The 56,060-nt window shown below is 61.7% G+C and carries 57 protein-coding genes (1 of these 57 running past the window's edge); 3 read left to right on the top strand and 54 right to left on the bottom strand.

All coding sequences use genetic code 11. The features are described 5' to 3' along the window. Positions 1-141: 141 nt before the first annotated feature. The 10 genes from AC3WKX_RS01805 to ccmA form a co-directional block, all read right to left on the bottom strand. Positions 142-534, bottom strand: a complete 393-nt coding sequence (locus AC3WKX_RS01805) for a hypothetical protein (protein WP_008434777.1) — start codon at positions 532-534, stop codon at positions 142-144. Between the two features lie 15 nt (positions 535-549). Beyond that, the gene (gene ccmI, locus AC3WKX_RS01810) at positions 550-1,743 is read right to left on the bottom strand and encodes a c-type cytochrome biogenesis protein CcmI (RefSeq protein WP_102604691.1); all 1,194 of its coding nucleotides are present in this window, start codon (positions 1,741-1,743) and stop codon (positions 550-552) included. Further along, positions 1,736-2,209: a cytochrome c-type biogenesis protein gene (locus AC3WKX_RS01815; protein ID WP_003210629.1), complete on the bottom strand. Its 474-nt coding sequence runs from the start codon at positions 2,207-2,209 to the stop codon at positions 1,736-1,738. Before AC3WKX_RS01815 ends, ccmI begins: the two co-directional genes overlap by 8 nt. Continuing rightward, positions 2,206-2,742: a DsbE family thiol:disulfide interchange protein gene (locus AC3WKX_RS01820; protein ID WP_008434782.1), complete on the bottom strand. Its 537-nt coding sequence runs from the start codon at positions 2,740-2,742 to the stop codon at positions 2,206-2,208. Before AC3WKX_RS01820 ends, AC3WKX_RS01815 begins: the two co-directional genes overlap by 4 nt. Beyond that, positions 2,739-4,727, bottom strand: a complete 1,989-nt coding sequence (locus tag AC3WKX_RS01825) for a heme lyase CcmF/NrfE family subunit (RefSeq protein WP_003210631.1) — start codon at positions 4,725-4,727, stop codon at positions 2,739-2,741. The genes AC3WKX_RS01820 and AC3WKX_RS01825 overlap by 4 nt, the downstream gene beginning before the upstream one ends. 3 nt (positions 4,728-4,730) lie before the next feature. Next, positions 4,731-5,186: a cytochrome c maturation protein CcmE gene (ccmE, locus tag AC3WKX_RS01830; RefSeq protein ID WP_008434786.1), complete on the bottom strand. Its 456-nt coding sequence runs from the start codon at positions 5,184-5,186 to the stop codon at positions 4,731-4,733. After that, complete coding sequence (gene ccmD / locus AC3WKX_RS01835) at positions 5,183-5,359, bottom strand: heme exporter protein CcmD (RefSeq protein ID WP_102369665.1); 177 nt, start codon at positions 5,357-5,359, stop codon at positions 5,183-5,185. The genes ccmE and ccmD overlap by 4 nt, the downstream gene beginning before the upstream one ends. Then, the gene (locus tag AC3WKX_RS01840) at positions 5,356-6,111 is read right to left on the bottom strand and encodes a heme ABC transporter permease (RefSeq protein WP_008434790.1); all 756 of its coding nucleotides are present in this window, start codon (positions 6,109-6,111) and stop codon (positions 5,356-5,358) included. The genes ccmD and AC3WKX_RS01840 overlap by 4 nt, the downstream gene beginning before the upstream one ends. Before the next feature lie 85 nt (positions 6,112-6,196). Beyond that, on the bottom strand, positions 6,197-6,865 hold the full coding sequence (gene ccmB, locus AC3WKX_RS01845) for a heme exporter protein CcmB (RefSeq protein WP_003210635.1): 669 nt from the start codon (positions 6,863-6,865) through the stop codon (positions 6,197-6,199). Further along, positions 6,862-7,443, bottom strand: coding sequence for a cytochrome c biogenesis heme-transporting ATPase CcmA (gene ccmA / locus AC3WKX_RS01850; RefSeq protein WP_003210636.1), 582 nt, complete (start codon positions 7,441-7,443; stop codon positions 6,862-6,864). Before ccmA ends, ccmB begins: the two co-directional genes overlap by 4 nt. Before the next feature lie 252 nt (positions 7,444-7,695). Between ccmA and fliK the strand changes: the two genes are divergently transcribed. From fliK to AC3WKX_RS01865, 3 genes are all read left to right on the top strand, one after another. Beyond that, positions 7,696-9,279, top strand: a complete 1,584-nt coding sequence (fliK, locus tag AC3WKX_RS01855) for a flagellar hook-length control protein FliK (protein ID WP_032899324.1) — start codon at positions 7,696-7,698, stop codon at positions 9,277-9,279. Then, on the top strand, positions 9,276-9,605 hold the full coding sequence (locus tag AC3WKX_RS01860) for an EscU/YscU/HrcU family type III secretion system export apparatus switch protein (RefSeq protein WP_003210638.1): 330 nt from the start codon (positions 9,276-9,278) through the stop codon (positions 9,603-9,605). Before fliK ends, AC3WKX_RS01860 begins: the two co-directional genes overlap by 4 nt. A gap of 227 nt (positions 9,606-9,832) precedes the next feature. Further along, entirely contained in the window at positions 9,833-10,996 is a 1,164-nt protein-coding gene (locus AC3WKX_RS01865; RefSeq protein ID WP_102604690.1) for an ATP-binding protein, read from the top strand. A 33-nt stretch (positions 10,997-11,029) separates the two neighbouring features. On the opposite strand, the gene AC3WKX_RS01870 is transcribed toward AC3WKX_RS01865, so the two are convergent. The 44 genes from AC3WKX_RS01870 to flgJ all read right to left on the bottom strand — a co-directional run. Then, the gene (locus AC3WKX_RS01870; RefSeq protein ID WP_003210640.1) at positions 11,030-11,425 is read right to left on the bottom strand and encodes a DUF2802 domain-containing protein; all 396 of its coding nucleotides are present in this window, start codon (positions 11,423-11,425) and stop codon (positions 11,030-11,032) included. Next, positions 11,426-11,911, bottom strand: a complete 486-nt coding sequence (locus tag AC3WKX_RS01875; RefSeq protein WP_003210641.1) for a chemotaxis protein CheW — start codon at positions 11,909-11,911, stop codon at positions 11,426-11,428. 73 nt (positions 11,912-11,984) lie between these two features. Beyond that, the gene (locus AC3WKX_RS01880) at positions 11,985-12,788 is read right to left on the bottom strand and encodes a CheW domain-containing protein (protein WP_087694323.1); all 804 of its coding nucleotides are present in this window, start codon (positions 12,786-12,788) and stop codon (positions 11,985-11,987) included. A 151-nt stretch (positions 12,789-12,939) separates the two neighbouring features. Further along, complete coding sequence (locus AC3WKX_RS01885) at positions 12,940-13,728, bottom strand: ParA family protein (protein WP_003210643.1); 789 nt, start codon at positions 13,726-13,728, stop codon at positions 12,940-12,942. A 51-nt stretch (positions 13,729-13,779) separates the two neighbouring features. Next, positions 13,780-14,667 carry a flagellar motor protein MotD gene (gene motD / locus AC3WKX_RS01890; RefSeq protein WP_003210644.1) on the bottom strand — a complete coding sequence of 296 codons (888 nt, stop codon included), beginning with the start codon at positions 14,665-14,667 and terminating at the stop codon, positions 13,780-13,782. Between the two features lie 15 nt (positions 14,668-14,682). Further along, the gene (locus AC3WKX_RS01895; RefSeq protein WP_003210645.1) at positions 14,683-15,423 is read right to left on the bottom strand and encodes a flagellar motor protein; all 741 of its coding nucleotides are present in this window, start codon (positions 15,421-15,423) and stop codon (positions 14,683-14,685) included. After that, positions 15,423-16,544 (bottom strand): protein-glutamate methylesterase/protein-glutamine glutaminase, encoded by a 1,122-nt coding sequence (locus AC3WKX_RS01900; protein ID WP_008434810.1) that lies wholly within the window; start codon positions 16,542-16,544, stop codon positions 15,423-15,425. The genes AC3WKX_RS01895 and AC3WKX_RS01900 overlap by 1 nt, the downstream gene beginning before the upstream one ends. Before the next feature lie 49 nt (positions 16,545-16,593). Then, the gene (locus tag AC3WKX_RS01905; protein ID WP_102604689.1) at positions 16,594-18,804 is read right to left on the bottom strand and encodes a chemotaxis protein CheA; all 2,211 of its coding nucleotides are present in this window, start codon (positions 18,802-18,804) and stop codon (positions 16,594-16,596) included. 11 nt (positions 18,805-18,815) lie between these two features. Beyond that, the gene (locus AC3WKX_RS01910) at positions 18,816-19,604 is read right to left on the bottom strand and encodes a protein phosphatase CheZ (protein ID WP_003214538.1); all 789 of its coding nucleotides are present in this window, start codon (positions 19,602-19,604) and stop codon (positions 18,816-18,818) included. Positions 19,605-19,622: 18 nt separating this feature from the next. After that, positions 19,623-19,997 (bottom strand): chemotaxis response regulator CheY, encoded by a 375-nt coding sequence (locus AC3WKX_RS01915; protein WP_005790040.1) that lies wholly within the window; start codon positions 19,995-19,997, stop codon positions 19,623-19,625. Between the two features lie 170 nt (positions 19,998-20,167). Next, positions 20,168-20,908, bottom strand: a complete 741-nt coding sequence (gene fliA, locus AC3WKX_RS01920; protein WP_008434817.1) for an RNA polymerase sigma factor FliA — start codon at positions 20,906-20,908, stop codon at positions 20,168-20,170. Then, positions 20,905-21,738, bottom strand: a complete 834-nt coding sequence (gene fleN / locus AC3WKX_RS01925) for a flagellar synthesis regulator FleN (RefSeq protein ID WP_003192912.1) — start codon at positions 21,736-21,738, stop codon at positions 20,905-20,907. Before fleN ends, fliA begins: the two co-directional genes overlap by 4 nt. Positions 21,739-21,858: 120 nt before the next feature. Next, positions 21,859-23,175 carry a flagellar biosynthesis GTPase FlhF gene (flhF, locus tag AC3WKX_RS01930; RefSeq protein ID WP_003214543.1) on the bottom strand — a complete coding sequence of 439 codons (1,317 nt, stop codon included), beginning with the start codon at positions 23,173-23,175 and terminating at the stop codon, positions 21,859-21,861. Positions 23,176-23,186: 11 nt separating this feature from the next. Continuing rightward, positions 23,187-25,301 carry a flagellar biosynthesis protein FlhA gene (flhA, locus tag AC3WKX_RS01935; RefSeq protein WP_023659255.1) on the bottom strand — a complete coding sequence of 705 codons (2,115 nt, stop codon included), beginning with the start codon at positions 25,299-25,301 and terminating at the stop codon, positions 23,187-23,189. A 489-nt stretch (positions 25,302-25,790) separates the two neighbouring features. Continuing rightward, positions 25,791-26,927, bottom strand: coding sequence for a flagellar biosynthesis protein FlhB (flhB, locus tag AC3WKX_RS01940; RefSeq protein ID WP_087694331.1), 1,137 nt, complete (start codon positions 26,925-26,927; stop codon positions 25,791-25,793). A 3-nt stretch (positions 26,928-26,930) separates the two neighbouring features. Further along, positions 26,931-27,707, bottom strand: coding sequence for a flagellar biosynthetic protein FliR (gene fliR / locus AC3WKX_RS01945; RefSeq protein WP_003214551.1), 777 nt, complete (start codon positions 27,705-27,707; stop codon positions 26,931-26,933). Between the two features lie 13 nt (positions 27,708-27,720). After that, entirely contained in the window at positions 27,721-27,990 is a 270-nt protein-coding gene (gene fliQ, locus AC3WKX_RS01950) for a flagellar biosynthesis protein FliQ (RefSeq protein ID WP_003214552.1), read from the bottom strand. A 3-nt stretch (positions 27,991-27,993) separates the two neighbouring features. Continuing rightward, positions 27,994-28,737, bottom strand: a complete 744-nt coding sequence (gene fliP / locus AC3WKX_RS01955) for a flagellar type III secretion system pore protein FliP (protein WP_102604687.1) — start codon at positions 28,735-28,737, stop codon at positions 27,994-27,996. Then, on the bottom strand, positions 28,737-29,171 hold the full coding sequence (gene fliO / locus AC3WKX_RS01960) for a flagellar biosynthetic protein FliO (RefSeq protein WP_023659254.1): 435 nt from the start codon (positions 29,169-29,171) through the stop codon (positions 28,737-28,739). The genes fliP and fliO overlap by 1 nt, the downstream gene beginning before the upstream one ends. Position 29,172: 1 nt before the next feature. After that, positions 29,173-29,640, bottom strand: a complete 468-nt coding sequence (fliN, locus tag AC3WKX_RS01965) for a flagellar motor switch protein FliN (protein WP_003214557.1) — start codon at positions 29,638-29,640, stop codon at positions 29,173-29,175. Between the two features lie 34 nt (positions 29,641-29,674). Next, on the bottom strand, positions 29,675-30,643 hold the full coding sequence (gene fliM / locus AC3WKX_RS01970) for a flagellar motor switch protein FliM (protein WP_003214559.1): 969 nt from the start codon (positions 30,641-30,643) through the stop codon (positions 29,675-29,677). Between the two features lie 9 nt (positions 30,644-30,652). Further along, positions 30,653-31,153 carry a flagellar basal body-associated protein FliL gene (fliL, locus tag AC3WKX_RS01975; RefSeq protein WP_003214560.1) on the bottom strand — a complete coding sequence of 167 codons (501 nt, stop codon included), beginning with the start codon at positions 31,151-31,153 and terminating at the stop codon, positions 30,653-30,655. Positions 31,154-31,376: 223 nt separating this feature from the next. Continuing rightward, a complete protein-coding gene (locus tag AC3WKX_RS01980) occupies positions 31,377-32,747 on the bottom strand; it encodes a flagellar hook-length control protein FliK (RefSeq protein WP_102604686.1) in 1,371 nt (456 codons plus the stop codon). A 415-nt stretch (positions 32,748-33,162) separates the two neighbouring features. After that, complete coding sequence (locus AC3WKX_RS01985; protein ID WP_003214564.1) at positions 33,163-33,510, bottom strand: Hpt domain-containing protein; 348 nt, start codon at positions 33,508-33,510, stop codon at positions 33,163-33,165. 30 nt (positions 33,511-33,540) lie between these two features. Then, on the bottom strand, positions 33,541-35,259 hold the full coding sequence (locus tag AC3WKX_RS01990) for a fused response regulator/phosphatase (RefSeq protein WP_102604685.1): 1,719 nt from the start codon (positions 35,257-35,259) through the stop codon (positions 33,541-33,543). Next, positions 35,256-35,561: an STAS domain-containing protein gene (locus AC3WKX_RS01995; protein WP_003214569.1), complete on the bottom strand. Its 306-nt coding sequence runs from the start codon at positions 35,559-35,561 to the stop codon at positions 35,256-35,258. Before AC3WKX_RS01995 ends, AC3WKX_RS01990 begins: the two co-directional genes overlap by 4 nt. Positions 35,562-35,649: 88 nt before the next feature. Beyond that, positions 35,650-36,099: a flagellar export protein FliJ gene (fliJ, locus tag AC3WKX_RS02000; RefSeq protein ID WP_008434833.1), complete on the bottom strand. Its 450-nt coding sequence runs from the start codon at positions 36,097-36,099 to the stop codon at positions 35,650-35,652. Positions 36,100-36,102: 3 nt separating this feature from the next. Beyond that, complete coding sequence (gene fliI / locus AC3WKX_RS02005; RefSeq protein ID WP_087694334.1) at positions 36,103-37,461, bottom strand: flagellar protein export ATPase FliI; 1,359 nt, start codon at positions 37,459-37,461, stop codon at positions 36,103-36,105. Next, the gene (fliH, locus tag AC3WKX_RS02010; RefSeq protein WP_008434837.1) at positions 37,451-38,215 is read right to left on the bottom strand and encodes a flagellar assembly protein FliH; all 765 of its coding nucleotides are present in this window, start codon (positions 38,213-38,215) and stop codon (positions 37,451-37,453) included. Before fliH ends, fliI begins: the two co-directional genes overlap by 11 nt. 10 nt (positions 38,216-38,225) lie before the next feature. Continuing rightward, entirely contained in the window at positions 38,226-39,245 is a 1,020-nt protein-coding gene (gene fliG, locus AC3WKX_RS02015) for a flagellar motor switch protein FliG (protein WP_003214577.1), read from the bottom strand. Beyond that, on the bottom strand, positions 39,238-41,013 hold the full coding sequence (gene fliF, locus AC3WKX_RS02020; protein WP_008434839.1) for a flagellar basal-body MS-ring/collar protein FliF: 1,776 nt from the start codon (positions 41,011-41,013) through the stop codon (positions 39,238-39,240). Before fliF ends, fliG begins: the two co-directional genes overlap by 8 nt. 14 nt (positions 41,014-41,027) lie before the next feature. Then, positions 41,028-41,360, bottom strand: a complete 333-nt coding sequence (gene fliE / locus AC3WKX_RS02025; RefSeq protein ID WP_003214581.1) for a flagellar hook-basal body complex protein FliE — start codon at positions 41,358-41,360, stop codon at positions 41,028-41,030. A gap of 129 nt (positions 41,361-41,489) precedes the next feature. Then, positions 41,490-42,872 carry a sigma-54-dependent transcriptional regulator gene (locus tag AC3WKX_RS02030; protein WP_102604684.1) on the bottom strand — a complete coding sequence of 461 codons (1,383 nt, stop codon included), beginning with the start codon at positions 42,870-42,872 and terminating at the stop codon, positions 41,490-41,492. 6 nt (positions 42,873-42,878) lie between these two features. Next, positions 42,879-44,090, bottom strand: a complete 1,212-nt coding sequence (locus AC3WKX_RS02035; RefSeq protein ID WP_102604700.1) for a sensor histidine kinase — start codon at positions 44,088-44,090, stop codon at positions 42,879-42,881. 110 nt (positions 44,091-44,200) lie between these two features. Next, positions 44,201-45,676, bottom strand: coding sequence for a sigma-54 dependent transcriptional regulator (locus AC3WKX_RS02040; RefSeq protein WP_003214588.1), 1,476 nt, complete (start codon positions 45,674-45,676; stop codon positions 44,201-44,203). A 171-nt stretch (positions 45,677-45,847) separates the two neighbouring features. Further along, positions 45,848-46,144: a flagellar protein FliT gene (gene fliT, locus AC3WKX_RS02045; RefSeq protein WP_003214590.1), complete on the bottom strand. Its 297-nt coding sequence runs from the start codon at positions 46,142-46,144 to the stop codon at positions 45,848-45,850. A gap of 24 nt (positions 46,145-46,168) precedes the next feature. Next, positions 46,169-46,564, bottom strand: coding sequence for a flagellar export chaperone FliS (gene fliS, locus AC3WKX_RS02050; protein ID WP_003214591.1), 396 nt, complete (start codon positions 46,562-46,564; stop codon positions 46,169-46,171). Positions 46,565-46,693: 129 nt separating this feature from the next. Then, the gene (gene fliD / locus AC3WKX_RS02055; protein ID WP_102604683.1) at positions 46,694-48,073 is read right to left on the bottom strand and encodes a flagellar filament capping protein FliD; all 1,380 of its coding nucleotides are present in this window, start codon (positions 48,071-48,073) and stop codon (positions 46,694-46,696) included. An 80-nt stretch (positions 48,074-48,153) separates the two neighbouring features. Beyond that, positions 48,154-48,513 carry a flagellar protein FlaG gene (locus tag AC3WKX_RS02060; RefSeq protein WP_008434852.1) on the bottom strand — a complete coding sequence of 120 codons (360 nt, stop codon included), beginning with the start codon at positions 48,511-48,513 and terminating at the stop codon, positions 48,154-48,156. A 74-nt stretch (positions 48,514-48,587) separates the two neighbouring features. Further along, positions 48,588-50,045 carry a flagellin N-terminal helical domain-containing protein gene (locus AC3WKX_RS02065; protein ID WP_008434854.1) on the bottom strand — a complete coding sequence of 486 codons (1,458 nt, stop codon included), beginning with the start codon at positions 50,043-50,045 and terminating at the stop codon, positions 48,588-48,590. Positions 50,046-50,311: 266 nt separating this feature from the next. After that, positions 50,312-51,241, bottom strand: coding sequence for a ketoacyl-ACP synthase III (locus AC3WKX_RS02070; RefSeq protein WP_003214601.1), 930 nt, complete (start codon positions 51,239-51,241; stop codon positions 50,312-50,314). A gap of 303 nt (positions 51,242-51,544) precedes the next feature. Beyond that, positions 51,545-53,128, bottom strand: coding sequence for a flagellar hook-associated protein 3 (locus AC3WKX_RS02075; RefSeq protein ID WP_003214602.1), 1,584 nt, complete (start codon positions 53,126-53,128; stop codon positions 51,545-51,547). A 14-nt stretch (positions 53,129-53,142) separates the two neighbouring features. Continuing rightward, complete coding sequence (gene flgK, locus AC3WKX_RS02080; RefSeq protein WP_102604682.1) at positions 53,143-55,179, bottom strand: flagellar hook-associated protein FlgK; 2,037 nt, start codon at positions 55,177-55,179, stop codon at positions 53,143-53,145. Positions 55,180-55,189: 10 nt separating this feature from the next. Next, positions 55,190-56,060 carry the 3' portion of a flagellar assembly peptidoglycan hydrolase FlgJ gene (gene flgJ, locus AC3WKX_RS02085; RefSeq protein ID WP_102604681.1) on the bottom strand. It continues 392 nt past the right edge of the window, so only the last 871 of its 1,263 coding nucleotides appear in the window; its start codon lies beyond the right edge, outside the window; it ends in the stop codon at positions 55,190-55,192.

Here is a 56,060-nt window from a genome sequence, read left to right on the forward strand (position 1 = left end):
CGAATACGGTATATCAGTGCCCGATTTGTTGGCTGACACGCCGTATTCGCGAGCAAGCCCGCTCCCACATTTGAGCTTTGTTGTTGGGTGGACTGTATTCCAAACCAGTCATGAAAAAGGCGACCCGAAGGTCGCCTTTTTTCATTGTGCGTACTGCTTGCTCAACCCCGGCGGTACGCCATGGACATCGGTCTCTTCCCAAGGCCCGTTCGGGCTGATGGACCGGCTCCAGCCGTTACTCCAGCGATAGTAGGTGCGCTGGCGGTAGAACGTATCCGGCTGTTCGTCCAGCACGTACACCTGCATCTTCCCGTCCCAGTGACTGGCCGCACCCGGTGGCGGTGCGAAGGTCGGCGAGGAGCTCGGCACCGGCTTCGACGGTTTGATCACCGGGCTCGAGGGCTGGGTGCTCGGCTGGGTCGACGGCCCTGTCGGTGGAATAGTCGGCCCGGTAGGCGACGGAGGCCGATGGACCGCACAAGCACTCAACCCCAGTACCAGGCTGAGCAGGGTGATACGTGCGATAGCGGTCATGGGCATTTCCTCGAATTATTGGTCCGGACTGTCGATGGTCAGCTGCTGCAGCGCAGTGGTGCTGCTGGCCAGGGGTTGGCTGCGGCCGATCCACTCGCCAGCTGTGGGAACACCTGCCCGGGATATGCGCGCAACCAGTTGGACTTCGGGAAAGTTGGACAGTTTCAACTGCGGCATCATCGCGTCGCTGTCGCCCAGCTCGACGGTGATCGGCAGGTCGGCCACGGTCACGCGCTTGGCCGCCAATGGCGCAGGCGGGCCTTTGACGGCACGGGCGAAGATGAACACGCTGTCGGTCGGCAGGGCCTTGGCCTTCACATCGGCGGCCAGGTCCACCCGCACTTGCATCTGTTTTTCTGCCTTCACGGGCGCCACGCTGCCGCCGCTCTCCTTGAGCTTCTCGGCGGCCCGATCGATCCCGCCTTGCAGCGCGGCACGGGAATTGTCGTCCGGTGGCAGTTGCGCCAGCAGGCGGTTCCAGTAGTCGATCGCTTCCTGGTAACGCTGGCCTTCAAAGGCGGCGATCCCCAGCAGGCCGAGGCTGGTGACTTCCTTCGGGTCGAGTTTCAGTGCTTCGTCGGTCAGGGCCTGGACCTTGGGCGACCACTGTTTGTTGTCGGCAAAGTACTGGGCCTGGGCCCACTGGCCGAGCAACTCGGGCTGGCGACCGGCCAGGGCCACGGTGCGCTCGAAGACGTTGGCCGCATCGGCGGAACGGTCCTGGGCCATGTAGGCGCGACCGAGGAAATACAGGCCTTCCGGCGAGTCCGGCTGGGCCGCTGCGGCGCGCTCCAGGCGGCGGGTCATGTCTTCCATGGACACCGGCGGCTGGGAGAATTCACGGGTCAGTTCGACCTTGTCGCTGGCACCGTAATGCAGGTACAGCGCCACGCCCAGCACCGGCACCAGAAACGCCGCGAGCAACGGCAACGGTTTGCCGAGGCGCGACTCCCGAGGCTTTTCCACGCCCTCGGTATCCGCCAGCAACTCGCGAGCTGCTTCAGCGCGGCCGCTGTCCAGCTGGGCCGCATCCAGCACGCCTTCGGTCTGCTGGGTTTGCAGTTCCGCCACGCGTTCCTGGTACAGCGCCACGTTCAATGCAGTGCGATCCTCTTCACGCTGGGCACGGCGGCCGCGTAACACCGGGATCAGCAGGAAACTCAAGGCAATCAGAAGCAGCAGACCTGCTGCGAGCCAGAAATCAATCATCAGTTTTTTTGTCCAGCAGTTGGTCGAGGCGTTGACGCTCATCGACGGAAAGCGAGTCCGAGCCATCGGCCGGGGCGACACGACGGCGGCGCACAATCACCGCCATAACGACTAAGCCTGTGAGCAACAACCCGGCGGGGCCGAACCACAGCAGCGCTGTCTTGCCGGTGAGCGCCGGCTTGTAGCGCACGAAGTCACCGTAGCGGTCGACCATGAAGTCGATGATCTGCTGATTGTCCTTGCCCTCGCCGAGCATGCGGAAAATCTCTTTGCGCAGGTCGGCGGCGATCGGTGCGTTGGAGTCGGCGATATCCTGGTTCTGGCACTTGGGGCAGCGCAGCTCCTTGGTCAGTTCGCGAAAACGCTCGCGGTCTCCGTCCTTGGCAAATTCGTAAGTGTCGATGGCGGCGTGGGCCACGCCGACCATGCTCAAGCCCAACACAGCGGCGGCTAACCAACGCTTCATGGCTTGGCCTCATCCACCAGCGCCTGGTACTTGGCGGCCAGTTGCTCGCGCCACACCACTTCGTCGATCACGCCCACGTACTTGTCGCGGATCACGCCCTTGGCGTCGATGAAGAAGGTTTCCGGAGCGCCGTACACACCAAGGTTCAGCCCGAGGTTGCCGTCTTCGTCGCGGATATCCAGCTGGTACGGGTTGTGGAATTCAGCCAGCCACTTCAGGGCGGCAGCATTGTCGTCCTTGTAGTTGATGCCGTAGATCACCACGCCCTTCTCCGCCAGCTTGTTCAGCACCGGATGCTCCACGCGGCAGGAAATGCACCAGGTGCCCCACACGTTGACCAGTGCCGGTTTGCCCAGCAAATCAGCCTGGGTCAGGGTCTTGTCGCCCTGCACCGTCGGCAGCGAGAACGCCGGAAATGGCTTGCCGATCATGGCCGACGGCAGCTCGGCCGGGTCCAGGTACAGCCCGCGATACAGGAACACCGCCACCACCAGAAACGCCGCCAGCGGTAACACCATCAACCAACGCTTCATACCGCCGCTCCTTGCAGACCGAGGGCTTCACGCACCCGGCTCTTGACCTTGACCCGGTAGCGCCGGTCCATCGCTGCCAGCAAACCACCGAAGCCGGTGAGCAGGCCGCCGAACCAGATCCAGCGCACAAACGGTTTGACGTGGACCCGCACGGCCCAGGCGCCATCGCCCAACGGTTCACCCAGGGCGACGTAGAGGTCGCGGGTGAAACCGGCGTCGATCCCGGCTTCTGTCATCATCGAGCTTTGCACGGTGTACAGGCGTTTTTCCGGGTGCAGCACGGCGATTTCCTTACCGTTGCGCACCACACGTACGGTGCCTTTGTCGGAGGTGAAATTCGGGCCTTCGAAGTGCTTGGCGCCTTCGAAAATGAAGTGGTAGCCGGCCAGGTCCATGGACTCGCCGGGGGCCAGGCGCAGGTCGCGCTCGGCGCTGTTCTGGCTGGACAACACCACACCCAGAGCGCACACGGCGATGCCGATGTGGGCGACCTGCATGCCCCAGTAACTGCGGGTCATGGTCGGCAAGCCTTTGATCAAACCTTTGTGGCGGGTCTTGTCGATCAGGTCGCGTACACCGGCCAGCAATACCCAGGCCGCGAGCATGAAGGTGGCAAGCACGGCCCAGTTGAAGTCGCCGTAGGCAATCCCGGCGATCACCGCCAATGCGGCGCTGCCCAGCAGTACCGGGGTGAGCATGCCCACCAGCCATTTCACCGGGGTGTCTTTCCAGCGCACCAGTACGCCGACCGCCATCACCACCATCAGCAGCGCCATCAAGGGGATGAACAGCGCGTTGAAGTACGGCGGGCCGACGGACAGCTTGGCGCCGCTCAGGGCATCCAGCACCAGCGGGTACAGGGTACCGAGCAGAATCATCGAGGCCGCCACCACCAGCACCAGGTTATTACCCAGCAGCAGGGTTTCCCGGGACCAGAGGTTGAAGCCCACGTGGCTCTTGACCACTGGCGCACGCAGGGCGAACAGCGTCAGGGAGCCGCCGACCACGAACAGCAGGAAGATCAGGATGAACACGCCGCGCTCCGGGTCGGAGGCAAACGCGTGCACCGAGGTCAGTACGCCGGAACGCACCAGGAACGTACCCAGCAGGCTCAGGGAAAACGCGGCGATGGCCAGCAACACGGTCCAGCTTTTGAACACGCCGCGTTTTTCCGTGACTGCCAGCGAGTGAATCAGCGCGGTGCCCACCAGCCAGGGCATGAAGGAGGCGTTTTCCACCGGGTCCCAGAACCACCAGCCGCCCCAGCCGAGTTCGTAGTAGGCCCACCACGAGCCCAGGGTGATGCCGATGCCGAGGAATGCCCAGGCGACGATGGTCCACGGCCGCGACCAGCGCGCCCAGGCGGCATCGAGACGCCCGCCGAGCAAGGCGGCGATGGCGAAGGCGAAGGCGACCGAGAAACCGACGTAGCCCATGTAGAGCATCGGCGGGTGCACGATAAGGCCGATGTCTTGCAGCAGCGGGTTGAGGTCGTGCCCGTCGACCGGGATCTGCGGCAGGATGCGGGTGAACGGGTTGGAGGTCATGATCAGGAACAGCAGGAAGCCGATGCTGATCATGCCCATCACCGCCAGCACCCGGGCCAGCATCACTTGCGGCAGTTGGCGGGAGAAGATCGAGACGGCAAAGGTCCAGCCGCCGAGGATCAATGCCCACAGCAGCAACGAACCTTCGTGGGCGCCCCACACGGCGCTGAACTTGTAGTACCAGGGCAAGGCGCTGTTGGAGTTATTGGCGACGTAGGCGACAGAAAAGTCGTCGGTCATGAAGGCGTAGGTCAGGCAACCGAAGGCGAACACCAGAAAGGCGAACTGGCCCCAGGCAGCCGGCTGGGCCAGGCTCATCCACAGGCGGTCACCGCGCCAGGCGCCCAGCAACGGGACCACGGCCTGGACGATGGCAAAGCACAGGGCGAGGATCATCGCCAACTGGCCCAACTCCGGAATAAACAGTGCGGACGTCATGACTTAGCCCTCCTTGGCAGGGGTCGGGGCGGATTGGCCGCTGTCTTTGAGGGCCTTGGTGACTTCCGGCGGCATGTATTTTTCATCGTGCTTGGCCAGCACTTCATCGGCCACCACCACGCCGTCGGCGTTGAGCTTGCCGAGGGCAACGATGCCCTGCCCTTCGCGGAACAGGTCCGGGAGGATGCCGCGATAGGTGATGGTCACGGACTTGTTGAAGTCGGTGACGATGAACTTGACGTCCAGGGAGTCGCCGGAGCGTTGCAACGAGCCTTTCTCGACCATGCCACCGGCACGGATTCGGGTATCCAGCGGCGCTTCGCCGTTGGCGATCTGGGTCGGGGTGTAGAACAGGTTGATGTTCTCCCGCAGGGCGCTCAGGGCCAGGGTCACGGCAATGCCGACACCGGCCATGATGGCCAGGATGATCAACAGACGCTTTCTACGCAGCGGATTCACTTTTCGGTCTCCCGGCGCAAACGACGCGCCTCTTGTTGCAGGTAACGCTTGCGGGCCAAGATCGGCGCGGCGACGTTGAAGGCCAGCACCGCCAGGCAAATGCCATAGGCCGTCCAGACGTACAGGGCGTGATGGCCCATGGCGAGAAAATCACTGAAAGAGTTGAAGCTCATCCACGGGCTCCCAGGCTGTTTTGTACTTCGGCCTTGACCCAACTGGTGCGGGCTTCACGCTTGAGCACTTCGAGGCGCATGCGCATCAGCAGCACGGCGCCGAAGAAGCAGTAGAACCCCAGCACCATCAGCAGCAGCGGCGCCCACATTTCCACGGGCATTGCCGGCTTTTCGGTGAGGGTGAAGGTGGCGCCCTGGTGCAGGGTGTTCCACCACTCCACCGAGTATTTGATGATCGGGATGTTGATCACGCCGACGATCGCCAGCACCGCGCAGGCCTTGGCGGCGCTGTCACGGTTGCTGATGGCGTTGCCCAGGGCAATCAGGCCGAAGTACAGGAACAGCAGGATCAGCATCGAGGTGAGTCGCGCATCCCATACCCACCACGAACCCCAGGTCGGCTTGCCCCAGATCGCGCCGGTGACCAGCGCCACGGCGGTCATCCAGGCACCGATGGGCGCGGCGCATTGCAGGGCCACATCCGCCAGTTTCATCTTCCACACCAGGCCGACGATGCCGCACACCGCCAGCATCACGTAGCAGGACTGGGCCAGCATCGCGGCAGGCACGTGGATGTAGATGATGCGAAAGCTGTTGCCTTGCTGATAGTCCGGCGGCGCGAAGGCCAGGCCCCAGACCAGGCCGATGCCGATCAGCAATACCGCGGCGATGCTCAACCACGGCAGCAGTTTGCCACTGATGCCGTAAAACCATTTGGGCGAGCCGAGCTTGTGAAACCAGGTCCAGTTCATGCTGTTTCCATCACGGTTGCTTTTCGTCGTTGCGAAAAGCTTAGGGTCTTTACTGGTTAAGGTTCTATCGCTTAACCAGACCTCATTATTCGCCGACGCTGATCTTCAGGCCAGCCGCTATAGCAAAGGGTGTCAGGGTTACCGCCAGGGCGGCCAGGCTGCCAAGCCACAGGAGGTAACCGGTCGCCGGCATGCCCTGGAGCGCGGCTTGCAACGCGCCGCTGCCCAGGATCAACACCGGGATATACAAAGGCAAGATCAGCAGCGCCAACAACAGGCCACCGCGTTTCAAACCGACGGTCAGTGCCGCACCTACGGCGCCCAGTAGACTGAGAACCGGCGTGCCAAGCAACAAGGAAAGGAGCAACACCGGCAGGCATTCGGTGGGCAACCCCAGCATCATCGCCAGCAGCGGCGCGAGCAATACCAGCGCCAGGCCGGAAAACGCCCAGTGTGCCAGTACCTTGGCCAATACCAGAAGTGGCAGGGGGTGCGACGAAAGGACCCACTGTTCGAGGGAACCGTCTTCAAAATCACTGCGAAACAGCCCGTCCAGCGAGAGCAGGACTGACAAAAGCGCCGCCACCCAGACCAGTCCCGGAGACAAGGTTTGCAACAGTTTAGTCTCGGGGCCCACCGCCAACGGGAACAGCGCGATCACAATCGCGAAGAACACCAGCGGGTTGGCCAATTCGGCCGGACGGCGACAGAGTAACCGCGCTTCGCGGGCGACCAACAGGGCAAATACGCTCATACCGCCCACCGGCCCAGGTCGAGGTCGCGGTAACCGGCGGGCATGCGCGTCAAAGTGTGGTGAGTGGTCAGGACAACCATGCCGCCCTGCTCGCAGTGCGCGGCAAGGTGTTCTTCCAACTGGGCGACGCCTTGTTTGTCGAGGGCGGTGAAGGGTTCGTCGAGAATCCATAGCGGCGGGCCGTCGAGATACAAACGGGCCAGCGCCACGCGGCGCTGCTGGCCGGCGGACAGGGTGTGGCAGGGAACGTCTTCGAAACCCTTGAGGCCAACCGCGGCCAGTGCCTGCCAGATCGCCTCGCGGCTGGCGGGATGATGCAGGGCGCTGAGCCAACTGAGGTTTTCTTCAGCGGTAAGCACATCCTTGATTCCGGCGGCGTGGCCGATCCAGATCAGGTTGCGCGCCAGCTCGGTGCGCTGCTCGTGCAACGGTTTGCCGTTGAGCCGCACTTCGCCCGCCGTCGGCTGCATCAGACCGGCCAGCAGGCGCAACAGGCTGGTCTTGCCGCTGCCGTTGGGGCCGCTGACCTGCACCATGTCGCCGCCCGCCAGACGCAGTTCGAGGTGTTCGAACAGCATCCGCAGGTCACGTTCACAGGCGAGCGCTACGGCTTCTAGAAGAGGGCTGGTCAAGAGATCGCGGGCCTTTACGGTTCAAGTCGGCGGTGGAACGGCCGTTAAAGAGATGCACATTAACTGCTTTGGCGACCGTTTTTAGAGAGCTGGATCAATCAGTTGTGTTGTTTTTAACGCTCTCTTTGAAGACGGGCGGCATTATACATGTGATGCCCTACTCTAAAGAGGGCAATTTCCCCTGAGACGGCGCGCACGATGACCGGTGAGATCAATCTTCCCACGCTCCCCCCGACGCTTCCGGCCGGGCCTGCGCCCGCGCCTGCAGCGGGCGAGTTGCTGAAACTGCTGGAGCCGCAGACCGGCCTGATCGACCCCGGAAAAACCGTAAATGCCGAGGTGCTGGCACTGAAACAAGGCGGCGATGCATTTCAGTTGCTGCTCAAGCTGACCCTGGAAGGCGGCCGGCAAACCCTGGTGCAGGCCAGCAGCAGCCAGCCGCTGCCGCTGGGTACCCAGGTGGAAGTCAGCCAGACGCCGTCGGGCAATTTGTCCATCAGCCTGCAGCAGGCCCTGAGTTCCAGCGTCGCCGCGCTGACGCGTATCGATACCAGCCAGTTACCGGTGGGCACCCTGCTGCAAGGCAAGGTGCTGACCACCCAGGCGCTGCCACAGGGCGCCAACCAGCCGGTGGTGTATCGCTCACTGGTGTCGGTGCTCAATAACGTCCTCAGCGGCGCGACCCTGACCGTCGAAAGCCCGCAGCCCTTGCGCGTCGGCAGCCTGCTCAGCGCCGTGGTGCAAAGTGCGCAGACCTTGAGCTTTGTACCGCTGAGCGGGCGCCAGGACCAATTGGCCGTGGCCCAGCAACTCTCCACCCAGCAAAGCCGCCAGGGCTCGCTGGACGTGGTGTTCACCGCGCTGCAAAGCCTGCCGGCGACCAGCAGCGACAGCACCGGGGCCGACCTGCGCGCCGCCGCCGAGCGTTTGCTCGCCGGCCTGCCCGACCTGGCCCAGGCCAGCAACCCCAAGGTGCTGGCGCAACTGATCCAGAACAGCGGGACCTTCCTCGAAGCCAAGTTGCTGGCCGGGCAAAACCCGCAGATACCGCCGCTGGACATGAAAGGCGCGCTGCTGCGCTTCGTCGCCGACCTGCTGCCATCCCTGCCCGCCAGCACCAATCTGAATGCGATCCTCGCTGCCAACACCCTGGCGCAGTTGCTGCCCAGCTTCGTACGCAGCCCGCTGGGTACCCTCGGCCAGGTCGGCGCCAGGCAGGCGCCCGCGGGCTTTCCGCTGCCCGATCGGCTGATGCAACGCCTGGAAGGTGAAAGTGACCTGGAAAACCTGCTGCGCCTGGCCGCCGGGGCCATCTCCCGCCTGCAAAGCCATCAGCTGTCGAGCCTGGAGCAGACCGGTACCACCGCCGACGGCAAGCTCTTGACCACCTGGCAGCTGGAAATCCCCATGCGCACCTTGCAGGACATCGTGCCGTTGCAGGTCAAGTTCCAGCGGGAAGAACCGGCGCCCGACAAGGAACAGCCGGAACGCAAGGACAGCAAGGATCCCAAGCAAATGCTCTGGCGCGTGGAAATGGCGCTCGACATGGAGCCGCTCGGCCCGTTGCAGGTCCAGGCGCAACTGAGCCAGGGCAAACTGTCGAGCCAGTTGTGGGCGACCCGGCCCTTCACCGCCAGCCTGATCGAAAGCCACCTCGGCAGCCTGCGCGAGCGCCTGGTGTCGTCGGGACTCAACGTCGGCGACCTCGACTGCCACCTCGGCACCCCGCCACGGGGCCCGAAAACCGGGCTCGAACAACGCTGGGTGGATGAAACCGCATGAAAAACCCCAACCCGCCCCGCCAGGCCATTGCCCTCAAATACGACGGGCAACAAGCCCCTACCCTCACCGCCAAGGGCGATGACGCCCTGGCCGAAGCCATCCTCAAGCTGGCCCGGGAGAACGAAGTCCCGATTTACGAAAATGCCGAGCTGGTCAAATTACTGGCACGCATGGAGTTGGGCGACAGTATCCCGGAAGAGTTGTACCGCACCGTCGCCGAGATCATCGCGTTTGCCTGGACGCTGAAGGGCAAGTTCCCGGTGGGCTACGACCCGGACGCGGGGCCGGTGGAGCGGGATGTGACGGAAAGAGGCGACGATTATTAAGGTGGGAGCCGGCTGATCGTTCCCACGCTCTGCGTGGGAACGCCGCCTCGGACGCTCCGCGTCCAACTGGCGCTGCAACGTTCAAGTCTTGCGCAGGGGTGACGCGGAGCGTCACGGGATGCATTCCCACGCAGAGCGTGGGAATGATCAGTTGCGGTGGGTGGTGTATAGCAATTATATCTTTCGAGGTATAGATTATCTCGAACCCGATAGTTCAGGATAAACCCATGAGCCCTACCCGCCCGATTCTCAGTCGAAAGCTACTCGCCGAAGCGCTCGCCCGTGATCTGGCAGGCGAGTCATTTGCCGACTACAGCTCCGGCATGTTCCTCGCGGCTCCGCGCCGTACCGGCAAGAGTACGTTCCTGCGCAACGACCTTATCCCCGAGTGCAAGGCCCGGGGCTGGCTGCCGGTGTACGTGGACCTGTGGATGAACCGCGAAGTCGACCCCGCCGAACTGATCTCCGGCGCTATCGGCAAAGCCCTGGGCGAGTTCGAAAGCGCAGTGAGCAAGGCGGCCAAGAAAGCCGGTATCGACAAGATCAGCCTGTTGCGCACCTTGAGTTGGGACTTCACCAAACCGCAATTGCCCGCCGGCACCACGCTCAGCCACGCCCTGGACGTGCTGCACCAGGTCTCGGGGCAAATGATCGTGCTGATCGTGGACGAGGCCCAGCACGCCCTCAACAGCGAAGGCGGGGTGAACGCCATGTTCGCCCTCAAGGCGGCACGGGATCATCTCAACGGCAGCAGCACGGCCGACGGCCTGCGCCTGGTCTTCACCGGCTCCAGCCGGGACAAACTGGCCAACCTGGTACTCAAGAGCAAGCAACCGTTCTTCGGCGCCCATATCACGCCGTTCCCGCTGTTGAGCCGGGATTTCGTCGAGTTCGTGACGGACCTCTGGAACCAGCGCCTGGCCGCGACCAACCAGTTCAACCTGGAGGACATGGACTATGCCTTCCAGCTCGTTGGCCGGCGCCCGGAAATGCTCAACACACTACTGACCGAAGTGAGCGTGGGTCTTGGCGAAGCCAGCAACCTTGGCGAGTTGCTGAGGACCGGGGCACTCAATCACCAGGCCGGCATCTGGAGCGACTACGAGAGCGCCTACAACGACCTCTCGCCGCTGCAACAGGCGGTACTTGAAGTGATGGGCGAACGAACCCTGGGCAAGCAGGCGTTCTCGCCTTTTGCGGAGAAAACCTTCCAGGATGTGAACCGCAAGCTGGAACAGGCCCAGGTCGAGCCGAACGCCAGCACACCAAACGTGCAGAAAGCACTGGAAGTGCTGCGGGAGAAGGAGTTGGTCTGGAAAGCCAACCGTGGTGAATATGCTTTGGAGGACTCGACCATGGCCGAATGGCTGAGCAACCGGCACCGGCTATAAGCTGCAAGCAATAGCGCTTGCAGCTCGTAACCTTCAGCTGTCCTTGTGCAACCGGCTCATCAACTGCGCTTCAGCCTGGGTCAACCCGCAGGACTGGGTCAGCTCATCCACCGTGGCGCCCATGCCCACCAGCTTCGCCGCCTGGGCGAATGAGAGGCTCGACGGGTCACGCTGCTCGAGTGCCGACAGCTTGTCCGGCAACGGCGCCAGCACCGAACGCAGCTCGTGCACTTCATCACCCACACGCACCGCACTTTGCTGGAAGTGGTCGACCCGCTTGGCCAGCTCCAGGATCCGCCGGTCGCGCACAGCGTCGCGCTCGACTTGTCGAGTGGCCAATTCCCGTTGCTGGCGAACATAACGCAGCAGGAAGCCCAGGGTCCCGGCCCAAAGGATGGCCAGGACGATCACCGCTACCTCAAGAAACAATCAGATATTCTCCAGGTCCTGCCACTCTTCTTCGCTCATCATCTTGTCCAGCTCAACCAGAATCAGCAGTTCGCCGTTCTTGTTGCAGACACCCTGGATGAACTTGGCCGATTCTTCGTTGCCGACGTTCGGCGCAGTCTCGACTTCGGATTGGCGCAGGTAAACCACTTCCGCCACGCTGTCGACCATGATCCCGACCACTTGCTTGTCGGCTTCGATGATCACGATGCGGGTGTTGTCGTTGACTTCGGTCGGCACCAGGCCAAAACGCTGGCGGGTGTCGATCACGGTCACCACGTTGCCGCGCAGGTTGATGATGCCCAGCACATAGCTTGGGGCACCCGGAACCGGAGCGATTTCGGTGTAGCGCAGCACTTCCTGCACACGCATCACGTTGATGCCGTAGGACTCGTTGTCCAGCTTGAAGGTGACCCATTGCAGGATTGGATCATCCACCAGACCTTGTGCGGACACTGACTTGTTCATACTCCAGACCCCTTCAAATACCGTTGGTTACGGTGTGTGTTCTTGGGCAGCGCCGTAGCGCTGCTGCTTGTTATCAAGTGCGTTTGTTCAGCGGCATGGCTTTTACCGCGCCGCTGGCAATCAACTCCGCCAGTTCGGCTACATCCAGCAACGCGCACATGTGTTCGATCACAGTGCCCGCCAGCCATGGCCGCTGGCCCCGGTGGCTGCGCCATTTGATTTCGTTCGGGTCCAGGCGCAATGAGCGGCTGACCTGATGCACCGCCAGCCCCCACTCGTAGCCCTGGACCGAAATAACGTATTGCAGGCCCTGGCGGAAGTCATCGCGGTAGCGGTCGGGCATCACCCAACGCGCGGTGTCCAATACCTTCAAGTTGCCCTGCTGGCTCGGCAGGATCCCGAGGAACCAATCCGGCTGGCCGAACAACGGCGTCAACTCCTGGCCTTCCAGGGAGTAGATCGACCCCAGGCACACCAGCGGCACGGCCAGGGTCAGCCCGGCGACATCGAACAGCAAACATTCGAACGGCTCCGCAGCCCACACCGGGCGACCGTCGCCCTGTACCGGCGGCGGCGTGATGCTCGGCGGGAGGTGAACCTCAACCACCGGCTCCACCACTACAGGCGCAATCACCACAGGCTCGACGGGCACAGCAACCGGTACAGGAACTGCTACGGGAACCACCAACGCATCACGGGCCTGCTCTTCCAGGACCGCCAGCTGAAACTCGTCCAGGGCAGCAGGTTCAGGCTCGATGACTTCATCGAGGATCAGAATCGGCTCCGGCATCTCCTCGGTGGCGTCCTGGAGCAAAGCGTCCAGGTAGGACTCCAGCGCCAGTTGCGGCCGGGTCTTGAAATCAACGGGACGGTTCATCTGTATGCCCACGCGCAAGCCCCATCAACCCTGTATTCAGAGGTTATCGGCCTGTGAGTGTCCGGACTTGAATCGAGAGCCGGTTTGGTCAGGAAAACCGCGGCGTCTGCATCGCTGGCAAGCCAGGCTCCTACAGGGCTGTTTATGATCATCACGCCACCTGCGCCACAAGTTGCTGGGACAACAGGTGCTTGAGCAACGCCCGATACGCCAGCACCCCACGGCTCTTGCCGTCGAACTGCGACGGCGTCAGCCCTGCCCGGCTCGCATCCCGCAGGCGCGTGTCCACCGGGATGTAGCCTTGCCAGATGGTGTCCGGATAAGCATCGCGCAATACCCGCAAGGTGCCGAGGGACGCCTGGGTACGGCGGTCAAACAGGGTCGGCACGATGCTGAACGGCAGCGCTTGCTTGCGCGAGCGGTTGATCATCGCCAGGGTACTGACCATCCGCTCCAGGCCCTTGACGGCCAGGTGCTCGGTCTGCACCGGGATCACCAGCTGTTGGCTGGCGGCCAGGGCGTTGACCATCAGCACGCCGAGCAACGGCGGGCTGTCGATGATCGCGTAGTCGAAGTCCTGCCACAGCTGCGCCAGGGTCTTGGCGATCACCAGGCCCAGGCCGCTCTGCCCCGGCGACTGGCGCTCAAGGGTGGCCAGGGCGGTGCTGGACGGCAACAGCGAGATCTTTTCATTGCTGGTAGGCAGCAACAGTTGCCCCGGCAAGTCGGCCGGCACGCTGCCCTTGTGCAGGAACAGGTCGTAGCAACTGTGTTCCAGGGCATCCGGGTCATAGCCGAAATAGCTGGTCATGGAGCCGTGGGGGTCCAGGTCGACCACGACCACACGCTTGCCGGCCTCGGCCAGCAAGCCGGCCAAGGCGATGGACGTGGTGGTTTTACCGACACCACCCTTTTGATTGGCAACTGCCCAGACTCTCATTCGGATTGTTCCTCCCGGCAGGCACAGGCTCGACCGAGAAATTGCATGGGGTTATAGAGCCGGTGACGGAGAATTGACGGCACTCCCGCGAACCGGCGCCTTTACGGGCGCTGGTGCAGTTTGTGTGCCAGCCCGCTTCAAGGCGGCATCCGGTGTTGCATTGGCAGTGCCGGTACCGGTCAGGCTGCGGCGTACGTCCAGGTTGCGCGACACCACCAGCACCACCCGACGGTTGCGCGCACGGCCTTCCGCCGTGGCGTTATTGGCCACCGGCTGGAACTCGCCGTAACCCACCGACGCCAGGCGCCCGGGGTTCACACCCTGCATCGCGAGCATTCGTACAATACTCGCCGCCCGGGCCGAAGACAGCTCCCAGTTGGTCGGGTACTGCGCGGTACTGATCGGCAGGTTATCGGTAAAGCCTTCAACGTGGACCGGGTTTTCAAACGGCTTCAGGATCGCCGCCACCTTGTCGATGATGGTAAACGCCTGGTCGCTGGGCATTGCATCGGCACTGGCGAACAGCAGGCTGGAATTGAGCTCGATCTCGACCCACAACTCATTGCCGCGCACGGTCATCTGGTTGGAGCTGATCAGGTCGCCAAAGGCCGCGCTGATGTTATCGGCGATGCTTTTCAGCGGGTCGCTGGTGCCACCGATGCCGGCGGCGGTTTCATCGCTGTCGTTGACCAGCGGCTTGGCCGGGGTCACGGTCTTGGGGCGTTCTTCGCCAATGGGTATCGGCTTGAGGGCGCGGTCAGCGTCGTTGAACACGCCAATCAGCGCCTGGGAAATGACTTTGTACTTGCCTTCGTTGATCGAGGAAATGGAGTACATCACCACAAAAAACGCGAACAGCAACGTAATGAAGTCGGCGTAGGACACCAGCCAGCGTTCATGGTTGACGTGTTCTTCAGGCTCGCGGCGGCGACGGCTCACAACAAATACCTCCCATCAATCCATGAAGCCCTGGAGCTTCAATTCGATGGAGCGCGGGTTTTCACCCTCGGCAATCGAGAGGATGCCTTCGAGCAACATCTCGCGATAACGCGACTGGCGCAGGGCGATCGACTTGAGCTTGCTGGCCACCGGCAACAACACCAGGTTGGCACTGGCCACGCCGTAGATGGTGGCGACGAACGCCACGGCAATCCCGCTGCCCAGTTGCGACGGATCGGCCAGGTTGCCCATCACGTGGATCAAGCCCATCACCGCACCGATGATGCCGATGGTCGGCGCGTAGCCGCCCATGCTTTCAAAGACTTTGGCAGCGTTGATGTCGCGGCTTTCCTGGGTGTAGAAGTCCACTTCGAGGATGCTGCGAATCGCTTCCGGCTCGGCGCCGTCCACCAGCAGTTGCAGGCCTTTGCGGGCGTAGCTGTCGGGCTCGGCATCGGCCACGCCTTCCAGCCCGAGCAGGCCTTCCTTGCGCGCCGTGAGGCTCCAGTTGACCACGCGGTCGATGCCGCCCGGCAAGTCGACACGCGGCGGGAAGATAATCCAGATGAGGATCTGCATCGCGCGCTTGAACGAACTCATGGGCGACTGCAACAACGCCGCGCCCACGGTGCCGCCGATCACGATCAACGCCGCCGGGCCGTTGGCCAGGGCACCCAGGTGGCCGCCTTCGAGGTAGTTGCCGCCGATAATCGCGACAAACGCCATGATGATGCCAATCAGGCTCAATACATCCATCAGAGGCAAGCCTCCACCAGGTGCTTGCCGATGTCGTCCAGGCTGTAGACGGCGTCGGCCAGGTCGGCCTTGACGATGGCCATGGGCATGCCATAGATCACGCAGCTGGCTTCATCCTGGGCCCAGATCGCGCTGCCGCCCTGCTTGAGCAGGCGCGCGCCTTCACGGCCGTCGGCGCCCATGCCGGTCAACACCACCGCCAAAACTTTGTCGCCGTAGGATTTGGCCGCAGACCCGAAGGTGATATCCACACACGGCTTGTAGTTCAGGCGTTCGTCACCCGGCAGGATTTTGATCGCACCACGGCCATCGACCATCATCTGCTTGCCACCAGGGGCCAGCAGCGCCAGACCCGGACGCAGGATGTCGCCATCCTCGGCTTCCTTGACGCTGATGCGGCACAGCTTGTCCAGGCGCTCGGCGAACGCCTTGGTGAACGCGGCCGGCATGTGCTGGATCAACACGATCGGCGCCGGGAAGTTCGCCGGCAATTGGGTCAACACCCGCTGCAAGGCCACCGGGCCGCCGGTGGACGTACCGATGGCCACCAGCTTGTAGGCCTTGCGCTTGGGCGCAGGTGAATGTGCGGCGGGCGCAGCCGTACGCACCGGGGCGGCGGCCGGGCGCGCAACCGGTGCCGGCGCCGGGCGACCAAAGGTGCTCGGGGCGGCCGGTGGCGGCGTAACGGGTGCGGGCGCCGGCGCACTGAACAGGCTGCGACGGTTACTGCGGGAGATGCTGTGCACCTTCTCGCAGAGCATCTGCTTGACCTTCTCGGGGTTGCGCGAGATGTCTTCGAAATTCTTCGGCAGGAAGTCCACCGCGCCGGCATCCAGCGCATCCAGGGTGACCCGGGCGCCTTCGTGGGTCAGCGAAGAGAACATCAACACCGGCGTCGGGCAGCGCTGCATGATGTGCCGCACCGCCGTGATGCCGTCCATCATCGGCATCTCGTAGTCCATGGTGATCACGTCCGGCTTGAGGGCCAGGGCCTGATCGATCGCCTCTTTGCCGTTGGTGGCCGTGCCGACCACCTGGATATTGGAATCCGATGAAAGAATTTCCGAGACGCGGCGGCGGAAGAAACCCGAATCGTCCACCACCAGGACCTTGACTACCATAAACACTCCGTTAGGCCGGGCGAGGGACAACCGCCCTGCCCGGGCCGAATCAAATACGCCGTGCGGCGTAACGCTTGAGCATGCTCGGAACATCCAGAATCAGCGCGATCCGACCGTCACCGGTAATGGTCGCACCCGACATGCCCGGGGTTCCCTGCAGCATTTTGCCCAAAGGCTTGATGACCACTTCTTCCTGGCCCACCAGTTGATCGACCACGAAGCCGATACGCTGGGTGCCCACGGAAAGAATCACCACATGGCCTTCGCGCTGCTCTTCATGCTTGGCCGAAGCCACCAGCCAGCGCTTGAGGTAGAACAGCGGCAACGCCTTGTCGCGCACGATCACCACTTCCTGGCCGTCCACCACGTTGGTGCGCGACAGGTCGAGGTGGAAGATTTCGTTGACGTTGACCAGCGGGAAGGCGAACGCCTGGTTGCCCAGCATCACCATCAGGGTCGGCATGATCGCCAGGGTCAACGGCACCTTGATGACGATCTTCGAGCCCTGGCCCTTGGTCGAGTAGATGTTGATCGAGCCGTTGAGCTGGCTGATCTTGGTCTTCACCACGTCCATGCCCACGCCACGGCCCGACACGTCGGAAATCTCGGTCTTGGTGGAGAAGCCCGGGGCGAAGATCAGGTTGTAGCACTCGGTGTCGGTGAGGCGGTCGGCGGCGTCCTTGTCCATCACCCCACGCTTGACTGCAATGTTGCGCAGTACCGTGGGGTCCATGCCTTTGCCGTCATCGGTGATCGACAGCAGGATATGGTCGCCTTCCTGTTCGGCCGCCAGGATCACTTTGCCCTGGCGGTTCTTGCCCGAGGCTTCGCGCTCTTCCGGCGTCTCGACACCGTGGTCGACCGCGTTGCGCACCAAGTGGACCAGCGGGTCGGCCAGGGCCTCGACAAGGTTCTTGTCGAGGTCGGTTTCTTCACCCACCAGTTCCAGGTTGATCTCTTTCTTGAGCTGGCGTGCCAGGTCGCGAACCAGGCGCGGGAAACGGCCGAAGACTTTCTTGATCGGCTGCATCCGGGTCTTCATGACGGCGGTCTGCAAGTCTGCGGTGACCACGTCGAGGTTCGACACGGCCTTTTGCATGGCCTCGTCGCCACTGTTCAGGCCCAGGCGCACCAGGCGGTTACGCACCAGCACCAGTTCACCGACCATGTTCATGATGTCGTCCAGGCGCGCGGTATCAACCCGCACGGTGGTTTCGGCTTCACTGGCCGGTTGCTTGTCCGGGGCCGGGGCAGCCGTGGCAGCCCGGGCCGGTGCTGGAGTCGGAGCCGGAGCCGCTTTCGCTGCGACAGGCGCGGCAGCCTTGGCGGCAGGAGCCGGTGTTGCGACAGCTGCGGCAGCAGCCGGTGCAGCAGCGCCGACCACTTCGGTGAACTTGCCCTTGCCGTGCAGTTCATCCAGCAGGGCTTCGAATTCGTGATCGGAGATCAGTCCATCGGCGGCCGGCGCAGCAGCGGGTGCCGCAGGCGCGGCGGCCGTTGCGGCGACTTCCGGCAGAGCCTCGGCGGCAAACGAGCCTTTGCCGTGCAACTGGTCCAGCAGCGCTTCAAATTCGTCGTCGGTGATTTCATTGCTGACGGGCGCCGCGGCTTCCGTTGGCGCTGGCGCTGCGGCCACCGCGTCCGGGGCAAACTGGCCCTTGCCGTGCAACTGGTCGAGCAACGACTCGAACTCGGCGTCGGTAATGTCTTCGGTGGTCGGCACCATGGCCGGCGCACTGGCTGCCGGCGCTTCGGCTTCGGCCTTGACGGCGTTCAGCGAGTCCAGCAGTTGTTCAAATTCGCTGTCGGTCACGTCGCCCGCAGGCTCGGCAACCGGCTCAGCCACCGCTTCCACCACGGGAGCGTTGGCCGCAGGTTCCGCCAGGCGCGCCAGGGCGGCCAGCAGTTCCGGCGTGGCGGCAGTGATCGGTGCGCGCTCGCGCACTTCACTGAACATGCCGTTGACCGCGTCCAGTGCTTCCAGGATCACGTCCATCAGTTCCGAGTCGACGTGCCGCTCACCCTTGCGCAGGATGTCGAACACGTTCTCGGCGATGTGACAGCACTCCACCAGCTCGTGGAGCTGGAGGAAGCCGGCGCCCCCTTTTACAGTATGAAAACCGCGAAAAATTGCATTGAGCAGGTTCGCATCATCCGGTCGGCTTTCCAGCTCGACCAGTTGTTCGGACAGTTGCTCTAAAATTTCGCCGGCCTCTACAAGGAAATCCTGAAGGATTTCTTCATCGGCGCCGAAGCTCATGGGTGTGCTCCTTAGAAGCCTAAACTGGACAGCAAATCGTCTACGTCGTCTTGCCCGGATACAACGTCTTCACGTTTATCGGCATGAATCTGCGGACCTTCACCCTTGGCGAGGTGTTTTTGTGGATCTTTTTCAGAAAGGATCGCTGCGCGGTCATGTTCGATGCCGGCAAACCGGTCGACCTGGCCCGCCATCAACACCAGTTTGAGCAGGTTGCTTTCCACTTCGGTGACCAGTTGGGTCACACGCTTGATCACCTGACCGGTGAGGTCCTGGTAATCCTGGGCCAGCAGAATGTCATTGAGGTTGCTGGAAACCGTGCGGTTTTCCTGCTCGCTGCGGGACAAAAAGCCCTCGACCCGACGCGCCAGCTCACGAAACTCCTCAGCGCCCACTTCCCGACGCATGAACCGGCCCCAGTCAGTGCTCAGGGCCTTGGCTTCACTGGCCATACCGTTGACCAGAGGCGTGGCGTTTTCCACCAGGTCCATGGTGCGGTTGGCCGCCGCCTCAGTCAGCCTGACCACGTAGGACAGGCGTTCGGTGGCATCCGTGATCTGCGAGATTTCCTCGGCCTGGGGCATGTGCGGGTCAATCTGAAAATTGACTATCGCACTGTGCAACTCACGGGTGAGCTTGCCCACTTCCTGGTACAGGCCGCGGTCACGGGTCTGGTTGAGCTCATGGATCAACTGCACCGCGTCGCCGAACTGGCCTCTTTCAAGGCTTTCGACGAGTTGATGAGCATGTTTTTTCAGGGTCGACTCAAAGTCGGCCTGCGATGATTCTTTATGCTCCATAGCTCCCCCGTGGCAGCATCAATGACCGATGCGTTCGAAGATCTTTTCGATCTTCTCTTTCAAGGCCAGTGCAGTGAATGGCTTGACCACGTAGCCGTTGACCCCGGCCTGGGCGGCTTCGATGATCTGTTCACGCTTGGCTTCAGCGGTCACCATCAGCACAGGCAGGCTGCGCAGTTTTTCATCGGCGCGCACGTGGCGCAGCAGATCGATACCGGTCATGCCCGGCATGTTCCAGTCCGTTACCAGAAAGTCGATGCTCCCGCTGTTGAGGATCGGAATCGCCGTAATACCGTCATCCGCCTCGACCGTGTTAGTGAACCCAAGGTCACGCAACAGGTTTTTTATGATCCGCCGCATCGTTGAGAAGTCATCAACGATGAGGATTTTCATGTTCTTGTCCAATTCGACCTCCAAGCAGTCTTAAACGCGCCCAGCACCTGGGCGCGCCATATCAATCAACAGGCGTTACACAAAAAGGACTACCGGGGGCGCACCACGGGCCAAGCCCGTCCGGGCGCAGGGCCTGGACGGTATCGTTCGCAGTGTCCCCACACTGCCTGTCAGCGCGCTCGCCACTCTCCCAAACGCCCCCGCAAGCGGGCCGCGCACTGGCTGTGTAACTGGCTGACCCGCGATTCGCTGACCCCCAGGACCTCACCGATTTCCTTGAGGTTCAGCTCTTCGTCGTAGTACAGCGCCAACACCAGTCGCTCACGCTCCGGCAAATTGGCTATCGCGTCCGCCAGCGCGCTCTGGAAGCGTTCATCTTCCAGGTCCCGTGACGGTTCGAGATGGGCACTCGCGCCGTCCTCGTGCAGCCCTTCATGTTCGCCGTCCTGTAAAAGGTCGTCGAAACTGAACAGCCGGCTGCCCAAGGTATCGTTCAAAATCCCGTAGTAATCGTCGAGACTCAATTGGAGTTCGGCCGCAACTTCATGATCTTTAGCGTCGCGACCGGTTTTTGCTTCAATTGAGCGAATTGCGTCACTCACCATCCGCGTATTGCGGTGCACTGATCGCGGCGCCCAATCACCTTTACGCACTTCATCGAGCATGGCCCCACGGATACGGATACCCGCGTATGTCTCGAAACTCGCGCCCTTGCTCGCGTCGTACTTGGTCGACACTTCAAGCAGGCCGATCATCCCGGCCTGGATCAAGTCCTCGACCTGCACGCTGGCAGGCAAGCGCGCCAGCAGGTGATAGGCAATGCGCTTGACCAGGGGCGCATAGCGCTCGATCAATTCGACTTGACTGTCACGTGCCGACTTCTTGTAAAGGTTGTAGCCGCTGGCTGTCATAGCACCGGTCCTGCGCTCGTCTGATGCACCAATCGCTCGACGAAAAACTCCAGATGCCCCCGGGGATTGGCGGGCAACGGCCAGGTATCGACCTTCTGGGCAATAGCCTTGAACGCCAATGCGCACTTCGAACGAGGGAACGCTTCATAGACCGCACGCTGCTTTTGCACGGCCTTGCGCACACACTCGTCGTAAGGAACTGCGCCAACGTATTGTAAGGCGACATCGAGGAAGCGATCCGTGACCTTGGTCAACTTGGCGAACAGATTCCGCCCTTCCTGCGGGCTTTGGGCCATGTTGGCCAGCACGCGGAAGCGGTTCATGCCGTAGTCGCGGTTGAGCAGTTTGATCAGGGCGTAGGCGTCGGTGATCGAGGTGGGTTCGTCGCACACCACCAGCAACACTTCCTGGGCTGCGCGCACGAAACTGACCACCGACTCGCCGATCCCGGCGGCGGTGTCGATCACCAGTACGTCGAGGTTGTCGCCAATGTCGCTGAACGCCTGAATCAGGCCGGCATGTTGCGCCGGACTCAGGTGCACCATGCTCTGGGTGCCGGAAGCGGCCGGCACGATGCGAATCCCGCCGGGGCCTTGCAACAGTACGTCGCGCAGCTCACAGCGGCCTTCAATCACATCGGCCAGGGTATGTTTGGGCGTCAGTCCCAGCAGAACGTCGACGTTCGCCAGCCCCAGGTCAGCATCCAGCAGCATGACGCGACGGCCAAGCTCTGCCAGGGCCAGGGACAAATTCACTGACACGTTAGTTTTCCCGACGCCACCTTTGCCGCCGGTCACCGCGATCACCTGTACGGGATGCATGCTGCCCATTTTATTTCTTTACCTTGTCTTGCTTAGACGCAGGCTACATAAGTTGGCCGCGCGAACTGCTGGCAGGCCATCGATGTAGATACTTTTCACTGTCATTTTTAAATAGAAAGCCATGATGCCTCAGCCAACTCGCTTGTTCGGGCTGTGGTAGAGGTCAGCAAACATGTCAGCCATCGCTTCCTCACTGGGTTCTTCCTGCATTTGCACGCTGACAGCCCGGCTGACCAACTGATGACGGCGCGGCAGATGCAGATCATCCGGGATCCGCGGCCCGTCGGTCAGGTAGGCGACCGGTAATTCATGACTGATTGCCAGGCTCAATACTTCGCCCAGGCTTGCCGTCTCATCCAGTTTAGTCAGGATGCAACCCGCCAGCCCGCAGCGCTTGTAGCTGTGGTAGGCGGCGGTCAATACCTGCTTCTGGCTGGTAGTGGCAAGCACCAAATAGTTTCTGGATTTGATCCCGCGCCCGGCCAGGCTTTCCAGCTGCATGCGCAGGGCCGGGTCGCTGGCTTGCAGGCCGGCGGTGTCGATCAGCACCACGCGCTTGCGCAGCAATGGGTCGAGGGCGTTGGCCAGGGACTGGCCCGGGTCGACGTGGGTCACCGGCACATTGAGGATGCGGCCCAGGGTCTTGAGTTGTTCCTGGGCGCCGATGCGGTAGCTGTCCATGCTCACCAGCGCGATGTTCTGGGCGCCGTACTTGAGCACGTAACGTGCGGCCAGCTTGGCCAGGGTGGTGGTCTTGCCCATGCCGGCCGGGCCGACCATGGCAATCACACCGCCTTCTTCCAGGGGTTCGATTTCCGGGGTGACGATCATCCGCGCCAGGTGGGCCAGGAGCATGCGCCAGGCCTGGCGAGGTTCTTCAATTTGGGTGGTCAGTTGCAGCAGGTCGCGGGACAACGGGCCGGAAAGGCCAATGCGTTGCAGGCGACGCCACAGGTTGGCCTGTTGTGGCTGGCTGCCCTGCAACTGGTTCCAGGCCAGCGAACCCAGCTGCACTTCCAGCAGTTCACGCAGGCCGTTGAGTTCGAAACGCATCGAGTCGAACACCCGCTGGTCTACCGCCGGCGCCGGGGCTGGCGCAGCAGGACGCGGTGGTTCAACAAAAGTCGGCTCTACCAGCGGCTCGGACGCGGTCAACGGCAGCCCGGCAAACAGCTGGCGATTGGTGGAGGCGTCGCTGTCGCCACGCATGCTCAGTTCAGCCTGGGCCGAGACAATGCGCGAAGCGGTCTTGCGCAGCTCGTCTTCCAGTTCCATGTTCGGCACGCGCGGCGCCAGGGCCGAGGGTTTGTAATCCAGGGCAGCCGTCAGCTCCACACCGCCGGCAATACGACGGTTACCGATAATCGCAGCGTCGGCGCCCAACTCATCACGTACCAGTTTCATGGCCTGACGCATATCGGCGGCGAAAAAACGCTTCACTTGCATATCCCACTACCTCAGCCGTTGGGCCCTACTGTCGCGACGATAGTCACTTGCTTATTGTCAGGAATTTCCTGGTAAGCCAATACGTGCAAATTCGGTATAGCCAGGCGTCCAAACCGCGACAACATCGCCCGGACGGGGCCAGCCACCAGCAGGATCACCGGATGGCCTTCCATTTCCTGGCGCTGCGCGGCTTCGATCAACGAACGCTGCAGCTTCTCTGCCATGCTTGGCTCCAGCAACACGCCTTCATCCGCGCCCTGCCCAGCCTTCTGAATACTATTGAGCAATATTTGTTCCAACCTTGGTTCCAAGGTGATAACAGGCAGCTCGGAGTCAAGCCCTACAATGCTTTGGACGATTGCACGCGACAATCCGACGCGCACTGCGGCCACCAGGGCGGCAGTATCTTGACTCTTGGCGGCATTGTTGGCGATAGCTTCGGCAATGCTGCGAATGTCCCGCACCGGCACCTGCTCGGCCAACAGCGCTTGCAGCACCTTGAGCAGTTGCGAGGTGGACAGCACACCCGGTACCAGCTCTTCGGCGAGTTTTGGCGAGGCCTTGGCCAGCAATTGCAAGAGTTGCTGGACTTCTTCGTGGCCAATCAGCTCGTGGGAGTGCTTGTACAGAATCTGGTTGAGGTGGGTGGCGACCACAGTGCTGGCGTCGACCACGGTGTAGCCCAGCGACTGCGCCTGGCTGCGCTGGCTGATTTCGATCCATACCGCTTCCAGGCCAAAAGCCGGATCTTTGGCGGTAATCCCGTTGAGGCTGCCAAACACCTGGCCCGGGTTGATCGCCAGTTCGCGGTCCGGGTAGATCTCGGCCTCGGCCAGAATCACCCCCATCAGGGTCAGGCGGTAGGCGCTCGGGGCCAGGTCGAGGTTGTCGCGAATGTGCACGGTGGGCATCAGGAAGCCCAGGTCCTGGGACAACTTCTTGCGCACACCCTTGATCCGCGCCAGCAATTGCCCGCCCTGGTTGCGATCCACCAGGGGAATCAGGCGGTAGCCGACTTCCAGGCCGATCATGTCGATCGGGGTCACGTCGTCCCAGCCCAGCTCCTTGGTTTCCAGGGCGCGGGCCGGCGATGGCAGCAGTTCCTGCTGGCGCGCCACTTCCTGCTGGGCAATCACCTTGATGTTGTTTTGTTTTTTCCAGAACAGGTAGGCACCGCCGGCGGCCATGGCGGCCATGCTCAGGAACGAGACATGGGGCATGCCCGGCACGATGCCCATGATCGCCATGATGCCTGCCGCCACCGCCAGCGCCTTGGGCGAGGCAAACATCTGCCGGCTGATCTGCTTGCCCATGTCTTCGGAGCCCGAAGCACGGGTCACCATGATCGCCGCAGCTGTAGATAACAACAGTGATGGCAATTGCGCCACTAAACCGTCACCGATGGTCAGCAGCGCGTAAACCTTGCCGGCGTCGCCGAAGGTCATGCCGTGCTGGAAGATGCCGACCGCCATGCCGCCGATCAGGTTGATAAACAGAATCAACAGGCCGGCGATGGCGTCGCCGCGCACGAATTTGCTGGCACCGTCCATGGAACCGTAGAACTCGGCTTCCTGGGCGACTTCAAGGCGACGGGCCTTGGCCTGGTTCTGGTCGATCAGGCCGGCGTTGAGGTCGGCGTCGATCGCCATCTGCTTGCCGGGCATCGCGTCGAGGGTAAAACGCGCGCTCACCTCGGAAATCCGCCCGGCGCCCTTGGTCACGACCACGAAGTTGATGATCATCAAGATCGCAAAAACCACGATACCGACCACGTAGTTACCGCCGATCACCACCTCGCCGAAGGCCTGGATCACCTTGCCTGCGGCGGCGTGGCCGTCCTGGCCGTGGAGCATCACCACCCGGGTGGAAGCCACGTTAAGCGCCAGCCGCAGCAGGGTGGCGATCAGCAGGATGGTCGGGAATACCGCGAAATCCAGCGGCCGCAGGGCGTATACGCACACCAGCAATACGACGACCGACAGCGCAATGTTGAAGGTGAAGAACACATCCAGCAGGAACGGCGGCATCGGCAACATCATCATTGCCAGCATCACCAGCAACAACAACGGCACACCCAGATTGCCTCGCGAGAGGTCAGTCAGGGTGCCACGGGCCGTGCTGAGCATTTGAGAGCGATCCACCGGTATTCCTCGTTTCCTTGAAGCAAACTTTTGACGCCGGGAAGCGTCCTGGAGGCGGTATTGCAAGAAGCCTTCCAACTTTTGCTTGAGGAAGCAGATCGGTCTCACGGACAGCGAAGGGCTACCGCCGTACACACATCACCTGTGGCGAGGGAGCTTGCTCCCGCTGGGCTGCGCAGCAGCCCCGGAACGGCTTGCGCGCTTTGCCTGAATCACCGCGGTAGCTTTATTGGGGGCGCTTCGCACCCCAGCGGGAGCAAGCTCCCTCGCCACGCTGATTGAGGTAGCGCCCTCGCCCGCGACTTACACGGTGCGAGATGCAATTGCGGGAACGCTCAGGGGGATTTTTGTTGTTTGGGCGGACGCCTTCGCGAGCAAGCCCGCTCCCACATTTGACCGCGTTTATACGGGATATACACGGTCAAATGTGGGAGCGGGCTTGCTCGCGAAGAGGCCAGGAGGGACGCTACAAAATCAGGAATCCCGACGCAAATCCGGCGGAATCGGCAGGTCTTTGAGCGGATCCGGCCGCTTGCCCTTGCCCGCCCGGTACTGGCGGATCTGATACACGTACGCCAACACCTGAGCCACCGCCAGATACAACCCGGCCGGAATTTCCTGGTCCAGGTCGGTGGAGTAGAAGATCGACCGCGCCAACTCCGGCGATTCCAGCAGCAGGATGTCATTGGCGACCGCAATCTCGCGGATTTTCAACGCCGTGAAATCACTGCCCTTGGCCAGCAACATCGGCGCCCCACCCTTCTCCGGGTCGTACTTGAGCGCCACGGCGTAGTGGGTCGGGTTGGTGATGACCACATCGGCATCGGGCACCGAGGCCATCATCTTGCGCTGGGACATCTCGCGCTGCAGCTGGCGAATCCGCTGCTTGACCTCGGGCCGGCCTTCCTGGTCCTTGTGCTCGTCGCGCACTTCCTGCTTGGTCATCAGCAGTTTCTTGTGGCTTTCCCACAGCTGGATCGGCGCATCCACCGCAGCAATGAGGATCAGCCCGCAAGCCATCCACAGCGAGCTCCAGCCCACCACTTGCACACTGTGGATGATCGCCAGCTCGATCGGCTCATGGGCGATGCGCAGCAGGTCGTCGATGTCGGACGACAACACCGTCAACGCCACAAACAGGATCAGGATGAACTTGGCCAAGGCCTTGAGCAGTTCCACCAGGGCCTTGGTGGAAAACATCCGCTTGAGCCCGGCCGCCGGGTTCATCCGGCTGAATTTGGGCGCCAGGCTGCCGGCGGCAAACAGCCAGCCGCCGAGGGAAATCGGGCCGATCAGGGCCGCCAGCAACAAGGTGATGAGGATCGGCTGCACCGCGAGGATCGCGATCTTGCCCGAGTGCAGCAGGTACAAGCCCATGGCGCCCGGGCTCAGCAGCACGTCGCGGGGCAGGGAGAAATTCAGGCGCATCAACTCCATCAGGTCCAGGGCCAGGCCACCGCCGTAGATCAGCAGGCCGCCGGAACCGGCGAGCATGATCGCCAGGGTGTTGAGCTCTTTGGAGCGGGCAATCTCGCCCTTTTCCCGGGAGTCCTTTTTACGTTTCTCCGTGGGGTCTTCTGTCTTGTCCTGGCCACTCTCGCTCTCGGCCATGGCTTACCGCGCCCGCGCCAAGTCACGTAAAAACTGCAAGGCGTCGGTCGCCAGCGGTTGATACTGATTGAGAATGTCAGCCATGCCGACCCAGAAAATCCCCATGCCCAGCACCAGGGTCAACGGGAAACCGATGGAGAAGATGTTCAACTGCGGCGCCGCCCGAGTCATCACGCCAAAGGCGATGTTGACCACCAGCAGCGCAGTGATCGCCGGCAATACCAGCAGCAGGGATGCACCGAGCACCCAGCTCAAGCGCCCCACCAGCTCCCAGAAATGATTGACCACCAACCCGCTGCCCACCGGCAAGGTGGTGAAGCTTTCGGTCATCACCTCGAACACCACCAGGTGGCCGTTCATGGCCAGGAACAGCAAGGTCACCAGCATCGTCAGGAATTGCCCGATCACCGCCACCGACACGCCGTTGGTAGGGTCGACCATGGACGCGAAGCCCATGCCCATCTGGATCGAGATGATCTGCCCGGCGATGACGAAGGCCTGGAAGAACAGCGTCAGGGAGAAGCCCAGCAAGGCGCCGATGATGATTTGCTCGGCGATCAGCATCATTGCACTGAGGTCCAGGGCATTCACCGGTGGCATCGGCGGCAAGCCCGGCACGATCACCACGGTGATCGCCACCGCGAAATACAGGCGGATGCGCCTTGGTACCAGAGTGGTGCCGAACACCGGCATGGTCATCAGCACGGCCGTGACCCGGAACAACGGCAGGATGAACGAGGCCACCCAGGTGCTGATCTGGGTGTCGGTCAAGGCCAGCATCGAATTCACGGGGTCAGCCGATCAACTGCGGAATACTGCCGTACAGCTGCAGGATGTATTCCATGAAGGTTTGCACCAGCCACGGGCCGGCGACGATCAGGGTGATCAGCATCACCAGCAGGCGCGGCAAAAAGCTCAGGGTCTGTTCGTTGATCTGGGTCGCGGCCTGGAACATCGCCACCAACAGGCCCACCAACAGGCTCGGCACCACCAGCACGGCGACCATCATGGTGGTCAGCCACAGGGCTTCGCGAAACAGGTCGACTGCTACTTCTGGCGTCATGGCCTACACCCCACCGAAACTGCCGGCCAGGGTGCCGATAATCAGCGCCCACCCGTCCACCAACACAAACAGCATGATCTTGAACGGCAGCGAAATGATCAGCGGCGACAGCATCATCATACCCATGGCCATCAGCACACTCGCCACGACGAGGTCGATGATCAGGAACGGAATGAAGATCATGAAGCCGATCTGGAACGCGGTCTTCAACTCCGAGGTCACGAACGCCGGCACCAGGATGGTCAGCGGCGCCATGTCGGGGCTGGCGATGTCGGTACGCTTGGACAACCGCACAAACAACTCAAGATCGCTGGAACGGGTCTGCGACAGCATGAAATCCTTGATCGGGCCCTGGGCCTTGTCGATCGCATCCTGGGCGGTCATTTTCTCCGCCAGGTACGGTTGCAGGGCTTGCTGGTTCACCTTGTCGAACACCGGCGCCATGATGAACAGCGTCAGGAACAGCGCAATGCCGGTGAGGATCTGGTTCGACGGCGTCTGTTGCAGGCCGAGGGCCTGACGCAGGATCGAGAACACGATGATGATGCGGGTGAAGCTGGTCATCAGCATCACGAACGCGGGGATGAAGCTCAGCGCGGTCATGATCAGCAGGATCTGCAGGCTGACCGAATACTCCTGCGCGCCCGCCGCATTGGTGCCCAGGGTGATCGCCGGGATCGACAACGGGTCTGCTGCGTACGCCAGCGGCGCTGCCAGCAACAGCATGAGCGTCAATAAAACGCGCATTACTTCTTATCCTTCTGATCCTTGCCCAGCAACTCCATGAGGCGCTGGGCGAATTCCGGCGTGGCCGCTTGGGTCTGGGCCACTTCCACAGGCGACTTGAGCACGTGCAACGGGGTGATGCGGCCGGGGGTGATGCCCAGCAGGATCTGCTCGTCGCCGACCTGCACCAGCACCAGCCTGTCTCGCGGGCCAAGGGCGCGTGAACCCACCAGCTCGATGACCTGGGCATTGCCCGGGCCGATGCGCTGCACGCGGCGCAGCACCCAGGCGAGCACGAAGATCAGCCCAACCACCAGCAACAACCCCAGCACCAACTGGGTGAGTTGCCCGCCCACACCGCTGCCGAGTGCCGGCGCAGCCGCCTGGGCAACCGGTTCTGCTGCCATTACGCTCAAGGGCAGCGTCGATAACAGTCCTACCAATGAGCGCTTCATATCAACGCAACTTCTTGATGCGTTCGCTCGGGCTGATCACGTCGGTCAGGCGGATGCCGAACTTCTCGTTGACCACCACCACTTCGCCATGGGCGATCAGCGTGCCGTTGACCAGCACGTCCAGCGGCTCGCCGGCCAGGCGGTCCAGCTCGATCACCGACCCCTGGTTGAGCTGCAGCAGGTTGCGGATGTTGATTTCGGTGCTGCCGACTTCCATGGAGATCGACACCGGGATGTCGAGGATCACGTCCAGGTTCGGACCGTCGAGGGTCACCGGGTCATTGTTCTTCGGCACGCTGCCGAACTCTTCCATGGGAAGGCGGTTGCCGACCGGTGCAGTGGCCGCATCGGCCGCCAGCAATGCATCGATATCGTCCTGGCCGACATCGCCGGTTTCTTCCAGGGCAGCCGCCCACTCGTCAGCCAGGGCCTGGTCTTCGGCGGAAGTGTTTTCGTGTTCGGTAGCCATTACATGTCCTCGGCGGAGCAGAAATTAAGGTGGATCAGCGACGGTTGATCGGTTCGATCACTTGCAACGCCAGGTTGCCTTTGTGAGAACCGAGCTTGACCTTGAACGACGGCACGCCGTTGGCGCGCATGATCAGTTCTTCCGGCAGGTCGACGGGAATCACATCCCCCGGCTGCATGTGCAAAATATCCCGCAAACGCAGCTGGCGACGGGCCACGGTGGCGCTCAGGGGTACGTCGACGTCCAGCAGGTCTTCGCGCAGGGCTTTCACCCAACGTTCGTCCTGGTCGTCGAGGTCGGACTGGAAACCGGCATCGAGCATCTCGCGCACCGGCTCGATCATCGAGTACGGCATGGTCACGTGCAGGTCGCCGCCACCGCCATCGAGTTCGATGTGGAAGGTGGAGACCACAATGGCTTCGCTGGGGCCGACGATGTTGGCCATGGCCGGGTTCACTTCCGAGTTGATGTACTCGAAATTGACTTCCATGATCGCCTGCCAGGCTTCCTTCAAGTCGATGAAGGCCTGCTCCAGCACCATGCGCACCACCCGCAACTCGGTCGGGGTGAATTCACGGCCTTCGATCTTGGCGTGACGGCCGTCGCCGCCGAAGAAGTTGTCCACCAGCTTGAACACCAGCTTGGCGTCGAGGATGAACAGCGCGGTGCCGCGCAGCGGCTTGATCTTCACCAGGTTGAGGCTGGTGGGCACGTACAGCGAGTGCACGTACTCACCGAACTTCATCACCTGCACGCCGCCCACCGCCACGTCCGCCGAGCGGCGCAGCATGTTGAACATGCTGATACGGGTGTAACGGGCAAAACGCTCGTTGATCATTTCCAGGGTCGGCATGCGTCCACGGACGATGCGATCCTGGCTGGTCAGGTCGTAGCTTTTGACGCTGCCGGGCTCGGCAGCCATTTCGGTCTGTACCAGACCATCGTCGACGCCATGGAGCAGCGCATCGATTTCATCCTGGGACAGCAGGTCCTGCACGGCCATGTCGTGATCCTACTGCAATACGAAATTAGTGAAGAGCACCTGCTCGATCACCGGTTTGCCGACTTCCTTCTGGGCCACTTCCTGCACGCTGGCAGTGACCTTCTGGCGCAGCATTTCCTGGCCCACCGGGGTGGCGAGGGTGTCGAAGGGTTGGGCGGAAAACAGCATCACCAGGTTGTTGCGGATCACTGGCATGTGCACCTTGAGGGCATCCAGGTCTGCCTGGTTACGCGCCAGCAGGGTAATGCTCACCTGCAGGTAGCGTTGACGGCCGTTCTGATTGAAGTTGGCGACAAACGCCGGCAGCATCGGCTCGAAGATTGCCGGTTGCTTGACGTTGGGGTTGACCTCGGCCGTGGCGGCCGGTTTGCTCTGGGCACTGTGCATAAAGTACCAGGTAGCCCCCACGGACAAGCCGATCGCCAGCAACAAGGCCAGGACAATCAGCAGGATAAGCTTGAGCTTGCCCTTGCCTGCGGGTGCTTTTGCTGCGTCGTCGCTCTTCGCCATGCCAATAATCCGTCACTATTCTGGGATTCATAGTTCTGGGGAAAGGCAAGAGCAAGTGTTATGCCAGAGTTGTCAGTTCGGTCACGGTTTCGCCGACACTGCAAAACCAATGTGGGAGCGGGCTTGCTCGCGAAAGCGGTGGATCAGCACCTGTAACTGTGACTGACACTCCGTATTCGCGAGCAAGCCCGCTCCCACATTTTGATCATCGCCAGGCCTCGGATCAGGCGTAGTAGTCCACGGCACTGGAGCCAATCACCGACTGCACCACCGGCGCGGCCACTTCAGCCACCTCACCGATACCGCCGCCATCAACCCCATCACCCCGCCCGCCACTGCCGCTGACGCCGCGAGCCTGGTTCTGCTGTTGCTGGTCCTGGCCCTGCTGCCCCTGCCAGCCACGTGACTGGTCCGACACGTTGACGTCGACCTGGCCCATGCCCTGCTGGGCAAACATCTCCCGCAGGCGGCCCGACTGGCTTTCCAGGGCTTCACGCACCACCGCATGGCCGCTCATGAAGGTGACTTGCGCCTGCTGGTCGGCGGACATCTTCACGCTGATGTCCAGGCGACCCAGTTCAGCGGGCTGCAACTGGATCTCTGCCGACTTGAGGTTGGCGCTGGACAGGTACATGACCCGGTTCACCACCTCATCGGTCCAGCCACTCTGGTGCATGGCCAATGGCGCGTTGGCCACCGGCGGCAGGGCATTCGCAGTTTTCGGCGTGGCAGCCTGGGTCAGCGCGGCGAGGCGGTTGGCGAAGTCATCGACACGGGTGTCGCTGCTGGCGTCCTTCAAATCCTTGAGGCCGCCGTCGATCAGACCGGCAAAGGCTTTGTCGCCGCCCTGGTCGGTGCTGTCCTTGGACGCTTGCTGGTCGACCATATTGGCCAGGCCTGTGACGAAGTTTTGCGCGGCAGTCGGCTGATCCTGGGTCGGGGCCGGGGCGGTTTTTGCCGGGGCCTGGCTGCTGGCGGACACGTGTCCGCCCTGTTCCATGGCCAGGCGCACGGCGGGCATTGCATCCAGCGGATCGGCCTCGGGATCGAAGGCGGGCTTGGCGTCGTCGGTCGCGGCAATCGGTGGCGCCACGACTGGCTGGTTTTTGTCATCCTTCGCGGTGGCCGGCGTCGGGGTCTCGACGGGCGCCGGCGTAGCGGGGACGGGGACAGGGACTACCGCGGCTATCAGCGCCGGGTCTACGGCGGGGTCGACCGGAGGTTGCTGGGCCAGGGACGGATCGTCTGCCGGGGCATCGTCGTCTGACTTGGCGGTGGTGTCCGGGGTGTCCGCCTTGGCCGGTGGGCTGGCAGGCAAAGTCTTGCCGTTTTCGGCAACCGATGGGGTGCCGGCGGCAGGCTTGTCGTTGTTGGCGGCGGGCTTGGGGCTGTTGTCCGCAGGCTTGTCGCGGGTGGATTTGATGGGGGTGTCGACAGGTTTTGCCGCAGGCGCAGGGGCCTGGTTGGCGAACACCTGAGCGAAGCCCGGGGCCTTGTCCCGCGGGTTCGCAGCCACTGCCGGTGGATTGGCAGCGGGCGCTTGAGGCTTGGCCGCAAGGGCTGCCTGAAGGAGCGAATTCGGGGTGATTGCCATAGTCAAGAGTCTCCGCCGCACAGGGGTCGAGGGTGCGGTAACAGGAGATAGAGCAAGAGTTGGGCCAGGTTTTGGTTTAAGGGTGTATATCCGTTATTTGGGTGAGGGCTTGTATGGGGTCTTGAGTGTTGAAGAGCAAAAGCAACAGCCAAATCAAAAGCGGGCACGGTCCAAATGTGGGAGCGGGCTTGCTCGCGAAGGTCGTTAACGATGACGCGGGCATTCTGGATGAACGCGGCGCTCTCAGGTTTTTCGCGAGCAAGCCCGCTCCCACAGAAAAGCAGCTCTGCTTTCGCTCTGGTTTTTGATGGGGCAGAGCGCCTTGGTTACTGTGCCGCTTTTGCAAAGTGACTCGCTGCAAGAGCGAAACCATAAGCCGCCGTTACCGAAGAAACCGATATACACACCAAAAGCGTCAGAGCTGAAACCGCCCCCGCTCATGCTCATACAACGGCCGCACCAGCGCGAATTCATGGTCAATCTCATCCACCAACTGCGCCAAGTCCGCAACCACAGGCTTGGCGGACTTATCCTCGAGCAACTGACAAAGCTCAGCCAACCGCACCGCCCCAAGATTACCGCTACTCCCCTTGAAGCTATGCGCAATCCGCCCAAGCGCCTTGGCATCATCCCGAGCCCGGCGCAACGCCTCTACCCGCTTTTGCGAGTCATCGAGAAAAGTGTCGAGCAGCTTCGGATACTCGCCCTCCATGACCTCCTGCAAGCCAGTCAGCACATCGGGGTCCAGATGAATCTCTGCCACTTGTTCGCTCCTTGATCAAGAATCGGCGGATTATGCCAGAGCCTTCCATGAAAACTCCACGCACACACACCGCCCGCCATCAGACCAGCCTACATCGCTGCTCAACTGGCGCACCAGGCTCAATCCCCTACCAGACAGACGGTCAACATCCAGCGGCCTGGCCAGCACCTTATCCACATCAAACCCGGCCCCACTGTCCTCGATCCGCAGCGTCAGACACCCCCCCTCCCCGGTCGGCACCACATCCAGGTGCACCCGCACATACCCGCTATCCAACCGCGCCAGCCGCTCATTACGCTCGCGGTAATACGCAGCAAACCCCTGTGCATCCCGCTTGAGCCGCGAATCCAGCCCCAGCACACCATGTTCAAGCGCATTGGAATACAACTCTGCCATCACGCTGTACAACGCCCCGCTCTGCTCCCGCAGCCCATGAATCTCCAACAGCAACTGCAACAAATACGGCAAAGGGTTGTAGGACTTGAGCGTCTCGGCACGAAACTCAAAACTTACCGACCAATCCAGCGGCGACGACTGCCCACTGTCGGAATACACCACCGACGACGAACGCAACGGCTCATCCGCCTGCAGGCTGATCTCCACCATGCTGATGTCATCGCGCACCTCACCGCGAAAACCCGCCAAGGCCTGTTCGATCTCCTCGAACAACCGGTCCGGCTCGCGATTGGCCGCAAACACCTGCTGCAACCGCTCGGCGCCAAACAACTGTTCATGGGCATCGGCAGTATCCAGCACACCATCCGACAGCAAAAACACTCGGTCACCCAGCGCCATCGGCCAGACTTCAGTGCGGTCATCAAACGCCTCGGCCGCCAGCACGCCCAATGGCAAATGCCGCGACACCAGCGGCGTGCGCTTGCCGGTGGTGACGTCATGCACGTAGCCGTCGGGCATGCCGCCATTCCACACTTCCACCACCCGTCGCTGGGCGCTGAGGCACAGCAAGGTGGCACAACAGAACATGTCCACCGGCAGGATGCGCTTGAGCTTGGCGTTCATCTCCCGCAGGGTTTGCGCCAATCCGTAGCCCTTGGCAGTCATGCCGTAGAACACTTCCGCCAGCGGCATCGCGCCGACCGCCGCCGGTAAACCGTGGCCAGTAAAGTCCCCCAGCAGCACATGCATATCGCCCGACGGCGTGTACGCGGCCAGCAGCAAATCGCCGTTGAACAGCGCGTAGGGCGACTGCACATAACGAATATTCGGCGCGGCGTTGATGCAGCCCGAGTGGGCCACCTTGTCGAACACCGCCTTGGCCACTCGCTGCTCCTGCAGCAGGTAGTCGTGGTGCCGGGCGATCAGGTCGCGTTGCTGCAACACCGTGGCCTGCAAGCGACGCAGGCGATCCATGGCATTGATCTTTGCCGCCAGGATCACCTGGTTATAGGGTTTGGCCAGGAAGTCGTCGCCCCCGGCATCCAGGCACTGGGCCAGGGCTTCGCTCTCGCGCAGGGAGGTGAGGAAGATGATCGGCACCAGCGCCTCCCCCGCCCGCTGCTTGATCTGGCGGGCCGCCTCGAAGCCGTCCATCACCGGCATCAGGGCGTCCATCAACACCAACTGCGGCCGTTCACGGGTAAACACATCGACCGCTTCCTGGCCGTTACTGGCGGTCAGCACCTGGTGGCCCTGGCGGCGCACGATGGTTGACAGCAACAACAGGTCGGCGGCGCTGTCTTCGGCGATCAACACCGTCAGCGCCTCGAGGACCGGGGCCAGGACGCTCAAGTGAGGTCGAACAGTTTGTCGAAGTTGGAAATGGCCAGGATCTTGCGCACATCGGAGTTGGCGTTGACCACCTGCACTTCGGCATTGTCGCCTCCGGCATGGTCACGCAACAGCAGGAGCATGCCCAGGGCCGAGCTGTCCATGTAGGTGGTTTCCTTCAAGTCCACCACGTAGATCTCGGGCACCTTGTAGAACCGCTCGTAGGCATCACGAAAGGCCTGGTGGCTACCGAAATCGAATCGCCCCCTGACGGTGATCGTCAACTTCGTCCCGTCCAGGGACACTTCTGATTCGACTGACATACGACTGCTTCCTTGTCATTGGCAATGTGCAACAAGGTGTAGCAGGTGATAGGGAAGTGAGCAAATCCGTGTAGGAGCGAGGGCGTGGTTAATAGGGGTTTTGGCGGGGAAGTCGCTGGGACAATTCATCCAGCAATTTCTGCTCGCGCTTGTCTTCCAGTGCACGGGCTTCGTCGATGTAGCGCTGCACCAGTTTGCGCAGGCCTTCGACCCGGGCATAGGCCTGTTGCCAGCTGTCGCGGGCCTTGTCGACGTTGGCCTGGTGCCAGGCCAGGCTCTGGCGCTGCTGGCCGACGGCGGTTTCCAACTGGTTGAGAAAACCCTGGTAGCCCATCAGCCACTGCCCGGAGACGCCCTTGCTGCCACGCTCGATCCACTGCTGCTGATACTCGCCGCGAAAGCGCTCCAGATCCCCCAGCTTGCTTTCCGCCAGGCGAACCTGGCCCTGGAAGTACCCCAGGCGCTGGACGGCGGTCTTTTCAGCTTTTTCGGCCATGTCCACTACCGGGGCAAGGCGCGCGGCGCGAGTGTTGGCCATGGTTTATCCGCCCGGCGCCGGCGCGAAGATGGTGCCCAGGTGTGCCTCGCTTTCACCCATGCTGATCTTGTCGTTGAGGCCCTGGCGCAGGTACGTCACCAGTTGCGGTTGCAGGGCAATCGCCAGGTCGGTCTCGCGATCGCCGCCGGCCACATAGGCGCCGACGCTGATCAGGTCGCGGCTCTGTTGATAACGCGACCACAGTTGCTTGAACTGCTGCGCGCGCATCATGTGCTCCGGGGTGACCACCGACGGCATCACCCGGCTGATGGAGGCTTCGATGTCGATGGCCGGGTAGTGCCCTTCTTCGGCCAGGCGCCGGGACAGCACGATGTGCCCGTCGAGCACGCCCCGCGCCGAGTCGGCAATCGGGTCCTGCTGGTCATCGCCCTCGGAGAGTACGGTGTAGAACGCAGTGATCGAACCACCACCGGCTTCGGCGTTACCGGCACGCTCCACCAGCTTGGGCAGCTTGGCGAACACTGACGGCGGATAGCCCTTGGTGGCCGGCGGCTCGCCGATGGCCAGCGCAATTTCCCGCTGGGCCTGGGCGAAACGGGTCAGGGAGTCCATCAGCAACAGGACGTTCTTGCCCTTGTCGCGAAAATATTCGGCGATGCGCGTGCAGTACATCGCGGCGCGCAGGCGCATCAGCGGCGCGTCATCCGCCGGTGAGGCCACCACGACCGAACGCTTGAGGCCTTCTTCGCCGAGGCTGTGCTCGATGAATTCCTTCACCTCCCGGCCCCGCTCGCCGATCAGCCCGACCACGATGATGTCGGCCTCGGTAAAGCGCGTCATCATGCCCAACAACACCGACTTACCGACGCCGGTACCGGCAAACAGGCCCAGGCGCTGGCCGCGGCCCACCGTCAATAAACCGTTGATGCTGCGAATGCCCACGTCCAGCGGCACGCTGATGGGGTTGCGCTTGAGCGGGTTGATGGTCGGGCCGTCCATCGGCACCCAGTCTTCGGCCTTCATCCCGCCCTTGCCGTCGAGGGCGCGCCCGGCGCCATCCAGCACGCGGCCGAGCATGCTCATGCCCATCGGCAGGCGGCCGGTGTCGGCCAGCGGCACCACGCGAGCGCCGGGGGCAATGCCGGCAACGCTGCCGACGGGCATCAGGAATACTTTGCTGCCGGAGAACCCCATCACTTCGGCTTCGACCTGCACCGGGTGGTAGCTGTCGTCGTTGATCACCATGCAGCGGCTGCCCATGGCGGCGCGCAGGCCTTCGGCTTCCAGGGTCAGGCCGACCATGCGCAGCAGGCGGCCCTCCAGGATCGGCTGGCCGGGCAACTCGGTGACTTCGGCATAGCCACCCAGGCGCTTGGCGAAGCTGGTGCGATCAAGGCGCATCGGGGGTGTCCAGTTCGACGCTCAAGTCCGGCTCTGCCGGGTGCAGCGCCTGCTCGTGCAACTGATCGAACAGCTTGGCCATGATCTGCGTGATGCGCGTCTCCACCGTGGCATCGATGCGGCTGTGCTCGGTCTCGACCCGGCAACCACCGGGCAGCAGCGCAGCGTCTTCGACGATGCGCCAGGTTTCTTCATGGCGCTCGCGCAGGGCTTTGACCTGTTCGAAATCCTGCGGGTTGATGTACAGCCGCACGTTGCCGACGCCCAGGGGCAGCAGCTTGAGGGCTTCGCGCATCACGCTTTCGATTTGCGTGGAGTCCAGGGCCAATTCGCGCTGAATCACCTGGCGGGTGATGTGCTCCACCAGCCCGACCATGGCTTTTTCAATCTGCGAGTCCTGCTCGGCGATGGGCTCGAACAGGCTGCCCATCAGGGTTTCCAGGCTGGCCAGCTTGACGCTCAGCGCGGCCTCGGCTTCCTGGCGGACCTTGAGGGTGGTGCTGCGAAAACCGTCCTTCTCGCCGGTGGAGAAACCTTCGTTGTAGGCTTCCTGGCGAATGCTTTCGAGCTCTTCCAGGGTCAGTGGCTGGACTTCCTCCAGCGGCACTTCTTCCATCTCGGCCGGGGGTTCTTCTACCGGCTCCGGCTCAGGCTCCGGGCGATGCGGGTCGAAACTGGGCAGCGACCAGACGTCGAACCCTCCGACGTCCCGTGCGCGAATCAGATCGCTGGGCGTCTCATCTTTGTTCGACATGCGCGGCGCCTTAAATCATTTCTTCGCCGCCCTTCCCACCGAGAACGATTTCTCCGGCTTCGGCCATACGGCGGGCAATGGTGAGGATTTCCTTCTGTGCAGTTTCCACGTCGCTGACGCGCACCGGGCCCTTGGCCTCGAGGTCGTCGCGCAACAGTTCGGAAGCCCGCTTGGACATGTTCTTGAAGATCTTTTCCTTGACGCCCTCGTCGGAGCCCTTGAGCGCCAGCACCAGTACGTCGGAGGACACTTCCCGCAGCAACGCCTGGATGCCACGGTCGTCGACGTCGGAGAGGTTGTTGAACACGAACATGAGGTCTTCGATCTGCACCGACAGGCTGTCGTCGATCTCGCGGATCGAGTCCATCAACTGGCCTTCCACCGAGCTGTCGAGGAAGTTCATGATGTCGGCCGCACGCTTGATGCCGCCCAGGGTGGTGCGCGAAGCGTTGGAATTGCCCGAGAACTGCTTCTCGAGAATCGTGTTCAGTTCTTTCAGGGCCGCCGGCTGCACGGTGTTCAACGACGAGACGCGCAGGATGATATCCAGGCGCACCTTATGGTCGAAGTGGCCGAGCACTTCACCGGCCTGGTCGGGGTCGAGATACGCCACCACGATCGCCTGGATTTGCGGGTGTTCGTAGCGGATCACGTCGGCCACGGCCCGCGGTTCCATCCACTTCAGGCTGTCGAGGCCGCTGGTGTTGCCACCCAGCAGGATGCGGTCGATCAGGCCGTTGGCCTTGTCTTCGCCCAGGGCCGAGGTGAGCATCTTGCGAATGTAGCTGTCGGAGCCGACGCCCAGGCTGGTCTGGTCGCCGACGATCTCGACGAACTCGCTCATCACCTGCTCGACTTGCTCGCGGTGCACATTGCGCATTTGCGCCATGGCCACGCCGACACGCTGAACCTCTTTGGGCCCCATGTGGCGCAGCACTTGGGCGGCGTCGGTTTCTCCGAGGGACAGCAACAGCACGGCGGCTTTGTCGACCCGGGAGAGTTTGGCTACTGCAGCTCGGCTATCACTCATCTGCGTTAATCCACTCTTTCACGACCTGGGCCACACGACCCGGGTCTTCGGCCACCAGGCTCTTGATTGCGTTCAACTGAGCGTCATAACCCTCGCTCGGGCTAGGCAACAGAATGCTTTGCGGGCCACCGAGGCTCACGCGGTCGTTGGCCAGTTCGCCATCGAGGCCGCCCATGCCACCCAGCTCGACGTCGCCGCCGGCCAGGGCCAGTTGCTTCTTGCCGTGGCCGGTGATGTTGTTGAGCACCGGGCGCAGTACGCCGAACACCAGCAACAGGATGAACAACACCCCCAGCACTTGCTTGACGATGTCCCAGAACCAGGGCTGAGTATAGAACGCTGCCTCGGCGATGACTTCGCCACGCTCGGCGGAGAACGGCATGTTGATCACGCTGACGCTGTCGCCACGGCTGGCATCGAAGCCCACCGCATCCTGTACCAGGCGAGTGAAGCGCGCCAATTCATCGGCGCTCCATGGGGCGCGGGTGATGGCGCCGTCTGCGGCATTGACCTTGACCTGGTCATCCACCACCACCGACACCGACAGGCGATTGATCCGACCCTGTTGCTGCTTGGTGTGGCTGATGGAACGATCAAGCTCGAAGTTCTTGGTGGACTGGTTGCGCTTGTCGGCCGGGTACGGCGCGAGCATGGGCTGGCCGGTGGCCGGGTCCATGATCTGCTGGCCGTTGGCGTCCAACAGCGGCTGGCCAGGCTGCACCGCGCCTGCGGTAGCGGCAGCGCCACCGGTGGTTTGCGGGGCAGTGGCCGGGGTTGGTGGCTGGTTGCTCAGGGCACCCGGCACGCCTTGCGGGCCATTGCTGGCGGTACGTTGTTCGGTGGTCGATTGCTCGCTGCGCAGGGCCGGCTGGTCCGGGTTGAACTGCTCGGAGGTCGATTCGACGGCGCTGAAGTCGACGTCGGCCGACACTTCAGCCTTGTAGCGATCATTGCCCAACACCGGTTGCAGGATGTTGTGCACACGCTGGGTCAGCATGCTTTCCATGCGACGGCTGTAGTCGAACTGCTTGCCGGCCATGGTCAGCGAGGAGTTCTCCGCAAGGTCCGACAGCAGGTTGCCCTTCTGGTCGACTACGGTGATCTGCGACTTGCTCAATTCAGGAACGCTGGTGGCCACCAGGTTGATGATCGCCAATACCTGGCCAGGCTCAAGGGAGCGGCCGGCAAAGAGTTCGACCAGGACCGAGGCGCTAGGCTTGCGTTCATCGCGCACAAATACCGAGCTTTTCGGAATCGCCAGGTGCACGCGGGCGCCCTTGACGTTGTTCAGGGCGGAGATGGTGCGCGCCAGTTCGCCTTCCAGGCCGCGACGGTAGCGGGTGGCTTCCATGAACTGGCTGGTCCCCAGGCCCTGGTCCTTGTCGAGGATTTCAAAGCCGATATTCGCGTCGGACGGGGTTACGCCGGCAGCCGCCAGCTTCATCCGCGCACGGGCCACATCGTCGGCCTTGACCAACAGGGCGCCGGAATTCGGTTCGACGGTGTAGCTGATGTCTGCCGCCGCCAGGGTTTCCATGATCTGCTTGGAATCCATGCCGGCCAGGCTGCCGTACAACGGACGGTAATCCGGTTGCTGGGACCACAGCACCACGGCAAAACCAATCGCCACGCTGGCAGCCAGGCCGACCATCAGGCCCACCTGACGCAACATGGTCATCTCGGAGAGGTTTTCCAGGAACGACAGGCCAAACAGCGGCGGCTTGCCGTCTGCCTTGGCGGGTGCGTTATCCACGAGTGCTTCTGCCATGACTCAAATCGTCCTTAAACCGGCATCTGCATGATGTCTTGATAGGCTTGAACCAGCTTGTTGCGCACCTGGGTCAAGGCCTGGAATGAAACGCTGGCTTTTTGCGAGGCGACCATCACGTCGGTGAGGTCCACGCCGCTCTTGCCGATCTCGAAGGCGGTCGCCAACTGATTGGATGCCTGCTGGGTGTCGCTGACTTTGTTGATGGCCTGGCCGAGCATGTCGGCAAAGCTGCTCTGGCCCAATTCCGGTACGGCTTGCGCGGCGGATTTCGGTTGAGCCATGGCATCCATTTGCATGGACCGCATATCCAACATCAACCGATTGAACTCAACACCTTGGCTCATGAACTTTCTCTCCGACGACCCGCAATTTTTTGACACTACACAGCGATTACAGGGGTGGTAGCAACAAGGGTGCCAGCTCCGTGGCATTCTGTAAGAAAAGGCGACTGGCCCTGTCGGCTTTGAGAATTTTCAGGTGGCGTAGAGATAGGCTTCCACGTCCATCCCGGCGTCACGCATCTGCGCCAGCTTGTAGCGCAGGGTGCGCGGGCTGATGCCCAGGCGCTCGGCGGCTTCTTTGCGGCGCCCGCGCTCGGAGCGCAGGGTGTCGATGATCATCTGGAATTCCCGGCGACGCAGGTCGTCGCCCAGGGCGCCGGCGGATTCGGCAGGCACGGCTTCGACCTGTGGCGCGGCAGCCAGGCTCGGCTGCGGGGCTGCGCCCGCGCCCATGGCCAGGCAGAAATCCTGGGGCTGGATCAGCCCGCCCTGCTGCAAAATCAACGCACGCTGGATCGCATTGTCCAGTTCCCGCACGTTGCCGGGCCACGGGTAGCTGATCAGGCAGGCCTGGGCCTCGGCCGACAGGCGCGCCTGGGCATGCTTCATTTTATTGACGTGCTTGCCCAGCAGGCGCTCGGCCAGCGGGATGATGTCGGCCGGGCGCTCGCGCAACGGGCGCCAGGCCAACGGGAACACCGAGAGACGGTAGAACAGGTCCTCACGGAAACGCCCCGCCGCCACTTCGCCCGCCAGGTCGCGGTTGGTGGTAGCAACCACACGGATGTCCAGCTGGATCGGCTTGCGTGCGCCCACCCGCTCCACTTCGCGCTCCTGCAATACCCGCAGCAACTTGGCTTGCAGGCCAAGGGGCATTTCGGAGATTTCGTCGAGCAGGATGGTGCCGCCGTCGGCCTGTTCGAACTTGCCGGCCTGCGCCGCGATGGCGCCGGTGAACGAGCCCTTCTCATGGCCGAACAAGGTGGCTTCGAGCATGTTGTCGGGGATGGCCGCGCAGTTGATCGCAATGAACGGCTGGCTGGCACGATGGGATTGCTGGTGGATGTAGCGCGCCAGTACTTCCTTGCCGGTACCGGACTCGCCGGAGATCAGCACGGTGGAATCGCTGCGGGCAACACGGGCCGCCAGTTCCAGCAATTGCGCGCTGGCCGGTTCGAAGGCAATCGGACCTTCACCCTCGGCAGCGCCCAGGGTGCCAAGGGCATGCCGGGCGACCAGTTCGATCAAGGCTTTGGGTTCGAAGGGCTTGACCAGGTAATCCGCTGCGCCCTGACGCATGGCGTCGACGGCACGCTCGACGGCGCCGTGGGCGGTCATCAGCAGCACCGGCAGTTGCGGCTGGCGCGCACGCAACAGGCCGAGCAACTGGTGTCCGTCCATGCCCGGCATGTTGACGTCGCTGACCACCAGGCTGAAGGACTCCTGCTCCACCGCTTCCAAGGCTTCTTCGGCAGAACCGACCGCCCGATAGTCATGGCCCGCCAGCAACAGCGTGTCAGCCAATGCTTCACGCAGGGCGCGATCGTCTTCAACCAATAAAACCTTGATAGCCATGACCTTTTACTCCGCGCTGACGGCGCATGAAAACAGCGGCAGCGTGATCAACGCGCACGTGCCACGACCCAACCGGGAATGCAGCTGCAATTCTCCCTGATGTGCACGGGCGACTGCCTTGACCACGGTCAGGCCCAGGCCGGTCCCGTTGGTCTTGGTGGTAAAAAAAGGCTCGCCGAGGCGCTGCAGCACTGCCGGGTCAATCCCGCTGCCGCTGTCGCTGATGCTCAGGCGCAGGGTCTCGCCACGGTTGTACAGGTGCACCTTGAGCCGCGCCCCGGGGCCGCTGGCCTGGGTCGCGTTTTCGATCAGGTTGAGCAGCGCGCCCACCAGGGTGTCGCGGTTGCACAGCAACTCGCCGTAATGGCTGTCGCACTGCCAACGGACTGACGCTTCCTGGATATGAGTGGCGGCCGCCGCTTGCAGGGACTGCATCAAGGCGGCCGGGGTGACGCGGTCGGTCAGCGGCAATTCGCCGCGGGCAAACACCAGCATGTCGCGCACCTGATGCTCCAGTTCGTGCAGGCGCTCCTTGAGGCGGCCGGCAAAACGCTGGTGGGTGGCGGCGGGCAATTGCTCATCAGTCAAATGACTGGCGTAAATCAGCGCGGCCGACAATGGCGTACGAATCTGGTGGGCCAGGGAAGCGACCATTCGCCCCAAAGACGACAGGCGCTCATGGCGGGCCAACTGGTCTTGCAGGTGCCGGGTTTCAGTCAGGTCGTTGAGCAACACCAACTGGCCGGGCTCGGCATCCAGGGAACGCGTGGCGATGGACAGGCGGCGCCCATCCTTGAGGGAGATTTCGTGGCCGTCGTCTTCCCGCGGGGCAAAGCAGCGGGTGATGACCTCGCGCCACAGCTCGCCTTCCAGCGGCAGGCCAAGCATGTTGCAGGCCGCCGGGTTGGCTTCGCGCACACGGCCCTGCTCGTCGATGACGATCACGCCACCGGGCAACAGGTCGAGGAGGTTTTGCAGACGGTTGGCCAGTCGCTCTTTCTCGGCCAGCTCTTCCATGCGCTGGGCACTGACCACGGCCAACTCGCCTTTAAGCTCGGAAACCCGGGCTTCCAACAGGCTGTAGGAGTCAGTCAACTGGCTCGACATCTGGTTGAACAGGGAAAAAGCCTGTTCAAGCCCGAGGCGGCTGATCTGCTCTACGGAGGGGGCCGGCCCCTGAGTGTCAGGGACCGAAGATAGTTGGGCGGCGTGGGGCATCATGCTCTCTCGCTTGGCTGACCGTCAGTTAAACGGAACGTTGCGAGTGCTGTAGCAATACCCGTGCCTAAAAAAATAGGCTTAGTTTTCAGTCAGTTGAAAAACAGGCGTCAATCATCCGCCTGTTCATCACCTTCCTTGCGACTCATGCCGTACTTGCGCATCTTCTCCACCAGGGTGGTACGACGGATGCGCAGGCGCTCGGCGGCACGGGCGACGATACCGTTGGCGTCGTCGAGTGCCTGCTGGATCAGGCCTTGTTCGAGGCTGCCGAGGTAGTCCTTCAAGTCCAGGCCTTCCGGCGGCAGCATGGCGGTGGAGCCGAAGTCCGGTGTGTGGCCGTTGATGGCCACGCGCTCTTCCAGGTCGCTGCGCAGGCTGTCCACCAATTGCTCGTCTTCGTCGTCGACGTAGCGGAATTTCTTCGGCAGCTCGACCACGCCGATCACCCCGTACGGGTGCATGATCGCCATGCGCTCCACCAGGTTGGCCAGCTCGCGGACGTTGCCCGGCCAGCCGTGGCGACACAGGGACATGATCGCCGCCGAGTTGAAGCGAATCGAACCGCGCTTTTCGTGTTCCATGCGCGAGATCAGTTCGTTCATCAGCAGCGGGATGTCTTCGACGCGCTCGCGCAGGGGCGCCATTTCGATCGGGAATACGTTGAGGCGGTAGTACAGGTCTTCGCGGAAGCTGCCGACCTCGATCATGCTTTCGAGGTTCTTGTGGGTGGCCGCGATGATGCGTACGTCGACGCTCTGGGTCTTGTTGCTGCCCACGCGCTCGAAGGTGCGCTCCTGCAATACCCGCAGCAGCTTGACCTGCATCGGCAGCGGCATGTCGCCGATTTCGTCGAGGAACAGGGTGCCGCCGTTGGCCAGTTCAAAACGCCCGGCACGGCTGGTGATCGCCCCGGTAAAGGCGCCCTTCTCGTGGCCGAACAGTTCGCTTTCCAGCAGTTCTGCCGGGATCGCCCCGCAGTTGACCGGCACGAACGGCCCGTCACGACGCTTGGAATGGTAGTGCAGGTTGCGTGCGACCACTTCCTTGCCGGTGCCCGACTCGCCAAGGATCAGCACACTGGCGTCGGTGTCGGCTACTTGCTGCATCATCTGGCGCACGTGCTGGATCGCACGACTGGTGCCGACGAGGCTGCGGAACAGGTTGGGTTCGCGGTGACGGCCGCGCTCGCGGGCCTGGTCGTACATCTCGCGGTAGACCTGGGCACGGTGCAGGGAGTCGAGCAATTTGCTGTAGCTGGGGGGCATTTCGAGGGTGGAAAGCACGCGGCGGCGCTGGTCTTCCGGAAGGTCCACGGAAGAAATATCGCCCATCAGCAACACCGGAAGGAACTCATCCCAGGTCGACAGTGTCTTTAACAAGCCCAGAACTGCACCAGGAGCGTTTACCGTCCCGATCAGCACACAAATGACTTCGCGGCTCGACGACAAAGAGCTGACCGCCTGCTGCCAGTCGTGGCTGCCACAGGGTAGATTTTCTTCGCCAAGAAAATTCAGGATCACCGCCAGATCGCGGCGCCGAACGCTATCGTCATCGATCAGCAGAATTTTGGTTTCACGCCACATGCAATAGCAACTTCCCTAGTAAAACTCTAATGCCCTCGAGTTGGGGCAATCTAGATTGCTGTAGGCATTTTCTGCGCTACGGCTTTCTGACGTCTGAAAATAGCACTAGTTAAGTCAAAAAATCGTGCACAGTCAAATTTATGACGCGCGGTGTTCGGATTAACTGAGCCTTCAGCCGAACATATGGTAAACCTTTGACGCATGTTTAGCTCGGTTGAACTGCGACATCTCTTCGAAAATAGCCTGTCGCTCCCCTGTCGTCGCCTCAAGCAACTGCTGGTAGACCGAAAGCAAGTCTTCCAGTTTTGCCCGAATGGCTGCCTCATCCGCCGATTCCTCGTTGAGCGCAGCATCGATCAACGCGCGGCAGCCCAAATCCAGTTCGCCGATCGCCCCCCAGTTGCGTTCAGCCAACGCCTCGGACAGCGCCTCACGGGTCTCGTCGATTTTTTGCAATGCTTGGCTCATGACATCGTCCTCAGGCCTTACGGCCTACTGTACCTCTGTGGCAATACCATCCCAGCCTTCCTTGAGCGTAATCATCAGGCCTGCGACCTCATCGATCATCGCAGCGTCATTCTGACGGTTGGCTTCCAGCAGACGCATGGTCATGAAGGCATACAGGTTATCCAACTGCTGCAGTGCAATCGGGTCCGGGGTCTTCTCGGGGTTCAGGCCGTCACGCAACCCGACGAGGATGTCCACCGCCTTGCCCAGCATCAACCCCTTCTGCGCGATATCACCGCGAGCCATCGCACCCTTGGCCTGCGCCATACGATCCAGTGCGCCTTCCATCAGCAACTGCACCAGGCGGTGCGGGCTGGCTTCGGAGATCTGGGCGTGGGTGTTGACCTTCTGGTATTGGCGAAGGGCTCTCATGGGATTCATGTTTCTACCTCGTGACAGGCGACAACTAAAAGGGTGGACGCTGATTATTATGTCGACGGCGTTACACAAAACTTTAGCCCGCCTGGCGCTTTGACACAGCGCCTTCGGCGGGCTTTATCCATCCGCCAATCAGGTGGACTTCGGATTGTTCAGCGAGTTGAGCGTGGTCATGACGCTGTCGCCTTGAGCCTTGAGCTGGGCAACCAGGGAGTCCATGGCGTTGTATTTAAGGGTCAGGGATGCCGTCAGGGCATCAGAACGCGTGTTCAAGGCGGTCTGCTGGTTGGTCAGGTCCCTGAGGTTATCCTGCAGGGTCGCGGACTTTTCGGCGAACACCCCGGTCTTGCTCAGCGCAAAGTTGGCGGTGGCATTCGTCAGGCTTGCCAGCAGCCCGTTGGGGCCAATGAAGATGCTGTTGATGTCGGAGCCGTTTGTGAGGGCCGCCTTGTCAAACGCCACATCACTGACGCTCAGGGTGCCCGCTGTCTGGTCCGTGGTCACGCCAAACTGCGCCAGGGATGAAAACGAGCCGCTACCGGTCACCGAGTTCATCACGTTGCGGATCGACGCCATCATGCTGCGCACCGAACTGTCCCCGGTCAACGGGCCTGGCGTGACGGAACCGTCGGCATTGGTGGTGACCTGAGTTTCGGCATTCACAGCCTTGACCAACGCACTGTAGGTATCTGTGAAGCCCTTGACTGCCGACTTCAGGGTTGCGCTGTTCGCAGAGACTTTGATCGTCGAAGGGGCATCGGTCCCCGAAACCCCCGTCAAGGTAATGCTCACACCACTGATTGCGTCGGGCAGGGTATTACTCGTGGACTCTTGAGGGCTGCCATCAAGGTTATATATGGCGTTCTGCGGCGCCGAGCCCACAACCGTCGCACCCGTATCCAGGCCCGAGGAACCCTTGAAGGTGATGTCGCTACCGACACCGGTCGTCGACGATGTGACCACCAACCGCGAACCGTTGGAGTCAGTCAGGATGTTGGCACTCAAGCCCGCGTTGCCGTACTGCGAGTTGAGCGAATCGCGCACCTGCTGCAGGGTTCCGCCCGGTGGCACACTGACGCTGTAATTCTTGCCGGACTGGGAGACCGTAAACACCGTCGCCGAGACCCCAGAATTGACAACGGCCGTCGGCCCGCCAGGAATTACTGCGGTGGAGACCTTTGACGCCGTGGCCAATTGGGTGACACCCAGCGTAAAGTTGCCGGCGGCGGCACCTGGGCCCAACGTGACCGTCGCGAGCTTGTCGTTCGACAGCGTCGAACTCAAGCCGCTGAAGTTAACAGTCTTGGTCATGGTGTCCAGCGCGCCCCGGAACGCGTCCAGAGCCGCCTGGATCTTGCCGATTGAGGTCAGTTGCGCAGTGGATGTTTTGGTCTGGCTGTCGATCTGCGCTTGCTTGGGTGCGGTTTGCGACCCCACCAACGACTTCACAAGACCTTGAACGTCGATGCCCGTACCCGGGCCGTTGACCGTTAGACCTGCTACGACTGTCATCGTCTTTCTCCTAATCCGGGGCTGATGCTTTATTGACGAATCACGCTCTAGGCAGTTTTCGCAACAAAGTTCATGCCAGTTTAGACCTTGGCGTCAAACAGCAAGCTGCTGGCGTCATGAAGGCTCTGGGCGAGTTTCAGGGCCAATTCCGAAGGAATCTGGCGAATGACCTCACCGCTTTCGGTCGCAATGACCTTGACCACAACCTGGTGGGTGGAGTCATCAATGGAAAAATCCAGTTTGCGCTGGGCAGCCTGGATGAATTCGTTTATGTCGTTGACCGCTTTTTTCAAGTCGGTGTGGCTCGATGGCTGCTGGGCATCTTTCGCGCCAGCAACGGCGTCCACCTTGGGCTTCTGCGGATCGGCACTGACAGGAGCGGGTGCACTCTGTGGCGCTGCCGCAGGGTAAGACAGGTTCAGTTTGACGCTCATGTCCATGACCAATCACCTCATTAGACAAAAGACAAAAGGGCACGTAAACGCGCCCTTCCGTCAGTTACCAAGTGCCGTTATTACTGAAGCAGCTTCAGTACAGCGGATGGCAGTTGGTTCGCCTGGGACAGGATCGCAGTCGAAGCCTGTTGCAGAGTTTGTTGCTTGGTCAGCTGAGCAGTTTCAGCGGCGAAGTCAACGTCCTGGATCACGCCACGGGCAGCGGTGGAGTTATCCGAGATGCTCTGCAGGTTGGCGATGGTGTTGTCGAAACGGTTTTGTACCGCACCGAGGTCAGCACGCTGGGAGTCGATGGTGGACAGTGCTTGGGTCAGCACGTCTACAGCCTTCTGTGCGTTGTCAGCAGTGGTCACGTCGGTATTGCTGACGACGACTTGCGCCGAGTTGACAGCGGTAGCAGCTGCAGCACCGAACACACCGGTAACGCCGTTGCCAGCCAGCGAGTAGCTGGAGCTGGAGTTCAACGAAACTTGGCCGGTAGCGGTCAGGTTGGTTGCGGCCAGGTTGGTCACGGTAGCATTGAACTTACCGTCGCCGCCTTTAGTGGCAATGCCGATAGTTTGGGCACCGGTGTCAGCATTGGCGAAGGTGAAGTTCTCACCCGAGTCGGATTTGATCGACAGGGCGCCGGTCGACTGGTTGAAGTTAACGCTGATACCCAGTTTGGCAGCGTTGGAGTTCAGTTGACCCGCCAGGTCGGCAGCGCTGGTGATACCCACGAACGAAACAGTAGAGGCAGTAGGACCGCTGCCGACTGTAAGGTCGAACTTACCGCTAGGAGTGGCCGCAGGAAAGCCACCAGCAGGAAGCGTGAACTGAAGCTCAGTGCTAGCAGTGGCCGCCAGACCGCCTACTGCGCCATTAAGCTGGGCAGCAATTTGCTTGGCCGACGCGCCTTGAGCGATGGTCAGAGCGTTCGACACCTGACCACCACCGGTCACAGTGATAGTGCCGCCCGCAACACCGTTAAGGCTTGGCGTCTGAGCGTTGGACAGCAGTTGCTGCGAACCGATGTTACTGGCCGCTACGTTACCCAGACTCATGTTGATGGTCTGGTTGGCGTTCGCGCCTACTTGGAAAGCGGTAGTACCGAAAGAACCGTCCAGCAGGTTACGGCCACCGAAGGTAGTGGTCGATGCGATACGGGTCAATTCCGAACTCAGAGCCGCGTACTGAGCCTGGTTCGACTTACGGTCGTCAGCGCTGAGGGAGCCGTTAGCGGACGACAGAGCCAGGGAACGCATGGTCTGCAGGATGTTGGTGGATTGCTGCATCGCGCCTTCAGCAGTTTGCGCGATGGAGTTACCGTCACCGGCGTTCTTGATGGCAACGCCCAGGCCATTGATCTGGCTGGTCAGACGACCAGCGATTTGCAGGCCGGCCGCATCGTCTTTGGCGCTGTTGATACGCAGGCCGGAGGACAGGCGCTGCATGGAAGTTTGCAGTGCGCTGGAAGCCTTGTTCAGGTTGTTCTGAACGGTCAACGAAGCAAGGTTGGTGTTTACTGTTAATGCCATGACGAAATCCTCGTGGGTGGTGTACTGCGGCTTCCGGCCCTGGCAACCGCCGGGTGTGGCCTAGAGAACCTTCGTAATAGTTATCGTCGTGAAAGCAGGTTGCTTGAGGACTTTTTTGATTTTTTTTACTGGCGCCGTGCCACCCCTTTTAATTCAAGCATTTACGATAGCCCAAACCCCAGCAATTGTTGGCTTTCTGGCGCCAAATAAAAAACGCCCAGGATCTTTCGATCATGGGCGTTTTTTTGTGCAGCGCCTTTAAGTCGTCAAGGGCGGTGCAAAATCGCCGAACCCCAGGACAGCCCCACACCAAAACCACTGATGGCGACGCGCTTCCAGGTGGAGTCGAGCATGTGCTTTTCCAGCAGCAGCGGAATGCTCGAGGACACGGTGTTGCCGGTCTCGACCATGTCCTTGATGAACTTGTCCACCGGCGCGTCTTCGAAACGTCGGGCCACGGCGTCGACAATCGCCGCACTGCCCTGGTGGATGCAGAACGCATCGATCTCGTCAGCCTTAAGGTCCGATTCGTTGAGCAGCTCGTGCAAATGCGCCGGCACCTTGAGCAAGGCGAAGTTGAACACCTGGCGGCCGTTCATGAAGAACACGCCATCGCTGACCTTCAAGTGCGGCGCACCGGAACCGTCAGTGCCGAACTTGGACTTGCCCAACTGCCACGGCGCGTCTTCACCCATCCAGGTGGCGGTAGCGGCATCGCCGAACAGCATGGTGGTGTTGCGGTCTTCCGGGTCGACGATCTTCGAGTACGGATCGGCGGTCACCAGCAGGCCATTCTTCAGGCCGGTAGCCTCCATGAAGCCCTTCATCGCATAGATGCCGTAGACGTAGCCCGAGCAGCCCAGGGAAATATCGAACGCCGCCACGTGCGTCGGCAGGCCCAGCTTGTCCTGGACGATGGCGGCGGTGTGAGGCAAGCCCTCTTCGTCGCCGTTCTGGGTAACGACGATCAGCGCATCGATGGACTCGCGCTTCAAATCGGGGTTGTTGGCAAACAAGGCGTTGACCGCCTCGACGCACAGATCGGAGGTTTCCTGCGCGGCATCCTTGCGCGGCAGGAACGCCGAACCGATCTTGCCAATGATGAATTCTTCATCCTTGGCGAATTTGGCACCCTGGGCGTAGTTATCAATCCCGTCTGCCGGCACGTAACTGGCGATGCTTTTTATGCCAATCATTGTGGCTTCCCAATACTAAATAGCTGGAGAACACCCCGCGAGACACGTCGCCGGGTGCTGACAATAATGGGGATGACCCCGCAAAAAACTCGCCGAAAACCGCCTTTTTACCCTGGCGGCAGGCCCTCGCAGAGACCTGGCGACGACCTATCCTTTTCACACGATACAGTGAAGATGCGCTTTATGACTCACAGGTCACTCAATTTTCTGCGCTTTGTGCGAAACACGGGGACATACAAACGCCAAAAACCACAACGGCCCACCCCGTTTCCAGGGTGAGCCGCCGGTTTGCAGCTGCGGACATCACATTTTGTTGAACAGGCTCAACTGAGAGATTTTCACAAAGGCCAACTGAGAGGCCTGCAACATGGTTTGCTGAAGCTGCAGGTTGATCGCCGCCTGACCCATGTCAACGTTGCCCAAGGAACTCATGGTGTTGGTATTGGCAGTCCCCAGGCTGGTGTTTTCATCTGTTTGAAGATCCAGGGCATTCTGGCGAGCACCAATGGAGCCGCGCACCTGGTCAATCTGTGAACTGGCGTTGTTCAGGTTGCCGATGGTTTTGGCCACCACATCCTTGAGGTTGTTCTGCGCGACCAGGTTGCCGTCAGCCGGCGTTTCCAGGGCTTTGCGCAATTGGCTCAACGTGTCCAGGGCGTTTTCGTTCTTGTTGCTGACGGCGCTGACCGCAAACTGGTCGCCCGCCCCTGGCGCACCACTGATGTCGAACGTCACGCCGGCCGCGTTGATCGAGGTGGCACCGGCAGCCATGGTGCCGGTCGCGATGGTCTTGCTGTTCGGACTGTAGGGCTGCGCATACACCTCATACGTGGTGCCGCTGGTGAATTTGATCACCGCACCGGTATCAGGGAAGGTGCTGGCGTAGGCCGCCTGATCCGTCACCTGGCCACCGGTCACTTGTGCAGTCGACGCGTTGCCTGGCGAACGCGAAGCACTGAAGGTGTCCGGCTTGGATTGCAGGGTGAACGCCTTGCCCGCCACCAGTGCGTCGGAGTCAGCGCCGGGCGCAACGTCCGCGCCGAGCGTCAGGCTGATATCGAACTTGACGCCGCGCAGGTTGACGCTGGATGCGCCCTCTTTGGTCGCGTCGAAAGTGCCGTTGCCGGGAATCTCCGAGGTAACGTCGTTGCCGTCCTTGTCGGTCACGGAATACTGCGTGCTGCTGCTGAAGGTCAGCTTGTAGGGCTGGCCGTCGGTAAAACTCTTGGTGTAGGTGACACCGGAGGTCACCGTGCCCGCCGATACCGCGACCTTGCCGTCATTGACCGCAGGCGGCAACAACGTAGCCTGGGTGCGACCGGTGTTGGTCGAACTTTCCATCATCGACTTACCGGTGTCGCCCCCCGCCATCGACAGATTGTCCGAGATCTGCAAGCTCAGCGGCGTCTCGTCACCCTGATACGTGTAGGTGCCGTCGTTATTGCGGATGTAAGGCGGCGTGTCGGTTTTCGACCCGGAAAACATGTAGTTGCCGTTGGCATCCTTGGAGTTGAGCAAGCCCAGCACCTGGTCCTCAAGCGCGCCCACTTCGCTGGCGATGGATTTACGATCGTCATCGCTCAGGGACTGGTTGGCCGCACGCAGCGCCAGTTCATTACCGCGCTGCAAGGCGGTGTTGATGCTCTTTAACACCGATTCTTCGTTGGTCAGCGAGTTCTGCAGGGTGTTGATGTTGCCGTTGAACTGGCCAAGCATGTCTTTCTGTTGCTGCAATTGCAGCAAGCGCGCGGCGGCGACCGGGTCATCGGAGGCGGTCTGCACCCGGATACCGCTGCTCGCCTGGTCCTGGGCTTTCACCACACCGGAATAGTTCGTCTGGTACTTGCTGGCGCTGGTGTCGAAATACTGCTGTGTAGAAATACGCATCGTCCCAGACTCCTTTAAAGGGCATTAATCAGTGTGCTGAAAGTTTCTTGCGCAGCCTTGATGATCTGCGACGACGCGGTGTAGTACTGCTGGAACTTGATCATGTCACCCGCCTCTTCATCCAGGTTGACCTGGGACACCGAGTTGCTGGCCGCCTTGTTCGCTGCCAACAGCGCACCCGTCGCGGTGGAGTCGGTAGCGGCCTGGCTGGCTTTTGAGCCCACCTGCGACACGAGTCGGGCGTTGGCGCTGACCAGGCTCACACCCGGGCTGCCGTCGCTGGCGCCTACGGTGGCCTTGGTCTGCAAGTCCAGCAATTGCTGGGCGTTGCGGTTGTCGGAGGTGCCCGAAGCGTTGAACGAGAAAGTCGTGCTGTCACCATTGGCAGGCGAGCCGCCGACCGTGGTGTCGAAGTTGAAGCTTTTGCCCGGGATCAACGCACCGGAGGCATCGCGCATCGGTACGTTGATGCTGATCTTGTTGCCCTGGCCCGGGATGATGGTGCCACTACCGATCGGATTGCCTTGCGCGTCGCTCACCGTATACGACTGGGTGCCGTCGGCGGCCGGCTTGCCAAAGAGCATTTTTACCGGCATGGAGTTTTCGATGCCGGCGCGCAACTGGGCGGTATCAGCGCCGCCATGAATATCCAGCGGCACAGTCAGCTGAGGCGGTGTGAACGTACCGGTGCCGGTGTTGGTCTTGCTTGCGTTCCCCGCCAAGGGGCCCGCGAAGGCGAGCTTGTTGACGTCCTTCAGGTCGACACCGATGCCCGTGGCCCCGTTGGCCGTGGGGCTGACCTTGAAGCTGTCACCGGCAGCCATGGGCCCTTTGCCGTCCAGTGCCAGGGTAAAGCCATCAATCACCGGCGGCGGCGTGGTGGTGGTGTCGAACGAACCCATGGCCTTGCCGTCCGAGCGGACGACGTTGTACTGGTTACCACTGGTAAACGTGACTTTGTAGTCGTAGGTCGTCAGCTGGCTGCTGTCCTTGATCGTGACATTCAGGTTGCCAGACCCCGCGCTGTTGCCGGCGGCCCCTTGGCTACGCTGGGAAATCGCCGCCGCGCTGTTGATATCGGTGAACAGCGACGAACCGAATTCGCCGTTGAGGTCCAGGCCCTGGCCCAACTGGTTGTTGATCGTGTCTGCCGTGGCAATCGCGATGCGCCCCAGATCATTGATGGCCGGCATCAGCACGTCACTGCGATAGCGCAGCAAGCCACCGATACTGCCGCCGGTGACCACATTGCCAAGGTCAATGGACGAGTCGCCCATCGAGAGCTGGATGGTGTACTGGCTATTGTCGGTGCTACTCGGTACCGCAGAGATATTATTGGATATCCCGCCTTCCACCAGCGACTGCCCCGTACCGGTCGTAATACTGAACTGTCCGTTTTTTTCCGTGGCCGTAACGCCGATCAGCTCGTTGAGCGAGCGCACCGCTTCGTCACGCGAGTCCAGCAGGTTGGCCGGCGCACTGCTGGAAGTCCCCTGGGCCTGGGCAATCTGCTTGTTGAGCGAGGCGATCGAGGACGTCAGCTTGTTGACCTGGTCCGTCATGGTGCTCAACTGGCTGTTGATCGTTTGTTTCTGCTGGTTCAACTGGCCGGAAATGGAGTTGAAGCGGTTGCTCAGGGTCTGGGCGCTGGTCAGCAGCAATTGGCGCGCGGACACGTCGCCCGGGGTGGCAGAAGCCGTCTGCGCCGCCGCGAAAAAGGCACTGAGCACCGAAGACATGCCGGTGTTGGAATCCGACAAGGTCTTGTCGATGGCACTGGCCTGGTCCAGGTAGGCGTTGGCATCGCTGTCGAGTGCCGTGCTGTTCTGGTAAGCCGTGGTGAGAAACTGGTTGTACACCCGACGCACGTCCGCCAGGGTCGTACCGGTGCCGATAAATACGCCGCCGTAGGCGTTCGACGCATTCGCGGTCTGAGCGCTCTGTTGACGCGAGTATCCCGGGGTGTTGACGTTGGCGATGTTGTTACTTAAGACCGACAACGATCCCTGGGCGGCATTGAGCCCCGACATCCCGATATTGAGCAAACTCATGATTCAGACCTTATAAATGAGTGGAAGCGCCCGCGGCAGCGTAGTTCTGGTAGCTGTTCATCGTTTTTGCGATCTGCGAAATCTTGCTGGCGTAATCCGGGTCGGTTGCATAACCGGCTTTTTGCAACTCGCGCACAAACTGTTCCGGGTTGTCGGCTGATTTCACAACTTCTTTATAGCGATCATTGCTTTGCAGCAACGTCACCAGGTCATGGAAGCTATCCTGGTAGGAATTGTAGGAACGGAACTGCGCCGTCTCCTTGACCATCGCGCCATCGCGAAACTCGCTGGTGATCGCCCGGGCCTGTTCGCCCTGCCAACTCTGGCCGGCCTTGATACCGAACAGGTTGTGGCTGCTGGTGCCATCCTCGGCACGCATCACCGATTTACCCCAACCGGTTTCCAGGGCGGCCTGGGCCACCAGGTAGCGTGGGTCGACGCCAATCCGCGCGGCGGCCTGCTTGGCCATCGGCAACATGGTGGCGACAAATTCATCCTGCGAGCTGAAGGCTTTCTTCGCCGGTGCCAGCGGTGGCTGGGCGACGGCGCGGCCGTAAACCTGCATCTGCCCGCGAGGCGGTATGGCGGCAAGGCTGCGGGCGGTGCTGTTGACCACGCCATCATCGGCAGCGCTGTTGCGCAGCGGCGCGGCCTTGGCGGCAGTGGTAGCCTCGGCACCCGGCACGATGCCGGCCAGCAGGCGATCCGTCAGCTTGCTCGGCAACGAGATGCGTCGCTGGTTCATCAGCGCCATGTCGTTGGCGTGGGAGTTGGTGCCTTCAGGCACCGCCACGCGGTACGCCCACAATGGCCGCTGACCATTGCTGCGGCCCAGCGGGCCATCGGCCTTGGTACCGGCGGCAATTTCAGTCGGCACATCC

Source organism: Pseudomonas sp. GP01-A4 (assembly GCF_058780865.1).

Bases quoted from the DNA above. Each gene is read 5' to 3' on its own strand.
- AC3WKX_RS01805 (WP_008434777.1), bottom strand. From the start codon at position 534: ATGACCGCTATCGCACGTATCACCCTGCTCAGCCTGGTACTGGGGTTG.
- ccmI (WP_102604691.1), bottom strand. From the start codon at position 1,743: ATGATTGATTTCTGGCTCGCAGCAGGTCTGCTGCTTCTGATTGCCTTG.
- AC3WKX_RS01815 (WP_003210629.1), bottom strand. From the start codon at position 2,209: ATGAAGCGTTGGTTAGCCGCCGCTGTGTTGGGCTTGAGCATGGTCGGC.
- AC3WKX_RS01820 (WP_008434782.1), bottom strand. From the start codon at position 2,742: ATGAAGCGTTGGTTGATGGTGTTACCGCTGGCGGCGTTTCTGGTGGTG.
- AC3WKX_RS01825 (WP_003210631.1), bottom strand. From the start codon at position 4,727: ATGACGTCCGCACTGTTTATTCCGGAGTTGGGCCAGTTGGCGATGATC.
- ccmD (WP_102369665.1), bottom strand. From the start codon at position 5,359: ATGAGCTTCAACTCTTTCAGTGATTTTCTCGCCATGGGCCATCACGCC.
- AC3WKX_RS01840 (WP_008434790.1), bottom strand. From the start codon at position 6,111: ATGAACTGGACCTGGTTTCACAAGCTCGGCTCGCCCAAATGGTTTTAC.
- ccmB (WP_003210635.1), bottom strand. From the start codon at position 6,865: ATGAGCGTATTTGCCCTGTTGGTCGCCCGCGAAGCGCGGTTACTCTGT.
- ccmA (WP_003210636.1), bottom strand. From the start codon at position 7,443: ATGCTGTTCGAACACCTCGAACTGCGTCTGGCGGGCGGCGACATGGTG.
- fliK (WP_032899324.1), top strand. From the start codon at position 7,696: ATGACCGGTGAGATCAATCTTCCCACGCTCCCCCCGACGCTTCCGGCC.
- AC3WKX_RS01860 (WP_003210638.1), top strand. From the start codon at position 9,276: ATGAAAAACCCCAACCCGCCCCGCCAGGCCATTGCCCTCAAATACGAC.
- AC3WKX_RS01865 (WP_102604690.1), top strand. From the start codon at position 9,833: ATGAGCCCTACCCGCCCGATTCTCAGTCGAAAGCTACTCGCCGAAGCG.
- AC3WKX_RS01875 (WP_003210641.1), bottom strand. From the start codon at position 11,911: ATGAACAAGTCAGTGTCCGCACAAGGTCTGGTGGATGATCCAATCCTG.
- AC3WKX_RS01880 (WP_087694323.1), bottom strand. From the start codon at position 12,788: ATGAACCGTCCCGTTGATTTCAAGACCCGGCCGCAACTGGCGCTGGAG.
- AC3WKX_RS01885 (WP_003210643.1), bottom strand. From the start codon at position 13,728: ATGAGAGTCTGGGCAGTTGCCAATCAAAAGGGTGGTGTCGGTAAAACC.
- AC3WKX_RS01895 (WP_003210645.1), bottom strand. From the start codon at position 15,423: ATGGATGTATTGAGCCTGATTGGCATCATCATGGCGTTTGTCGCGATT.
- AC3WKX_RS01900 (WP_008434810.1), bottom strand. From the start codon at position 16,544: ATGGTAGTCAAGGTCCTGGTGGTGGACGATTCGGGTTTCTTCCGCCGC.
- AC3WKX_RS01905 (WP_102604689.1), bottom strand. From the start codon at position 18,804: ATGAGCTTCGGCGCCGATGAAGAAATCCTTCAGGATTTCCTTGTAGAG.
- AC3WKX_RS01910 (WP_003214538.1), bottom strand. From the start codon at position 19,604: ATGGAGCATAAAGAATCATCGCAGGCCGACTTTGAGTCGACCCTGAAA.
- AC3WKX_RS01915 (WP_005790040.1), bottom strand. From the start codon at position 19,997: ATGAAAATCCTCATCGTTGATGACTTCTCAACGATGCGGCGGATCATA.
- fliA (WP_008434817.1), bottom strand. From the start codon at position 20,908: ATGACAGCCAGCGGCTACAACCTTTACAAGAAGTCGGCACGTGACAGT.
- fleN (WP_003192912.1), bottom strand. From the start codon at position 21,738: ATGGGCAGCATGCATCCCGTACAGGTGATCGCGGTGACCGGCGGCAAA.
- flhF (WP_003214543.1), bottom strand. From the start codon at position 23,175: ATGCAAGTGAAGCGTTTTTTCGCCGCCGATATGCGTCAGGCCATGAAA.
- flhA (WP_023659255.1), bottom strand. From the start codon at position 25,301: ATGCTCAGCACGGCCCGTGGCACCCTGACTGACCTCTCGCGAGGCAAT.
- flhB (WP_087694331.1), bottom strand. From the start codon at position 26,927: ATGGCCGAGAGCGAGAGTGGCCAGGACAAGACAGAAGACCCCACGGAG.
- fliR (WP_003214551.1), bottom strand. From the start codon at position 27,707: ATGCTGGCCTTGACCGACACCCAGATCAGCACCTGGGTGGCCTCGTTC.
- fliQ (WP_003214552.1), bottom strand. From the start codon at position 27,990: ATGACGCCAGAAGTAGCAGTCGACCTGTTTCGCGAAGCCCTGTGGCTG.
- fliP (WP_102604687.1), bottom strand. From the start codon at position 28,737: ATGCGCGTTTTATTGACGCTCATGCTGTTGCTGGCAGCGCCGCTGGCG.
- fliO (WP_023659254.1), bottom strand. From the start codon at position 29,171: ATGAAGCGCTCATTGGTAGGACTGTTATCGACGCTGCCCTTGAGCGTA.
- fliN (WP_003214557.1), bottom strand. From the start codon at position 29,640: ATGGCTACCGAACACGAAAACACTTCCGCCGAAGACCAGGCCCTGGCT.
- fliM (WP_003214559.1), bottom strand. From the start codon at position 30,643: ATGGCCGTGCAGGACCTGCTGTCCCAGGATGAAATCGATGCGCTGCTC.
- fliL (WP_003214560.1), bottom strand. From the start codon at position 31,153: ATGGCGAAGAGCGACGACGCAGCAAAAGCACCCGCAGGCAAGGGCAAG.
- AC3WKX_RS01980 (WP_102604686.1), bottom strand. From the start codon at position 32,747: ATGGCAATCACCCCGAATTCGCTCCTTCAGGCAGCCCTTGCGGCCAAG.
- AC3WKX_RS01995 (WP_003214569.1), bottom strand. From the start codon at position 35,561: ATGTCAGTCGAATCAGAAGTGTCCCTGGACGGGACGAAGTTGACGATC.
- fliJ (WP_008434833.1), bottom strand. From the start codon at position 36,099: ATGGCCAACACTCGCGCCGCGCGCCTTGCCCCGGTAGTGGACATGGCC.
- fliI (WP_087694334.1), bottom strand. From the start codon at position 37,461: ATGCGCCTTGATCGCACCAGCTTCGCCAAGCGCCTGGGTGGCTATGCC.
- fliH (WP_008434837.1), bottom strand. From the start codon at position 38,215: ATGTCGAACAAAGATGAGACGCCCAGCGATCTGATTCGCGCACGGGAC.
- fliG (WP_003214577.1), bottom strand. From the start codon at position 39,245: ATGAGTGATAGCCGAGCTGCAGTAGCCAAACTCTCCCGGGTCGACAAA.
- fliF (WP_008434839.1), bottom strand. From the start codon at position 41,013: ATGGCAGAAGCACTCGTGGATAACGCACCCGCCAAGGCAGACGGCAAG.
- fliE (WP_003214581.1), bottom strand. From the start codon at position 41,360: ATGAGCCAAGGTGTTGAGTTCAATCGGTTGATGTTGGATATGCGGTCC.
- AC3WKX_RS02030 (WP_102604684.1), bottom strand. From the start codon at position 42,872: ATGGCTATCAAGGTTTTATTGGTTGAAGACGATCGCGCCCTGCGTGAA.
- AC3WKX_RS02035 (WP_102604700.1), bottom strand. From the start codon at position 44,090: ATGCCCCACGCCGCCCAACTATCTTCGGTCCCTGACACTCAGGGGCCG.
- AC3WKX_RS02040 (WP_003214588.1), bottom strand. From the start codon at position 45,676: ATGTGGCGTGAAACCAAAATTCTGCTGATCGATGACGATAGCGTTCGG.
- fliT (WP_003214590.1), bottom strand. From the start codon at position 46,144: ATGAGCCAAGCATTGCAAAAAATCGACGAGACCCGTGAGGCGCTGTCC.
- fliS (WP_003214591.1), bottom strand. From the start codon at position 46,564: ATGAATCCCATGAGAGCCCTTCGCCAATACCAGAAGGTCAACACCCAC.
- fliD (WP_102604683.1), bottom strand. From the start codon at position 48,073: ATGACAGTCGTAGCAGGTCTAACGGTCAACGGCCCGGGTACGGGCATC.
- AC3WKX_RS02060 (WP_008434852.1), bottom strand. From the start codon at position 48,513: ATGGACATGAGCGTCAAACTGAACCTGTCTTACCCTGCGGCAGCGCCA.
- AC3WKX_RS02065 (WP_008434854.1), bottom strand. From the start codon at position 50,045: ATGGCATTAACAGTAAACACCAACCTTGCTTCGTTGACCGTTCAGAAC.
- AC3WKX_RS02070 (WP_003214601.1), bottom strand. From the start codon at position 51,241: ATGATTGGCATAAAAAGCATCGCCAGTTACGTGCCGGCAGACGGGATT.
- AC3WKX_RS02075 (WP_003214602.1), bottom strand. From the start codon at position 53,128: ATGCGTATTTCTACACAGCAGTATTTCGACACCAGCGCCAGCAAGTAC.
- flgK (WP_102604682.1), bottom strand. From the start codon at position 55,179: ATGAGTTTGCTCAATATCGGGATGTCGGGGCTCAATGCCGCCCAGGGA.